Raw genomic sequence first — 56,963 nt, 5'->3', positions numbered from 1 at the left:
CCCCAGAGCCACCCCCCGGAGCGGACCCGGGCGGCAGCAAATGAGCAGGAACCGTCCCATTCCCCCGCACCGCACCCGGCCCCAGGTCCTCCGGCAGCAAGTCCATCAAGCTGCCCGGATCAAAATCGGCCACCGACACCCGAACCGGCACTCCCTGACCGCCCCCGGCAGCCGGCCGGACAACCGCAGGCCCGTCAACGATCGGAGTACTCCCCGAAGGGACGGGCCCAAGAGTGACACCTCCGCCGCCCGGCGCAACAACAGGCGGAGCGGGAACAGGGGGTGGGGATGAGGGAAGCGGCCCCAAGCTGCCCCGGGGCCGCCCGGAGATTCCGCCCGGCCGTGCGCGTACCCCGCCGGCTTCGCCCGCCTCGGCGTTTTCGCGTTCCAAGCGCGGCACTCCTCCGGCCGTCAGGTCTCGGAAGGGGTGCGCGGACGGTAGTACCGGGGGCTCGGCTGACGGGAGTTCGTGGTGGGCCGGCCAGTGCGGGTGCATCAGCTCTTCGGGATGCAGCGGCGCCGCAGCCGCGGCTGGGCCCAGGGCTGCTTCGACGTCGGCCGCGCCGGCTTCGGCGGCGTCCGGGGCGGCCAGGCGCAGCCGCATCGCGCGCAGCAGCGCCAGCATGTGCGGGTCCGAGCCGGAACCGGATGTCATCGCCCACCCCCGACGGCCGCCGTGGCATCCAGGATGGCAGGTCCCCCACCTCACCCGCAGCCAAAGCGCCACATGCAGCCAGGCACAAAGCCCCACCCGCAGCCAAAGCGCCACGCCCACAAAGCCCAGCCCTCAGGAAGCGCCACCGATGAGAGACACTTGCGCGTGCTCGCCGCTACCCAAAACCTGCTCTCCGCGCTCGACCCGCTGTCGTACCCGGCCCGGATGCGCCATCTGGCCGCCTGGGCAAAATCGGACACGCATGCCGCCTTCGTCGGCGCTGAGCTGCGCGAACAGGGACCCTACGAACGCGGGCTCGCGCTCGTCATCGCGATGGCCACCCGAGACGACGACGGCATCCGCGGCGCCACCCAGGATCAGCAGCCGAGCATCCGCGCCAGCGCCATCAGCGCCGCCCTGCGAACAAGCGCGGAAAGCCCCCACCGAGGAACAAGCACCGAAATCCCCGACCTGACCGACCTGCCGGCCGCCCACCGCCGCCGCATCTACCGCACGCTCCGTTCCTTGCAAGCCCCAGCCCTCGCCGACGCGATCTTCGAGCAGGTCCGTGCCGCGCACGGTGACAGTGAAGCTGCGGCTCTGCTTCCCGCCTGCAGTCCCCCCACGGTACGAACAAAGCTCCCCGACCTCGAACACGCCCTCAACCCCGAGCGACTCGTGCGACGCCACCCCGGTCTGCTGCTGGAGCGGACCGGAACCCGGCTCGAAGCCGCCGCCCCCGAGCATCGCAACCGCATCTGGGCCAACCTGGCCACCGCCGTCCTGCAGTGCGACCCGGAAGCCGTGCTCGGTCTGCTGGAGCGGTATGCGCCCGACCAGACGCTGCCCGGCGCGCTCACCGCGTACGGGAAAATTGCCGCTTTCAGCCCGCACCGGGTCCTGGCTTTGCTCCTCGCCCCGGCCCGCGCGGCCTGGTTGCGCCGCACGCAGCTGTCTCCCGCCCTCCTGCGCCGGCTCGCCACGCTGCCGGTCGCCGACCTCGCCCCGCTCGCGCAGCGCCTGCACGACCACCCGCGAAGCCTGGCCGCGCTGCTCGACGCCGTGGCCCCGGCTCGGCGTGGGGAGCTGTACGACGCCGCGCTGGCCGAGGTGGATACCGCCGTGCTGGTGCCGACGCCGCAGGTGATCGAGGTGCTGCCCGCTGCGGTGCGGATCCGGGAGGCGACCCGGGTGCTGGGGCTCAAGCAGACCCGCGACGAAGAGTGGCTGGTGCTGCTGTGGAGTTCATTTCTGGCCTGGCCGGAGGCGGCGGCGGCGCTGGAAAGCGCGCTGCGTTCGAGCGATGCTGAGGAGCGGGCGCGGGCGTACCGGCTGCTGGTGGATGCGGCGCGACGGTCGCGCGATCCGCGGGTGGTGGCCGAGGTTGTCGCTCGGCTGAGGCGGTTGCGCAACGAGCAGGATCCGGTACGGGCGGCAGCGCTCACCGCGCTCGCCGGTGTGGCCCGGCTGCTGAGCGCGGACACGGCCGATGGATTGACCGCCATTGTGACCGACGCGGTGGAGGCGCGCGATGCCTCGGCGGCGAGCATGGCGGCGTTGAGCACGCTGGCCGCTGATACGTTGCAGCACCACGTCGGCGAGCCGGCGTTGCGGGACTGGGCGTTGCTGGCGATCGACCTGATCAGCAGCGGGTCGAGTGTGCCGGTGCTGCGCCGGTTCGACACGGTGCTGCGCCGGGGCCAGGAGCACGAGGTGGTCGACCGGCTACGACCGTGGGTCCGGGCGGGCGTGGACCGGGGCCGGTACGGGCCGCTGTTCGCGCTCACCGCGGCGCTGGGCAAGCGGGCCTGGAACGTTCCGGTGCTGCAAGCCATGCTGCGCGAGGCGATCGGGGCGCGGCAGGAGCCGGTGGTACGCCAAGCCATCCACCTGTGGCTGGAGAATCCGCACGGCCGGGCGGACCGGGTGGCCGAGGTGCTCAACCTTGACTCGTCGACGGTGACCTTCGCCGAGGTGTGGCACACGCTGTGCAGCACCCGCACCGATCTGCTGGACCGGGTGCTGGACAAGGCCCCGCGCGGGCGGTTCGTGGACCGCAAGGTGCGCTGGGTGCCGCAGTATGCCCAGCATCTGGAGCGCTGGCTGCCGCGTCAGCAGGCGGCCTACCTGGCGTTGCTGAAGCGGGTCATCACCGATGCGGGAGCTGAGGTGTGGCACCGGGCGACAGCGATCCACGCGGCGGCGCGGGTGCCAGTGCTGGGACGCGAACTGGTGCTGCGGTATGTCGACGCGTCCGAGGTGGTCATTGCCGAGGCGGCGCTGGCGGCGCTGGCGTGGTCGGATCGCCCGGATGAGGCGTTGCCGGTGCTGCTGCGGTACGCCGGTGGGGACCGGGCGCGGGTGGCGCTGTATTCGGCTGGGCGCGCGGCTCGCTTCGTGGCGCCGTCGACGTTGCCGGCGCTGCTGGGTGCGGTGCTGACCGGGGAGTCGGTGAAGGTAACCAGCCGCAAGGAGGCAGCCCGGCTGCTTGCGCGGCTGGGGCCGCCCGGGGTGATGGGGGTGCTGCTGCGGACGTACCGGGAAATCGGCACGCATCGTGATGTGCGCGCAGCGATCGTCTCGGCCGCACGCCAACGCCTCGCCGACCCCGACAGCTGGCTGATCTTGACGTCGCCCGGCTCGCGGGAGGATCGCCGGGCCGTGCTCGCCGCGACGCCATGGGGCATTCCCGAGCGTTTCCGGCAGCAGTACGCCGAGTTGATCAAGACGGCGTGCCGCGCCGACGACCGGGAGATCCGGCGCGCCGCGTTCGCTCAATTGCCGTCCTGGGCGCGGTGGACCACCGGCACGGCCGAGCTTGTCCAGCAGCGGCTCACCGATCTGGGTGAGCCGCTGCTGCCGGTCCAGTTGACCAGCTTGATCCCGGCGCTGAACGGCACCGGCCTGGATGCGACGTTCGCCCGCCTCATCGAGCGCGACGCGGCCGATGACGACCCGGGCGGCCCGGCTTCGGACCGCCCGGCCCGCCGCCGCCTGGAAACCCTGGCCCGTGGCGTCATCGGCTGGTCGCGCACCGCCTCGGTCAGCCAGGACCGGCGGCCGTTCGTCGACTCGGCGCACGGGCTGGCCGGGCACGCGGAATTCACCGCGTTGGCGGTCACGATGCTGATCGGCCTGGGGCGGCTGGACAACCTGCCGGAGGTGGCTGATCGATGTGCTCACCGGCCGGCGCTGGCCGTGCAAGCTGCCGAGCTCATCGGGTCACGCCTGCGCGAACTGCCCGAGTTCATCGACCCGGCGGTGCTGCGCTCGACAGTGAGCGCCCTGGCCGCGCGGGGTGACCTGGCCGGTGGGCTGGCGGCGGTGGCGCTGGTCCAGCCGGGTGCCTCGTTCGGCTGGCCGGTCGCGTGGCGGGAGCTGCTGCTGGGTCTGCGCACCCACCCCGACCCGGACGTGCGGGACGCGGCCTACGCCGTCGACATGTCCTGACGCCGGCCGATGCCGCCGGCGCAGGTGGCCGGGACGGCCTCGGCGGCCAGCATCTCGCGGGCGAAGGGCCGCACCAGCGAATGGAAGCGGTAGAGCGCGGTGGCCCGGTCGACCTTGACGTCCAGCAGCCGGGCGTCGAAGAGCTGGGCCATCAGCTCCTCCCCTACCGACACGTCGATGCCGAGCAGACCGGCGGCCACCGAGGCGGGGAACACCGGCTCGTCGAGACCGGCGAGCCGGCGCAGCAACCGGCGGCCCTGTTCGGGTAGCGACAGATAGTCCTGCCGGAACGTGGCGCGCAGCTGCAGGTCGCCGTAGACCATCTCGTCGAGGCGCCGGCTGGGGTCGCGCAGCCGCTCGGTGAGCTGGCCGATCCGCCAGTGCGGGCGCGAAGCCAGCCGGGCGCCGACAATACGTACGGCCAACGGCAAACCCCCGCACAACGTCACCAGTTCCCGGGTGGCAGCCGGCTCCGCGCGCAGCCGGTCAGCCCCGATGATGCGGGCCAGCAGCTCGGCGGCGTCGGGATCGCTGAGCGGGGTGAGGGTGATGTGCCGGGCGCCGGCCAGCCCGGCCAGCCGTGACCGGCTCGTGGTCAGCACCGCGCAACTCGCCGAGCCGGGCAGCAGCGGCAGCACCTGCGCCTCGTCGACCGCGTCGTCGAGCACCACCAGGATCCGCCGATCGGCCATCCGGCTGCGGTACTCGGCTATTCGGTCCTCGACGGTGCCGGTCACCGCGCCGGCGCCCAGCGCGCCCAAGAACCGGGTCAGCACGTCGGCCGGGTCGAGGCGCCGGCCCCCGCTGCTGAGCTTGGCGTAGAGCTGACCGTCGGGGAAGGTGTCGGCCCGGCGATGGGCGACATGAATGGCCAATGTGGACTTTCCGACCCCGCCGGCGCCGGAGATGGCGACCACGGGCAGCCCCGAACCGGCGCCGTCGGCGGGCAGCACGGTCAGCAGGCCACGGGCGGCGTCGGCGCGCCCGGTCAGGTCGGTGATGTCGGCCGGAAGCTGGCGGGGCACCGGTCCGACCCGGGCCGCCACCTGCACGGCGTCGCTGTGCAGGTCGAGTTCGGGGCTGCGGGACAGGATCGCGTGCTCCAAGCGGCGCAGCTCCTCCCCGGGCTCCACGCCGAACTCGGCGATCAGCTCGGCCCGGGCGGTGCGGTAGACGTCCAGCGCCTCGATCTGACGTCCGGCCCGGTACAGCGCCAGCATCAGGCTGGCCAGCAGGTTCTCGTGCGCGGGGTGCTCACCGGTGAGCTCGCGCAGCTCGGGCAGCAGCTCGTGGTGGCGGCCGAGGCGCAGGTCGAGGCGGACCCGCTCCTGCAGGATGCGCAGCCGGCGCTCGTGCAGCCGGGCCACTCCGGCCTGGACCACGGCCGAGGGCACGTCGGCCAGCGGCGCGCCCCGCCAGAGCCGCAGCGCCGAGCGCAGCAGTTCGGCCGCTTCGGTCTCCTGCCCGGCGCCCGCAGCGGTGCGGGCCTGCCCGGCGAGGTCGTCGAAGACCAGCGCATCGAGTTGGTCGGCGGGCGCCCGCAGCAGGTAACCGGCCGGGCGGGTGACAACCGCGTTGCGCAGCGCCGTCGCGCTGAGCACCCGGCGCACCTTGGAGACGCAGATCTGCACCTGACCGCGGGCGGTCGGTGGCGGGTTCTCCTCCCAGAGGCTCTGCACCAGCTTGTCCACAGTGACCAGCCGGTTGGCCTCCAAGGCGAGGATGGCGAGCAGGATGCGGTGCCTGGCGCCGCCGAGCTGCACCTGATTACCCTGCACCGACACCTCCAGCGGACCGAGAATGCGAAGGTCCATGTTTCCCCCGTTCGTTACGCGAACTCATGAGCCATAGACGCAGGTCGAGCTGTTAGGAATGCTTACTGTAGCTGCATGGTCATTCTCTGTGCCATCCCTTGCGTGATTCAGAAGCTCGCGGCGGCCACCGGCTCGACGTCGTACAGCCGGCGGAACCGGCCGGAAACCAGCCAGTGCAGCACCCCCACGCCGACGCTTGAGGCAATGGTCAGGTTCAGCAGGTAGTGCACGCCGGTGTAGTAGGCCAGGAAAGCGAACCCGCGGTGCCGCAGCACGTAGCGGTACATGCCGGCGTCGAGCAGCAGGGATGCGGCCAGCAAGCCCACCGGGACGGCGGCCCACCACGCGCCGGCGAGCAGGGGCAGTGGCAGGGCCACAGTGCCGGCCAGGGCGGCGATGCTGGCGTAGGCGCGCAGCGGGCTCTCGTACCCCTGAGCGAATTTCTTGCGGCGGGCGTAGAGCGGGATGCGCATGCGGCCACGCTTGAACAGTTTGCGCAGCATGGGCCACAGTTCGCTCTCGTCGTCGTGGCGTCCCCGGATCCGGCTGTCCAGGCGCAGGTCGTACTTGGCCGACAGGCGCTCGCCGTAGTCGACCTCCTCCTGCAGCCCGTCGGCGCTCTTGAACGGGCCGATGTCTTCCCACACCCGCCGCGGGATCGCGCACAGGCTGGAGAACAGGAAGCTGACGTTGCCGTCTGAATCCAGCCGCCAGTAATGGCCCTGCATGCAGCGGTACTCCTCCACGCGGCTGTGCCGGATCAGCGGTTCCGCGTCATAGATGCCGCACGCCGCCCCGATCTTCGGGTCGGAGTCGAGCAGCCGCACGCTGAGTTCGATGGCGTCCGGGGCGAGAGCCACATCGGAGTCCACGAAGAAGAACACGTCGCCCTTGGCGTGCGCGACCCCGAGGTTGCGGGCCCGGGACACGCCGCCGTTTGGCGTACGGATCACCGTCACTCCCATGGCCTCGGCGATCTCGGCCGAACCGTCGGTGCTGCCGTCATCGACGACCAGGATCTCCAGCGGCGAGTAGGTCTGCTCCTGCAACGCTTTGAGGCACAACGGCAGCGCCTCGGCGTAGTTGTAGTTCGGCACGATGACCGACACGAGCGTCATGAGGAACCCCCGGGGGTGAGAAGGACGGTCTGCAGGCGGTGATCGGACATGCCGGGCGGGCTGGTGAACGTGTAGCGGTGCACGGCCAGCCCGGTCGTGGTGAACAGCCAGTCGAGGCGCCACAACGCTGTGCCGCGGGGCCAGGAACCGGGATAGAAGGTGTCCATCGCCGGCGCGGCGTCGTGCAGCTTGCCCGGCAACCGGTGCAGCTCGCCCATCGCCGGGGTCGAGTTGAGGTCACCGGCCAGCAGGATGGGAGCCGGGTTGGCGGCCACGTCCGCGGCCAGCGCCGACCACTGGGCGTCGCGTTGCGCGGCCCGGTCGCCGATCGCCCGGTAGAAGCCGGCCGACAGCGGGCTCTGACCCAGGTCGATCGGCACCGGGATGTGCACGTCGTAGAAGGACACCGCGTGCCCGCCGATGTTCAGGTCGACCCGCAGCGACTTGACCGTGTCGTAGGCGTAGCGCCAGGGCGCACCGGCCGGGGGCGGAGCGGGCAGGGGCCGGATGCCGGTGACCGCAAGCCGGGTCAGCACCAGCAACTCGCCCACCGCGATGGCCCGGTAGCCCGGCAGGTGTTGCGGTATCAGGGTTTCGTCGATGCCGGCCAGCGCTCTGGTGATGCTCTGGTCGGCGGGCTGGTACTCCTGCAGCAGGTACACGTCGGCGTCCTGGGCCTGCAGGAAGCGGTAGAAGCCGTCCGGGTCGCCGGACAGGTGCCACGCCTCGGTGTTCCAGGAGACCACCTTGATGGCCCCCGCGGGCACCGGGCTGTCCTGGTGCTCCAGGTTCAGCCCGGCCTGCCCGGCTCCCAGGACCAGCGAACCCAGGGCGGTGACCGTTACCACCCATCGCGCGCCGCGCACCGCCAGCCCCAGCAACGCCAGAACCGGCGGGACGACCACGAACGCCAGCGGTGGCACCAGATTCGGCAGCAGCCACAGCGCCCATTCGCCGCTGAGCACCAGGTTCAGTACCGTGTACGCGAACCAGCCGGCGCTGAGCACGTACGCCGACCACTTCCTCACGCGACCGCCTCGCGATAGGTGCTGCGGAAGCGCGCCGACATCAGCCACTGCAGCACCCCGCTCACCAGCCCGGCCATGATGACCAGGTTGACCAGCAGGTACATCAGCGTGAAGAACGGCAGGAACAGCACCCCGCGATGCCGGGCGACGTAGCGGTACATGCCCGGTTCCGAGGCGATGAACGCGGCCAGCAGCACCGCCGGCAACGCCCACCAGACCGCGCCGAGCACGAACGGCACCACGAGCGTCAGCACCGCCAAGGTGGCCAGAACGGTCCCGGCCAGCCGCGCCGAGCCGGCCTTGCCGCGCGGCTGTCTGCTGCCGTCCTCGCGCATGGCGACGTACGGCACATGCAACCTCGTGCGATGGAACACCTTGCGCACGATCACACCTACGGTGGCGTCGTGATCGTGGCGCCCGCGGACCTTGGGCGTCAGCAGCACCCGGTAGCGGCTGGACAACCGGCGCCCGTAGTCGGAATCCTCGGTCTGGCGCAGCCGCGGGTTGAACGGGCCGATCTCGGTGAACACGTGCCTGGGGATGGCCAGGATCGCGGTGTACAGCGTCGAGATCTCCCCCTCGTCGGCCACCAGCCAATAGGTTTGCTGCAGGCTGCGGTATTCCTGCACCGGGCCACGGCGGATCAGCGGTTCGGGGTCGTAGTTGCCGCACACCGCGCCGACGCCGGGATCCTGCTGCAGCGCGGCCACCGCGTTGGCCACCGCGTCGGGCCGGATCTCCACGTCCGAGTCGACGAAGACCAGGATCTCACCGGCGGCGTGCTGGGCGCCGAGGTTGCGGGTGGTGGCCACCCCGCTGTTGGTGCCGGTCGAGATCACCCGTACGCCCAGGGCCTGCGCGACGGCCACCGAGTTGTCGGTCGAGCAGTCGTCGACCATCAGCAGCTCCAGCGCCGGGTAGGTCTGCGCTTGAATGGATGTCAAGCAATGCCCGAGGGCCGAGCCGTAGTTGTAGTTGGGCACGATCACCGTCACCAGGGGCGTGGTCATGGCAGCACCCGGGTGGCCAGGTCGGGGGTGTGGGCGAGCACCAGCAGGACGGTGAACGCGGCTGCCCACAGGCCCCCGGCGGTGAGCAGGGTGCGATCGGTGAGCAGGGTTCGTACCGGATCACCACCACCGCTGTCCACCAGCACCGCCTGCAGGTAGCGCAACAAGGCGAACAACCCCAACGGCAGGGACAGGAGCAGAGCACCCGTGCCGTACGGACTCACGGGCGCTTCGGTGCGCACATAGAGCAGCCCGGCCACCACCGCGATCACCGCACTCAACACCAGCAGATGGTCGGCCAGCGCCACGGTGTAGCCGCGCAACGCCGGTCGATGATCGGCCCCCGAGACGGTCAGCTCATGGCGGCGCTTACCCAGGATCAGCAGCAGGCACAGCGTGAACACGGCGACCACCAGCCAGCTCGAGATCGGCTCGGCCGTGGCGGTGTAGCCCTGCAGCAGCCGCAGCACGAACCCGGCGGCTACCGTGCACACGTCGACCAGCGGGATGTGCTTGAGCCGCCGGCTGTAGGCGATGTTGAGCAGCAGATAGGCCACGACGGGTAGCGCCGCCACGTCCGGCAGCCAGGACAGCATGGCGATCAGGGCGGCCGCGATGAGCCCGGCGTAGCCGTAGGCCAGCGGCACGGGCACCCGGCCGGAGGCGATGGGGCGCAGTCGTTTGACCGGGTGCCGCCGGTCGCGGAGCCGGTCGGCGACGTCGTTGCCGATGTAGACCAGCGCGGAGGCGAGCGTGAACGCGATGACCGCGAGGGCGACATCGCCCAGGATCTTCCAGCTCCACACGTCGGCATCGAGCAGGGCCAGCGGGATCACGAGCAGGTTCTTCGCCCACTGCCAGGGCCGCACGAGCGTGACCAGGTCGGCGATGACCGAGGGGGCCGGGACGGCAGCGGCGGGCGCAAGGACGACGGCGGGCGGCGCGACGGCTTTCACGACGTACTCCTTCTAGAAGAAGACCTTGGCCAGGGAAAGCGCGCCCTGCTTCCACGGCTCGCGACTGGTGCGTCCCGAGCCTTCGACCTTTTCGGTACGTTCGGAGCGCCACCAAGCAAACGTGCGCAGAATGGCGTCCTGGTTGGACAGATTGGGCCGGAACCCCAGGCGCTCGGTGGCTTTGTCGATACTGACGAACGAGTCGTCCATCAACTTGTGCAGCAACCGGCCGTACACCGGGGAAAGCTTTGTCTTCTGCAGGACTGACAACGCGGCAAGCGCGGGCCTGGCCGGCAACGAGCGCACGCGCCCGCCGTGCCCGGCCGCGTCCAGCACCGCCTGGAAGTCCTCGCGGATCGTGCCGAAGCTCGCAGCCGCCAAGTTGTAGGTGTCGTTGGCGACGTCATCGGCCGCCTTGAGCGCGGTGACCACCCCATCGACCAGGTCGTCCATGGCCAGCATCTGGATGCGCACGTCGCCGCGCCCGAGCACGGGGAAGTCGCGGCCCTCCTCGGCCCACTCGAACAGCATCGCGAACAGGCCCATCCGTCCCGGCCCGACGAACGTCTTGGGGCGCAGGATCGGCAGGCACATCCCGGCGGCCCGGAACTGCTCGCACGCCTGCTCGGCCTCGGCCTTGGCCCGGCTGTACGGATCGACCGGCTCCCGCGGATGGTCCTCGGTCGTCGGCACGATCTTGGGCAGCCCGTACACCGCTGTCGACGAGATGTGCACGAACCGCTCGACCTTGTTGTCGCGGGCGGCGCTCAGCACGCTACGGGTGCCGTCCACGATCACCGAGCGGATCTCCCCGTCGGCATACGTGGGCAGCGCGGCGGCACAGTGCACCACCGCGTCCGCCCCGGACAGCGTCTCGTGCAGCAGCTTGGCGTCGCGGATGTCGCCGACCACGTGGCGGGCCTGCGGCGGCGCGTCCACGGCGTCGCGCAAATCCAGCCCGGTGACCTCGTAGCCGTCCGCGGCCAAACGCCGCACCAGGTACGAACCCAGCATCCCGGCCGCACCGGTCACCACCACGTTCACCACCGGGAACCCACTTTCTCCTTGACGAACGCGGTGAGCAGGCGCGGCATCCCCTTGGCCAGGGTTGCGTCCAGGCTCTCCAGGAAGTACTCGATGTCCTCGGGGTCGGCCACCAGCGTCGGCGCCACCATCAACGGGTTCTCCACGTTGGGGCTGTAGTACGTCATGATCCCGTGCTCGCGGTAGAGGTTCGCGATCACCGACAGCGTGATGACCTTGGTGCGGAACTGGGGGTCCTTGCTGAACCCGGGGGCCAGCTTGCCGGCCAAGTCGAGCAGCCGCGGCCCGCCGGCCAGGAACACCCCGAACAGCGCGCCCGTGCCCTGCACCGCGGTGATGACATCCGGATATGACTTGGCGATGCGTTCCAGCCCCGGGCGCAGCACCGACTCGATCGCGCGGGCCCGGGCCGGGAAGTCCTCTTCCACCACCACGTTCACCGCCTCGATCGCGGTCGCCGTCTCCTCGCCGAAGCCGTAGTACGTGGTGCTGTGCAGGATCACGTCGGTGAGCCGGTCGTAGGCCTTGCGGAAGATGGGTTCGCGGGCGGTGTAGCCGGAGATCGAGGCCTTGCCGCCGCCCAGCGACTTGGAGTAGGCCAGGATGTCGGGCACCAGGCCCTCGTAGCGCATGAAATAGAACAGGCTGCCGGTCTTGCCCCAGCCGGTGTAGATCTCGTCGAAGATCAGCACGATGTTTTTCTCCGTGCACAGCTTGCGCAGCTCGCGCAGGCTCTGCTCGGGCCACGCTCGCAGGCTGGAGGCGGAGAACGGTTCGACCAGGATCGCGTACACGTCGCATTGGCCGTCGGAAGTGCGCGCCTGGTCCACCGCCGCGCGCAGGGCCGCCATGTCGCCGTACGGATAAATGACCTGCCCTGGCAGCCCCGGGAACCGGAAGGCGTTCTCGCTGGATCCGGTGAGGCTGCCCGCCCCCAGCGTCTTGCCGTGGAAGCTGATGTCGGCGCGCATGATGGTGTTGCGCTTGCCGTTGTGGAACTTGTACGCCATCTTGATGGCGCCCTCCACGGCTTCGGCCCCGGAGTTCGGGAAGTAGGAGATGTTCAGGTCGCCGGGCAGCACCTGCGCGATGTTGTGGCTCAGCGCCGCCAGGTACGGCGAGAAGAACGCCTTGTGCACCTCCATCCGGCGGCGCTCGGCGAACGCCTTGCGGGCGGCCAGGATGCGCGGGTGGTTGTGCCCGTGGTTCAGCACGCCGACGCCGCCGGAGAAGTCGAGCACGCGCCGCCCGTCGCGCAGATAGATCCACGGTCCCTCGGCGTAGTCGACGAGCTCACGGCCGAAGCCGAAGGTCGTCATCAGGTTCACCTGGCTTTTGCTGACAAACTTGCCGTACAGGTCGTGCACGTCCTTGGTGGACAGCTCTTCCGCGCTCTGCACGGTGAACAACTTCATCGGACACTCTCCATCTCAGGGGTTGGTTGGGTACGTCTCAGCGTCACCAGCAGCACCACGGCCGCCGCGCCCAGTTCGGCCACGATGCAGACGAGCCGGCTGGCCAGCGCCACCACACCGGCTTCGCCCCAGGGCAGCACGGTGGCCAGCGCGACCGTGAGCGTCAGCTCCCGTGCACCCCAGCCATCCGGCATGATCAGCGCCGCGCTGCCGGCCACTGTGGCCAGCGCGAACCCGCCGACGCCCACGGGCAGCGCACGCACCGGGTCGGCGCCGAGCATCACCGTGAGAATCCACAGGTGCACCCCGGCCACCAGCCACGAGGCCAGTGCCAGCACGATCCCGGTGCGCATTCCCGCCGCCGACGCGAGCCGTTCGGGAGCCGGCCGCCGGGCCAGCCGCGCCATCAGCAGCACCAGCCGGTTGGCCAGGCCGGGCCAGATCAGGGCCACCACGAGGACCAGCACCGGTACGGCCAGCCACCACTGCGCCGACCCGCCCACTCCCGGCATGGCCAGCCCCGGTGCCGCCAGCATCCCGATGGCGGCACCGGTGAGCATGACGACGCCAAAACTGAGCAGGAAAGCCGTGGCCATCCGTCCGGCGTTGATGCCCGCGCTCTTGCCCATCCGCACGTGCGCCACCAGGCCCCAGAGCCGCCCCGGGATGTACTTGCCGAACATCCCGACAGCCCAGATCCGGGCGCAGTCGCGTGCTCCCACCGGCCCGCCGACGTCAACGACGAACCGCCGCCACGACAACAACCCGAGCACCAGCCCGGCCAGGTTGGCGGCGAGGGAGCCGAGGACGTACGGGATGACGCGGGGTTGCCGCAGTTGTGCCAGCACTTCCCAGCCCTGGTGGCGCAGGGCGAGCGCCACTCCCCCGGCCGCCGCCACCATGAACAGCCCGGTCAGCGCGGTCTTCCACCAGGCTCTTCGCTCACTCATCGCGCTTGCGCCGCCGGTTGGTGGGCCCTCGCGCGAAACCGGGCCAGCGGCATGCGAATCGCGCCGGCCACCGCTCCGGACCACAGCGCCAGATGCACCAGAAAATGCACGGCGGTAAAAAAGGCCAAGAAGCCGATGCCGTACGTCCGCAGCGCCGCCCGCGACAACCCTGGATTGGCACCGGCGAACAGGAGCGCAAACGCCACCGGAAGCGGCCACAGAATCGGCGCGGCCACCGTGAGCACCGCCGTGGCCGGAACCAAAGCCGCAGCGGCGATCCCGACAAGCGAGTTGCCCTTCAGAGTTCCCTTGCGCATCCGGTGTGCGGCTGCGACCGGCAACTGCAATTGCGCCCGCCGGAACGTCTCGGCCAGCAGCGGACCCAGCCGATCGACGTCATCGTGGTACGCCACCACGCGATCGGTGAGCCGGATCAGCGTGTGCTGCACCAGGCGGTCGCTGTACTCAGTGTCCTCCGAGTCGCGCAGCCGCTCGTCAAACGGACCGGCCGCGTCGAGGATTTCGCGCCGCACCGCCGCGGCGGCGAAGTAGGCGCTCTGGGTGAGCCCGACACCGCGCAGGCGACCGTAGTAGTGGTGCAGGACGCGGTACCGTTCCACCGGCCCGTCGTCGAAGAGCGGCTGGGCCGCGATCAGCCCGTGCACGCACCCGACCTCGGGCTCGTTGTCGAGAATCGCCACGGCGTTGGCCACGGCGTCCGGGGCCAGGGCGGTGTCCGAGTCCAGGAAGAACACGAGGTCGCTGGTGGTGGCGGCAACTCCGCGGTTCCGGGCGGCCGACACCCCGCGGTTGACTGCGGTGGTCAGCACGTGGCACGGGTATCGAGCGGCGATCTCGGGTGACCGGTCCGTGCTCGCGTCATCGGCCACGATCACCTGGGCGACGGGCCAGGTCTGGGCGTACACCGACTCCAGCACCGCAGCCAGCGTCTTCTCGGAGTTGTAATTAGGAACAACGACGGACACACTCGTGCTCATCTGCACTCCTCGCTGCCGACACGACCCTTCGTCGACCCGAGCAGCACACCGGCCCCGGCTATCGAACCGCCATCAAAACGCCTACTCCTGTAGTCAGCCGGTCACCAAGTGCAGGCGGCCCGGTCGTCCCGGACCGCCCTGATCCTCACCCGAACATGCGCCGCCACAGACCGCGTACCCCGCGCCACACGGAGTTGCCGATCCGCAGCCCGACGGTCAGCCAGCCGAACCCGATGTAGTTGAGCCATTCGCAGAACGCGTCGAACGCCCGGATGTCCTCGCGCCGGTAATACTCCAGATCCCGGCGCAGCCGCGCGACCAGATACCGGTATTCCTCCTCGGACATGTAGCTCATCGCGACCACCTCATCCGGCGCCGCCCGGTCTCGCCCACATCCTGAGCGACGCGATCGCGCAACTGCGCCGGAATGAAGTCGAACGGGTCGAACTTCTTGATCGCGCTGAAGATCCACGACCGCCGGGGTGGCGCCGCTTCCACCATTGCCGTGAACAGTTCCTGCAGCCCGTACAAATGCGTTGCAGAATACGGTACGACCACAGGCTTGCGGCCAATAATCGACTCGATACGCTCCGCCCGGTCCTGCACGATGATGTCGATGTTCTGCCGCTGGGTGCGCGACGGGCAGTTGGCCGCCTCACTCCAGTCGCGCGGCTCGACCAGGTCGATCTGGTTGATGCCGAACACCATCCGGTCGTGAAAGGGTGCCAGGTGGCGCAGGTACTGCTGGTCCAGGGCGACAGCGCGGTTGCGTGCCGTCATCGTCCACAGGATCACGTCGGCAGCCGGAAGCGCTTCCTCGTACATGCTCAGATATTCCGGGTCCCGCCGGACATCCTCGCCCAGCCCCGGCGCGTCAACGATTCGCAGCACTGTTTGCTGGCCGGCCAGCCGCGGATCGCTCGACGGCGCCGCCAGGTCGACGTTGAGGAATTCCTTGGTACAAGCGACAACATGGCTGACTTCCAAGCCAACCTTGAACATCGCGTTGATGGTCGACGACTTCCCGGTCCCCGACACCCCGATAACCCCAACAGTCGGCGGTCTCCCCACAACCTCCTCAGCAATCTTCGCAGCAATCTGCCGTTCCGTCTCGGCGTCGATCCCCACGTCCCTCGGCTCGTCCATGTCACTCCCAAAGGTGAGCAAGCCAGGCGCACGTATTCGCACGCACCCCTACCTGACGGACCACTCACCCAGGCATAGGAACGTGTGGTGGAACGCTTCGCCGCGTCGTCGTACCTGGTGGGGCGGCGGCTGGGTAGCCACAGTTGCAAAATGGGGCGCATGGCGGTCATTTTCGAGCTGGTGGTCAACTTTGGTTCCGACGTGGCCGCGGCTGAGGCGGCCCAGCACCTGGTCGTCGCCGCGCCTCCCCTGACCGTCGGCCACCGGGAAATCGCTCTGCACGGCCCGATGATCAACCGGGTGCGCGATGTGGACGACACACCGTTGCTTTTGCTGAGCGTTCTTCCGGTGGGCGTCAGCTGGGGATTTCCCGGTGATTCCAGGTACGAGCCGGTGCGCCTGTCCACCGCGCACCTTTCCGCCCTGGGCCACCAGCTGTACGAATTACTCAAACAGTTCACGAAGTACCGAACTGCCGTCGTCGGCTGGGATCCCGAGTCTTTTGCCGGCCCGGCCGAACTGCGGCGAGACTGGTCCGACGAACTTGCGACCGGAACCCTGCCCGGTGTCGTCTTGGCGGAAGATGTGCTTGCGGACGTACGCGGAGCAGCGTTTGTGCCTTTTGTTCCTGGCTTCGTCTGGGTCCCTTACGCAGGCGAGGCCTAGAAGCCGCCCATCCACGCCATCGCGGCGCCCGCCCGTCCCGCGCTGTGCCCCGGCGGCAGGTGCAGAACGTCGATCAATCTGGGCCGTGACCCACCAGACGAACGGCAGATCCGTGGGCGCGGGGGCCCGGTCGGCGCTCAGGTGCGGGCCACCCTCCGGCACCTGCTCGACAGAGAACCACCGCATGTCTGGATTGGACGCCGTTTCGCGCCGAGCCGACATCTTCCTGCGCCTATGAGGAGCTGAAGCTGCGTTAGCTTTCTATGCCATGGACTCCCGGACAGTTGAGGTTGGAACAGCCGCATTGCACGTGGGCGTGACCGGCCAAGGACCCGATGTCGTCGTGTTGAGCGGCGGTCCCGGTTGTGTGCAGTACCTGGAACGCGACGAACTGGCGCCGCTGGGGCATCGCGCCTGGTTCCCCGAGCCCCGCGGGGTCGGCCGTTCGACCGGCGGACCGCACTCCATGGAACAAGCAATCAAAGACCTTGAGAACATCCGTACGGCAGCAGGTGTCAGCACGTGGGTTGTGGTTGGTCATTCGTGGGGGTCCGACCTTGCGGTGCGCTACGCGGTCGAGCACCCGGAGGCGGTGACCGCGGTGGTCGGCATTGCCGGTCGGGGTCCCCAGCGTGACAGCACGTGGTCCGAGGCGTACCACGACGGCGTGACCTCGGAGCCGGTTGTCGACATCGCCTGGGTACCTGAGGTGCACGCGGCTCTCGGCGAATCGTTTACCGAGTGGGTCCATCGGCCCGATCTGTGGCGGGGGCTGGCGGACTGCCGGGTGCCGATGCACTTCATCGCCGCCGGGGACGACATCCGCCCGTCGTGGCCACTGGCTCAGCTTGCCCACCTGGTTCCGCGCGGCAGGTTTTCCACCGTGTCCGGTGTGCCGCACAACTTCTGGTTCACCCATCCTGAGGTGTGGGTCAGGACTGTCACAGAGAATGTCAGGCCCGAATCTCGCCGGTGCTGACCGCGGCGGGTGTGAACGTCGAGAAGCTCACCGCCCGCCGCAGCCTCGGCCGCACCGAACTGACCGACCAGGGTCGTAACTGGTGGATCAGCCCATGTGCGGGTACCGGTGGTCGGTGGCCGGCACGAACGTCTCCTTGATGGACCGGGCGCTCGACCACCGCCGCAGGTTGCTCGACGCGCCGGCCTTGTCGTTGGTGCCCGAGGCGCGCCCGCCGCCGAACGGCTGCTGACCCACCACGGCTCCGGTCGGCTTGTCGTTGATGTAGAAGTTGCCGGCCGCGTTGCGCAGGAAGTGCTGGGCGTGCGCGATGGCCGTGCGGTCCTGGGCGATGATGGCGCCGGTCAGCGCGTACGGGGCCGCGGACTCCATCTGCCGCAGCACCTTGTCGTAGTCGGCGTCGTCGTAGACGTGCACCGACAGCACCGGGCCGAAGTACTCGGTGGTGAAGACCTCGTTGGCCGGGTCGGTGCCCTCGATGATCGTGGGGCGCACGAAGTAGCCGGTCGAGTCGTCGGCGGTGCCGCCGGCGATCACGGTCAGCGAGCTGTCCTGCTTGGCCGCGTCGAGCACCTTGGCCAGCCGGTCGTAGGACTTGCGGTCGATGACGGCGCCGCCGAAGTTCGTGAAGTCGGTGACGTCGCCCATGGCCAGGTCCTCGGTCAGCGCCACCAGGTCGTCGCGGATGGCCCGCCACACGCTGCGCGGCACGTAGGCGCGGGAAGCCGCCGAGCATTTCTGGCCCTGATATTCGAAGGCGCCGCGGATCAGCGCCGTGCGCAGCACCGCCGGGTCAGCCGACGGGTGCGCCATGATGAAGTCCTTGCCACCGGTCTCGCCGACGAGCCGGGGGTAGCCGCGGTAGCTGCCGATGTTCTCGCCGACGCGGCGCCACACCTGCTGGAACACCGCTGTCGAGCCGGTGAAGTGGACCCCGGCCAGGTCGCGGTCGGCCAGCACCACGTCGGAGACCGCGAGGCCGTCGCCGGGCAGCATGTTGATGACCCCGGCGGGCAGCCCGGCCGCCTCCAGCAGGCGCATCGTGAAGTGCGCGGACAGCTGCTGGGTGGGGGCCGGCTTCCAGATCACCGTGTTCCCCATCAGCGCCGGGGCGGTGGGCAGGTTGGCGCCGATGCTGGTGAAGTTGAACGGCGTGACCGCGTACACGAAACCCTCGAGCGGGCGGTGGTCCGTGCGGTTCCACATGCCGGGTCCGGAGACCGGCTGCTCGGTGTAGATCTCGGTGGCGAAGTGCACGTTGTAGCGCCAGAAGTCGATCAGCTCGCACGCGGCGTCGATCTCGGCCTGGTAGGCGGTCTTGCTCTGGCCCAGCATGGTGGTGGCGTTCAGCGTCTGCCGCCACGGTCCGGCCAGCAGGTCGGCGGCCTTGAGAAACACCGCGGCACGGTCCTCGAAGGAAAGCTCGGCCCAGCCCGGGGCGGCTGCTTTCGCTGCCCGTACGGCCTGCACGGCGTCGGCGGTGGTCGAGTTCGCCGACACGCCCAGCACCTGCTCGTGCCGGTGCGGCGCCACGACCTGGAACTGCTCACCGCCGGGCATGCGCTGCTCGCCCGCGATGGTGGCGGTCAGCTCGGCCGGACCGGCGTCGTTCAACTCGGTCAGGCGCTGCTGCAGCTCCTCGCGTTCGGGCGCGCCGGGGGCGTAGTTGAGCACCGGCTCGTTGTGGGGCGCCGGGGTCTGCGAGAGCGCGTTCATAAACCGCATCCTTACCTGGAAGTGAGCTGGCGGAGCAGGAAACCAACATTTGCGGGCCGCTCGGCGAGGCGCCGGGAGAAATAGCCGTACCAGTCGGTGCCGTAGGGGATGTAGACGCGCACGGTGTGCCCGGCCGCGGCGAGCCTCTGCTGCTCGGCGGCGCGGATTCCGTACAACATCTGGAATTCCGCCGGTGCCCCTGCGGGTGTCAGAACGGATTCGGCGATGGTGATAATGCGGGGGTCATGCGTGGCGACCATCGGATAGGCGCCGGATTCGGCAAGCAGGCGCAGATACCGCACGTACGCGCGGTCGACCTCGTTCTTGGCGGTAAGCGCAACACTTCCCGGCTCGGCGTAAGCACCCTTCACCAGCCGCACCCGCGAGCCGGGCTCACCCAGATCGCGCACGTCACCCTCGGTGCGTTTGAGCATGGCCTGCAGGACACAACCAACCCGAGGATATCGGGTACGAACAGAGCGCACCGTTTCCAGCGTGTCATCAATGGTCGTGTGATCTTCCATGTCAATGGTCACGTCAACGCCATGGGCATACGCGTGGTCCGCCAACTCATGCGCATTCCCGGTAGCGCGGGCCGGCCCGTCGGCGCCCAGCGCCTGCCCCAATGCGGAAAGCTTGAGCGAGATCTCGTTGCCCTCGGCCAGCCCCGCATCGGCAAGCCGGCTGACCAGCTTGCGGTACGCCGCCACGGTCTCAGCCGCCTGCGCCGCATCGGTGATGTCCTCGCCGAGGTGGTCCAGCGTCGCGTGCAGCCCGTCGCGCTGCAGCGCCAGCACCGCGGTGATCGCCGCGTCGTCGTCCTCACCCGCGACGAACCGCGACACGACGGGCCGACTGAGCGGGCTGTCGCTGATCGCCGTGCGCACCGCGCGGTTGCCGGCCACGGCCAGCACCAGTCGTCCGAACATGAGGCCCTCCTAGGCTCTGCCGCCGACGCTAGACAACATCCCCCGTCAGGAGCCAGATACACGTGTACGGCCGAAGATCACCATCCGTTGTACATTTGGACAATGGCTGTCGACAGCGAACCCACCCAGCTCCAGGAACTGGTGGACGTGGTGGCGGCCCGCACCGGCGCCCCCACCACCCTCGAGGATCGGGACCTGCACCTGGTGGCCAGCTCCGGACACGAGGAAACCGTCGACGAGGTACGCCGCCGCTCGATCCTGCGCCGCCGCTCCAGCCCCGAAGTCCAGCAGGTCTTCGCCAGCTTCGGCATCGCCGCGGCCGAGCACCCGCTGCGCATCCCCGCCGACGCCATGCCCGGCCTGTACGCCCGCTGGTGCGTCCCGGTCCGCTGGCGCGGCGTGGCGTACGGCTACCTGTGGCTGCTCGACCCCGGCGAGACTGTCCCCTTCTCCGCAGTTGATGCGCTCGCTGACGTCGTCGATCAGCTCGCGGTGTCGATGGCGCGCCGTGCTCGTACCAGCGATCACACGTCCTGGGCGGTGGCCGAGCTGCTGTCGGCTGACGCCGGAGCCCGCGCCCGCGCCGCAGAGGAATTGCAGCGCGACGGGCTCCTGCCGGCGCACCGCGAGGTTGTGCTGATCGGCTTGGCGCGCCGCGATGGCGGGCCGGTTGGGCCGGTCAATACGTGGTTGCTGCCGCGCGGGGTACTCAGCGCCCCGATCGGGCAGCGCGGCGCGCTTGTTCAGCCGGCATCGCCCTCGCCGGCCTCGCCTTCGCCTGCATCCGCTTCGCCTGCCTCCCCGTCGTCCGCCTCCCCGTCGTCCGCTTCGCCCGCCGACGTTGCCGAGCGGGCGGCGCGGTCGCTGCTGGCCGAGCACACCGGCGGTGTCGTGGCCGGCGTGTCGGGCCCAGTGCACGTGACGGACGGGTACTCCGGGTGGCGGCAGGTGGATGCGGCGCTACGGGTCGGGTTGCGGGGGCAATCGGGGGCTGTGGTCGTACGGCAATGGGCTGATCTCGGGGTGTTGCGATTGTTGTCCTTTGCCGAGCCTGATGAGCTGGCGCGGACGGTGGGCGACGCGCGGGCGCAGCGGTTGCTCGACGGGGATCCGGATTTGCTGCGGACGGCCCAGACGTATTTGGATTTGGCGGGAAATGCGCAGCGCACGGCGGCGGCGCTCGCCATTCATCGGCAGACGTTGTATCACCGGTTGCGGCGCATTGGGGCGCTGACCGGGTATGACCTGGATGATGGCGAGGATCGGCTGGCCTTGCATGTGGTGCTGAAATTCGCCGATTTCCGCGGATGACGGCTACTGCGAAGACTCCCCATCGAGTCCCTGCGGGAAGGAGGAGTCCCGCACGTATTGCCCGATAACCCGCAGCGCTTCGTTTCGATGCTGATCAGAGCACTGCTGTCCGCCTGCTGACGGGCAATCACGTACCACGATGAGGTGATGTCGTCGTCGGCCTGCGCGCCGATAACCTCGATGTTCGTCGGCACCAACTCGTGCCGCCCCACGATTCTCCACGCGAAGGGCGCATCTCAAACATGACCACACCGCACGATGTTTCATAGAACGGCCGAAGGTCATCCGGCAGGCGAAGCGAAGCAGGCATCGATTCACCTCCCGGCGGCGCTACCAAATAAGCGCACCCTATCGACGTGTCACCCGTAACCCCAGCAAACTACGGCCTGGATAGTCCTCGCCGGTGCCATCAACTCCAGGAAGGACAAAGTAGTAGGTCCAAAGCACCCGCCCGCCGTACCGCTGCGCCACCGTCCCGCCCGCCGCCCGCGCAGTCAGCCCGGCGTCCTTGCGCAACGTGACGATGTACTGATCCTTGACGACCTTGTTCCGAGCTGGCCGGACGATCTGCCCCTCAGCCAGCGCAGCCTGTGCCGCCTGAGCACCAAACCCGCCCACCGCCACCGCGACCGCGGCAGCCACGATTCCGGCCAGAGTTCCTCTGGTCCTGGTCATACGCCCTCCCCCGTGTGACAACCGTCAGTCCTCTTCAGCCGGCAGCAAGATCTCCAACTGCTCCGGAAAGTCCTGCGTATCGACAAACAGCCGAATCCGACACGGCCCCTCGTTCATATAGGCCGTGATCTTGTTCTCCTCCGGAACATCGCGGACAACCAGCCGGCCCAGCCGGGTGGTGATCGTCCCGTCGAAGTACGCGACCGGCAGCTTCTCCTGGCTCTCACCCGAGCCGTCGTCCCGCGTGACGACGACCAGCACGTGCCCGTCCACCGGCTGCATCACTTTCGCGATCAACCAGCCATCGCCAGCCGTGACCGCCGCCTCTCCGATGTCCACCGGCTCGAGTGCGGTCTCCGGATCGGCGTCCTCGATGAAGAGGACACCGTTCGACACGGCCAACTCCATTGATGCGACTCTGTCTGCCACCTTCACCTACTATTCGGGACGGATATGTCTTCCTCACCGTGCTGCTGACCCCCGGCCATGCCGGCGTGGCACCGGCTTGTCCGATGCCTCGCCGAGGGCTGCTATCCCACCGCCGGAGGGAACGAATTAGTGTCGCCGAATCCGGCCTGCAGTAGACCTTCCTTGCTGGCCTTGTCGAGCAGCGCTGGCAGATCACCGTTGTCTGAACCGGGTGCGACATCGAGGGCGAGGAAGCGGTCGCCGTGCCATTCGAAGGCGACACCGGCCCGCTCGGCCGCCGCAGTCAGCGACTCTGCCAAATTCGCGACGGCACCAGGCTCGCCCGGCTTGACAAGGGCCCGCATCACCCGGTGCCCGAAGCGGCGGAGCAGGGTGGCGACGCGGCCACTGTCTTTATTCAACTGGACCACGTCCAGGTACGACAAGCCGTCAACACAGAACGGGATGCATGCCACCCGGTACGTGTTGTCGCCAAGGTCATTGAGCCACAGCTGCTCGAGCTGCCCGTCCAATCCGGTGAAGCTGAGATCCACATGGGCCATGTAGTACGGAGCGGCGCGCCCGGCCGGGTGCTCGTGGACGACGTAGACCGGTTCACTCATTGCTGTGCCTTCCATGTGCGCTCACCTCCCCGCATGCAGCAGAAACCACTCCTGAATCATGCGCGGGGCCACCATGATGGGGGCCAATTGCCTTTATAGTTCTTCGGCGAATTGTAAGATCAGCTTGACGAGTCGTGAATCCACCGTGTTGCAGCGAACTCAGCAGTGCCAGCGACGTGTAGCCGATACCGAAATCGTCCATGGCCACCCGTACGCCCAAACCCCTGATCGCCTGCAATCGCCGCGAGGCTTGATCGGGGCGGGTGACCACGGCGCCTCCGCCGAGTTGAGGAAGTGAGACTTAGATCAACAGCGGCGGGTCGGGAAGGCGCAGTAGCGTACGAACGTGTCTTTGACTCGCGCAGATCTCGACAACCTCCGGCAGTCCGCGCTCGGTGCTGCCGACCCGCTCGGTGTGGCGGCCGACCTCGCCGATGCCGTGGAAGCCGGCCGGCTGGCTGACCCGCAGGACGCCGGTTATGCCCTGACGCTGGCCGCCGAGATTGCCGAGAGCCGCTCGAAGCATGAGGCTGCTCTGCGTTATGCCGGCCGGGCTCTGGCGCAAGATGGTGACCAGCCGGGGTCGGCGAAGGCTTTGCGCGCCCGCATTCTGTTCCGCTCGGGCCGTGACGACGAGGCGATGACCGAGCTCGAAACGCTGCGCCCGCTGCTCACCGAGGACCCGGACGCCGCGGCCTACGTCAGCGCGGCGCTGGCGGTCGGCAAGCGCATCGAAGTGGCCGAGCAATGGCTGACCGATGCCGTACGGTCAACGCTCGCCGAACGCGGCGCGTCCACGGAACCGGCCAGCGCCGACGACGCCGGTCTGCTGTTCTTCCTCCTGCAGCAGCGGCACCGGCTGCGCCACGCGCTCGGCCGGCCGCATGACGCTCACGACAACCTGGCCGACCGGTTGGAGACCAGGCTCGCCAACCAGGCCGCCACCGAGACGGCCGCCGACCTGCTGTTCTGGCCGGAGGCCGAGTTCGCGTCGCTGGTGCAGCAGTGGCCGGCGCTGGCCGAGTCGTACGGCAAGAGCTGGGACGAACACCGCGCCCACCTCGAACAGGATCTCGTCAGCCGCACCAACCCGGTTCTGCTGCGCGCCTCGGTCGCCGGGCTCACCCGGTTCGCGGGCAGCGACGGCGACCCGGCCGACCCTGAGATCCGGGCCGGCTACGCAGGTCGGTTGGCGGGGGCCTCGGCGCAGGTCACCTGGCCGCCGGAGCGCAACGGGTCGTGCTGGTGCGGCTCCGGCGCCAAGTACAAGAAGTGCTGCTTGCCTCGCTCGCGCGGTTGAGTGCAGGCGCTGAGGACCTCGGTGTAGTGCTCCACCACGGGGAACGGGTCGTAGAAGTGGTGGAGCAGCTCCCGCCAGCGCTGGTATTCCGGTGAGCCGCGGAAGCCCTCGGTGTGGTCCTCCAGCCGCTCCCATTCGACCAGCAGCAGGTAGGTCGATGAGCGTTCCAGGCCCCGCGACAGGCTCAGCCGCAGGAACCCGGGCATCCCGGCGATGATGCTTCTCGCCTGAGCGAAGGCGGCTTCGAAGGCCTCTTCGTGTCCGGGCTGCACCGGCAGCAGCGCATGTTCGCGAATCATCGCCCGATCATCTCAGCCGAACGAGAACGGGTCGTAGCCGTCGTTGTTGCAGGTGCGACGCTGGGCGATACAGTTCCTGACCCGCTGGTTCATCGCGGTGAGGTCCCACGACACGAACGCGTCGCCGTGCATCGACGAGGCGCTCCTGCCCTCGGGGTCCGAGGAGAGGTAGTAGCCGGCCTTGGAGCCCTGCACGCCGTACTGAATCTCGAAGGACAGCGCCGGGATCTTCACCGGGTGCCCGGCCGGGCAGGCGTTGTTGGCACCGAACACCACGTGATCCTTGTGGTTGGGGCTGTCCAGGTGCTTGCCGTCCCAGCAGTCCGGGAACTGCAGCGTGAAGTGCAGCAGAGCCTTGCCGTCGCAGATGGGCCAGTTGCCGTTGGTGCTGCGGGCCACGCCGTTGACGTCGCCCGGACCGTAGTACGCGCAGTAGAACTGGCCCTGAGCCCCGCGCGGGGTCGGTTCCTTCTTCTTGGCGTCGCCGGCGATCAGGCGCAGGCCGTTGGGCATCGGCATCTGACCGGTCGCGTTGTTCTGCAGCGAGCGGTAATAGACCCGGAAACCCGTGGTCTCGACCGGCTTGTGGGTGGCGTTGTCGTAGAGCGTCGGCACCCAGTACGCCGAGTGGTCCTGCACCGGCTTGCACGTGGTCGCGGTGAACTTCTGCAGATCCGCGGCCTGGGTTTGCGCGTCGACGGCCTTGTTGCCGACGAACGAGTGCATGTGGGAGGCGCCGGGCAGCCCGGGAACCACGATCGGGTCGTCGGCCAGCCGGTGGCTGTACTGGCAGTCGGCCCGGAACTCGGGGAGGTTACCGGCGTCGGCGGGCGGGGTGTCGGCCTTGGTGGCCTCGTACGCCTTCACCTGCCTCTGCCAGGCGGCCTGATCGACCGGGATCCAGCCGCCGGTCGCCTTGCCCTGAGTCGCCGGCGCGGTGGCGGCAGGCGACGCGGAGGAGGCGGAGGGTGACGCGCTGGGCGACTTCGACTGGATCGGCGCGACAGCCGACGACGAGGCGGAGGCCGGGGCCGCGGAAGGCGCTGCAGCCGGGGCCGGAACAACAACGGCGGCGTTGGCGGTCGGGGGTGCGGCAGGGGTCGAGCCGGTGCGGTACACGGCCCCGGCCGCGATGGCGATCACGGCGACGGCAACTCCGGCACCGACGGCCGCGCCGCGTTTGCCGCGCACGGACCGGCGGTGGTTGCCTGGGCGCTGTGGCGAGGCGGGCTCGCGGGACGAGGTGAACGACACGGCCGGAATGGTAGGCGGCCGCCGGGCCCGTTCGTCAGGGCTGCGGGCTTGGAAGGGCCGTCCGTCCCCCCGCGAAGCAACCGTCAGGTCCGATGTTGACCGGGTTTTGCGAGAAGGTGTTATCGAGCCGCCGCGGCACCGTCACCCCACGTTGTCACAGCGCCGCGGCCAGGCGAGAAACAGCTTCGTCGAGGATTTCCGAGCTGGTGGCGAAGTTCAGCCGCACAAAGCCCGCCCCCGCAATGCCGAAGTCGGTGCCGGGTTCCAGGGCAACGCGTGCCTGGGACAGGAAGAACTCCGCCGGATCTTTCGGCAAACCGAGGCCGCGGCAGTCGAGCCAGGCGAGATATGTTGCGGCCGGGGGTTGCCAGGAAATGCCGGGCAGCCGGGTACGAAGCAGCTCGGCCAATTGCGTCCGGCGCTCGTCCAGGAAACTCAGCGCGTCGTCCAGCCACGCGTCGCCGTCGGTGAAGGCGGCTACCGTCGCGAGCACCCCGAAATGCCCCGGACGCCATTGCAGATCCGGCGGGAAACGGTGTGACACCGGGCGCCTGCCCTCCACGACCGCCGCGCATTTGAGCCCGGTGATGTTGAACGCTTTGCTCGCCGAGATCAGGCTGACGGCGATTTCATGGGCGCCGGGAACGCTGAGCAGCGGTGTGAAGGCGGCGCCGGGCAACGTCAGGGGTGCGTGGATCTCATCACTGATGATCGCGACGCCGTACCGGGAGGCAAGGGCCACCAGTTCGGTCAGCTCGTCGCGGCTGTGCACGCGCCCCACCGGGTTGTGCGGATTGCACAGCAGATAGGCCGCCGGACGTTCGGCGAAGGCGGTTTCCAACGCGGCCAGATCAAGCCGGGAACCGGCGGTCAGGGGAACCTCGGCGATGCGCACCCCGGCTTCGGGCAGCCAATGGTAGAACGGCTGATACACCGGCGTACTGATCACTACCGTCTCGCCGGGCCGGGTGAGCACGCGCAGCAATTCGACCACGCCCACCCCGACATCGGGCACCGCCGTCACCTTGTCCGGGTTGATGTCCCAGCCCCAGCGCCGACCCGCGAACCCCGCAACAGCCTGCCCGAGATCCGGTACGGGCGCAGCATAGCCAGTGTCCGAGGCGTCCACGGCAGCGTGCAGGGCAGCGGCAACCGGCGCGGCGAGCGGAAGGTCCATCTCGGCCACGAACAAAGGCAGGACATCCTCGGGATGCGTGCGCCATTTGGCGCTTCGGCGGGCGCGCAGATCCTTCAGCGAGTCGACCTTCATGAGCCGACCCTAGCGCCGGAGCCGGTAGAGCACACTGCGCCGCAGCGGCCCGGCCGGCACGTCCGGGTCGTCGAAGTCGTCGCCCGGATCGCGGGTCATGCCCAGGCGGTGCATGACGGCCCGGGATCGCGCATTGCCGGTGGCGGTGATGGCAAGGATCTCGTCCAATCCGAGCACGTCAAAACCGTAGTCCAGACAGGCGTGCCCGGCCTCGGTCGCGTACCCCTGCCCCCACGCTTCGCGGGTGAGCCGCCAGCCCGCTTCCACACCCTTGAAAGGCAACCCGTCATCGGTCGGATCCAGCCCGGCGAACCCGATGAACTGCCCGGTCGCTGCGATTTCCAGGGCCCACCAGCCCCAGCCGCGCTCGGCCAGCTCGGTGCGGAAATGGTTCAGGGAGGCGGCGCTCTGGTCGTACGTCAAAATCTCGGGAAAGAATTCACGCACCAGCGGATCGGCATTCATCCGGGCCCAGGGCAGCACGTCCTCATCACGCCATTGCCGCAGGAGCAGCCGGTCGGTGGACAGTTCAGAAATCATGGTGCCCTCTCGCGTGGCGGCCCGTAGACACGCCAACGTACTCGGAAGGCACAATGCTGTGGTGCCCTACGCAGAGATCACCGACCCCGCCGACGACCGCATCGCCGACTACCGGGCGCTGACCGACGTGGAACTGCGTACCAAATGGGAACCGCCGAACGGCCTGTTCATCGCCGAAGGTGACCTGGTCATCCAGCGGGCGCTGCGCGGCGGATACCGGTTGCGCTCGGTGCTGGTGGACCAGAAACGCGTGGACCAGCTCACCGAACTGCCGCCCGACGCCGTTGTTTACGGGGGCACTCAGCCGGTCCTGGAAGCCATTACCGGGTTCCATGTGCACCGCGGCGTCCTCGCATCGTTTCACCGCCGCCCGCTGCCCACCATGGTCCAATTGCTGGCCGGAGCCCGCCGTCTCGCCGTTCTCGAGGGCCTGAACACCCACACCAATCTGGGGGCGTTGTTCCGCAGCGCGGCCGCCTTGGGCATCGACGCGGTGGTGCTTTCCCCGGACTGCGCGGACCCGCTCTACCGCCGCTCGGTGCGGGTGAGCATGGGCGAGGTCTTCGCCATTCCGTACGCGAAAAGCACCGATTGGCGCGAGACCCTTTCCACCATTCGCCAGGCAGGCTTCACGCTGCTGGCCATGACCCCGGGCCCGGACACCGTTGCTCTGGCCGCCCTGACCCCGGAGCAACGTTCCCGTCCGGCGCTGTTGCTCGGCGCCGAGGGCCCCGGGCTGACCCGGCACGCGCTGGCGGCCAGCGATGTGCGGGTGGCCATCCCGATGCACCACGGGGTCGATTCGCTCAATGTGGCCACCGCCGCGGCGATCGCCTTCTACGAACTGTCGCGCTGAGCGCCCCGGGCCGCCACCGTAATGCCGATGCGCTGCGTCTCCGGCGTCCGTAGGGTGGCTGGCGTGCTGCCGTCGTTTGTGCCCGGTCTGCAGTTGTGCCGGCGTTCTACGGTGAGGCTGTTCGCCCGCTGCTGGATGAGGTCCATCCCGGTCTGGCGCATGCTGCCGCGCGGCTGGGTCCGGGCTCCGAGGTGCTCGGCTTCGACACCGAACGCTCGATTGACCATGACTGGGGACCACGGCTGGAGTTGTTTCTGTCTGCCGTGGACGTGGCTCGGCATGGCGAAGAGCAAGGCCGACGAGGTCTCCATCGCGCTGCACGAAGCCGTGGACACGCGCGACCAGGGGCAACGCCAGGCGGCGCTGTGCACGGCGTACGAGGCGGCGGGGCGCTGGCAGAACCGGCTCGGCCTGAGCGCGCCGGTCGAGGCCACCCGCCGTTCGCACTTCGACCGGCCGTACCCGGTGAGCGACGCGGAGCGTTTCGCCGCGGCCCTGCGCGCCCGGATTTCCGATGCCACCTTGAGCGAGCTTCCGGCGGTCGGCGGCATCGATCAGTACGTGGACAGCACCGACGTTCTGGTTCGCCCGGACCTGACCCGCAGAATGGCATCGGCAACCATTGATACCGACCGTCAGGTGGCGCGGACAGGGCCCGGGCTGAGCGGGACCAGGCCCTAGCTGGGCGCGATCGGCTCTTAGCTGGGCGGGATCAGCCGGGAGCCGGTCCAGGCCAGGCCCATGCCCGCCGCGAGCAGCAGCAGCGCGCCCACCGTGGGCAGCGGCTTGACCGCTACCGAGCCCGCGCCGATCGACACGGCGGCCAGCATCAGCAGGATGCCGTCGGCCGGGTTGACCAGCTTGGAGCGCAAGACGGCCCAGCCGAGCAGGAGCCAGCCGGTGCCCATGATGGCCGCGGCGACCAGCGCGAGGGTGTGGACCGAGGGGGCCGGGATGCCGGTGCCGTCGGGGGCGGTGCCGCTGGGCAGCGCGGTCAGCGGGAGCCAGAGGACCGCGCCGGCCAGTCCGATCAGGAGGCCGGCTACGGCGCTGCGGCGGGTGCGGGACCCGGCCAGCAGACCGGCCAGGCCGATCATGGCTACCGTGATGAGCCAGCCGGCGGCCAGTTCGATCAGCAGCGGGCCCGGGGGGATGCCGATTCCCAGGGTGGACCAGCCGTAGAGGGCGGCGCCGAGCGGGAGGCACCAGAGCGCGCTGCGGGCGTACCGTCGTACCGAATAGATCCAAACCGCTTCCTGCACGGACAGCAAGCGGTCGTCCTGGGTCTCGGATCGGGCTGCTCCGACCCAGGCCGGGGCGACGCGCAGAGGGCGCCCACTGGCCGTTTGGAACTGCGACATGCTCATGCTGGCTCCGCCTTATGTGGCCGATCCGAGCGGTCCGGGGGCACCCTCGACAGTCTCGGACAACCATGACAAAACCCCGCACCTTCGCGCGGGGTTTTGCCATATTCGCTCCTGTTCCGCACCCCGGAGAGGTCAGGCGCGTTCCGGTTCGCCCGCTCCGTTGTAGTCGGCGGCACCCAGCGCGGCGGACGGCGGGATGGGCTCCGGGGCGGCGAGTTCGGCCTGCGGCTTGTCGCCGGAAACCTGGGCTTCGGCCTCACGCACCTGCTGGCCGACCGCTGCGGCCTCCGCTGCCGCGGCCTGGGCTGCTGCGGCTGCCTCGCGCTCCACGGCTCCGGCATCCACCTCGGCCGACGGCTGGTCACCGGCCATGTTGGCCAGGCCACCGAGCGCGCCACCGAGGCCGTCGAGCGCCTTGGTGAACTCGGTCGGCACGATCCACACCTTGTTGGCCGTGCCGTTGGCGATCTGCGGCAGTGACTGCAGGTACTGGTACGCGAGCACCTTCTGCGACGGGTTTGACGTGTGGATGGCGTCGAACACCGTGCGGATGGCCTTGGCCTGGCCCTCGGCCTGCAGGATGCGCGACTGGCGGTCACCGTCGGCGCGCAGCACCGCCGCCTGCTTCTCACCCTCGGCCGTCAGGATCTGGGCCTGCTTGTGACCCTCGGCGTTGAGGATCGTGGCGCGGCGTTCCCGCTCGGCGCGCATCTGCTTCTCCATGGAGTCACGGATACTCGGCGGCGGCTCGATGGCCTTGATCTCGACCCGGGTGACCTTGATGCCCCAGCGGCCGGTGGTTTCGTCGAGCACGCTGGACAGGTGCCGGTTGATCTCCTCGCGGCTGGTCAGCGCCCGCTCGAGGTCGAGCGAACCGATGACGTTGCGCAGGGTGGTCACGGTGAGCTGTTCGATGGCCTGCAGGAAGTTCGAGATCTCGTACGTGGCCCGCACCGGGTCGACGACCTTGAAGTAGAGCACCGTGTCGATGCTGACCACGAGGTTGTCGCTGGTGATGACCGGCTGCGGCGGGAAGCTGACGACCTGCTCGCGCATGTCGACCTTGGTCCGTACCGCGTCGACGAAAGGCACCAGGAGGTTGAGCCCCGGGGAAAGGGTGCGCTTGTACTTGCCGAGGCGTTCGACGACGTCCATGCGCTGCTGGGGCACGATGCGGACGGAGCGGATGAGCGTGATCACCGCGAACAACGCGATCACGAAGATGAGTACACCGATTACGGCTTCCATGGTGCCTCTCTATATGTTGGGTGTGTGGTCGCGCCACACGATGGCAGTGGCGCCCTTGACCTTGAGGACCCGGACCCGTTCGCCGGGCAGATATGTCTCCGCGCCGTCGAAGGAGCGGGCCTGCCAGAGCTCGCCCTCAATCTTGATCATGCCGTGGTCGGCACCGACCTCTTCCAGCACGGTGCCGTGCTCGCCCTCCAGCGCCTTGATCCCGAACGGCATCTCGTCGGATCCGGACTCGTCGCGCGAACGGCGCAGGATGAGAGGACGCAAGGCACCGACGGACAGGGCGGAGACGAGGGCGAACACGATGACCTGCAGCAGCAGCGGAGCGCCGAGCGCGGCGGCCCCGGCCGCCGCGGCAGCCCCAGCGGCGAAGAAAATGATCAAAAATGTCGCCGTGAACGCCTCGCCGATCGCGAGCGCGATGGCCAGAACGATCCACAGGACGGCTTCCATACCCCGATCGTGACACGTCGGCGCACCAGGAGCGACACCGCGTCACATCCGATTCGCGCGTTCCCATATCCGCGCCCGCTAGTTAAACCCCGCACTGAAGCCTTGGAAGGATTTGAACCGTGTCCCTGCTGCCGGAAACCGGGCGACGCATCACCGAAATCGCCACCACCGCCCAGGCCACCGGCCGCGCGCCGTCGCTGGCCCTGGCGGTGGTCCGCGATCGTGCGTTGCTGCACTTCACCGGGGCCGGCGAGGCACCGCTGCCCGATCCGGACACCCAGTACCGGCTCGGCTCGATCACCAAGACCCTGACCGCGACCATGGTCCTGCAACTGCGCGACGAGGGCGCCTTCGCCCTCGACGACCTGCTCTATCGCCATCTGCCCGGGACCCCGGTAGGCGGCATCACCCTGCGCCAACTTCTCGGCCACATCTCCGGCCTGCAACGCGAACCCGACGGCCCCTGGTGGGAACGCAACGCCGGAATCAGCACCGAGCAACTGCTGAGAGACCTCTCCCCCGACAAGATCTTCGGCCCGGCCTTCAAGACCTACCACTACTCCAATCTGGCGTACGGCCTGCTGGGCGCGGTCCTGGAGAAAGTAACCGGCGAATCCTGGCCCAACCTGGTCACCAAGCGTGTCCTGGGCCCGCTGGAGATGACCAGAACGACCTACCACCCCACCGAGCCGTACGCCCGCGGGTACGTCGTTCACGCGCTCGACGGCAGCCTGCACGAGGAACCCCGGCACGACACCGGCGCCATGGCACCGGCCGGCCAGCTCTGGTCCACGGTTACCGACATGGCCACGTGGGCTGCCTTTCTGGCCGCTCCCGCTCCTGCCGTGCTGAGCCGCTCCACGGTCGACGAGATGTGCACCCCGGTCGCGATGCAGGACGAGACCTGGACGGCTGGGCACGGGCTCGGGCCTGAGCTGAACCGGGTGGGCGAGCGGGTCTATGTCACCCATGGCGGGTCGATGCCCGGGTACGTTTCGCAGCTGGCTGTTCATCGGGGCAGCGGGGTTGGGGTTATCGCGTTCGCCAACTCTTATGGGCTGCGCGGAACTTCTATCCGGGGCGTGGCCCTGTCTGCTTTGACTGCTGTCTTGGATTCTGAGCCGGTTGCTGTGGCGCCTTGGCAGCCTGCTGCGCCGGTCCCCTCGGACATTGCTGCGCTGTGCGGGCGGTGGTGGTGGATGGGATCGGAGGTTGAGGTTGTCGCTGACGGTTCCGAGCTGGTGATGGGGGCTGTGGGGTATTCGGCTCGACCGGCTTGGCGGTTCGTGCAGGAGGGGCCGGACCGGTGGCGCGGGGTGGCGGGGGCCAACACCGGAGAGGTTCTGGTGGTGGTGCGCGGGAGCGACGGGCGGCCGGAGAAGCTGGATGTGGCGACGTTCGTGTTCAGCCGGGATCCGCGGCACTTGGCCTGAGGCGCCTGCTCAAGGAGGCCGAGCTCCAGCCACGGGGTCGCTTGCCAGGGGCCTTGGCGGTATCGGGGGTCTGGGAATCCTGGGTTGAACGCGGCCTAGCTACTGCTCGGCTGGTCGGCGAGGCTCTGGTCGTACCGGATGACGAAAGAGGCGGATATTCGTGGACACTGTTTTCATTCCTGGGGCGACCTCTGGCATCGGGCTGGGGCTGGCTTTGCGGCTGCAGGCCAAGGGCAATACCGTGATTGTTGGCGGGCGGCGGACCGAGCTGCTGGAGCGTATTGCAGCTGAGCATCCGGGCATCGCCACGGTTGTCATCGACACCAGCGACCCAGCGTCGATTGTTGCGGCGCGCGATCAGGTGGCCGAGCGCTTTCCGGCGTTGGACACGCTGGTGACGATGGCCGGCATCATGGAGGTCGAGGATCTGCGCGAGGCGGCGTCCCTTGACGTTGCCGAGCGCACTGTTCAGGTGAACCTGCTCGGGCCTATCCGGCTGGTCAACGCTTTCCTGCCGGGGCTGCTGGAGCAGCCGCGCGCCACGATCATGACGGTTACGTCGGGGCTGGCCTATCTGCCGCTGCCGATCACGCCCACGTACAACGCTACGAAGGCGGCCGTCCATTCGTACACGGAATCCTTGCGTGTGCAGTTGTCGGACAGCAAGGTACACGTTGTCGAACTCGTGCCGCCAGCGGTGCGAACCGCGCTGATGAACCAGCAGGAATCCGAAATCGCCATGCCGCTGGAGGACTTCCTCGACGAGGTGATGAGCCTGCTGGAGGCCGACCCGGCGGCGGGGCAGATCCTGGTGGAGCGGGTGAAATGGCAGCGCAATGCGGTGGCTGAGGGGCGGTATGCCGAGGTGCTCGGGGTACTGAGCGGGCGCCCCCGCTCCTGACGGTGAACGGCGGCCGGGCACAAGCGTCCGGCCGCCTCACCCGTCAGTCCGCTGGCTCGGTGACGAAATCGATGAGTTGTTCCACGGCGTTGATCAGGGGCGTTTCGACGTCCTTGTAGCTGCTTACGCTGCTGAGAATGCGGCGCCACATCTCGTACGGTTCCTTGATGCCGACCGCCTGGCAGACGCCCTCTTTCCACGGGCGGCCGGGCGGGATCACCGGCCAGGCGCGCAGGCCCACTCTTTCCGGTTTTACCGCTTGCCAGACATCGATGTACGGATGGCCGGTTACCAGCACGTTGGGGTCGGTGACCGCGGCTACCAGGCGGCTTTCCTTGGAGCCGGCAACCAGATGGTCGACCAGGACACCGACGCGGCGGGTCCGGGAGGGGCGGAACTCCTTCACCGCGCCGGCTAGGTCGTCGATGCCGTCCAAGGGTTCCACGACCACGCCTTCGATGCGCAGGTCGTCGCCCCAGATTCTTTCGACCAACGCGGCGTCGTGGATGCCTTCGACCCAGATGCGGGAGGCTTTGGCGACTTGTGCTCGTACGTTGTCAACCGCTATTGATCCTGATGCTGTGCGCTTCTGTTTCGGCGCGGCTTGCGGCGACGCGGGTTTGCGGAGGGTGACCACCTTGCCGTCCAGGAGAAAGGCGGCCGGCTCGAGCGGGAAATTGCGTCGCTTGCCGTGCCGGTCCTCCAGCACCACGGCGCCGAATTCGAAGCCGACCACCGCGCCGCAGAAGCCCGAGTCGGCGTCCTCGACCACCAGGTCCGGCTCGGCGTCCACCTCCGGAATGACTTTCCGCCGCCGCCAATTGCCCCCGAGCACGTCCTCCCCATACATGACGGCACCGTAACCCTGCCCGTCCGGACACGCCGCTTCGACACACTCGCCGAGACAATTCCGGCGCTCGGCACGTACCCTTGCTCGCATGTCCCCCGCAGCAGATGCGGCGACCCTCACGGCACGCCGGTCAACCCGGTTCGTGGCGTGGGTGCGAGCCTGGCGCGCCGGACTCGTCCCGTTCGACGAGCTGGCCGACGAGATAGCCGCCGACGAGGAACACCTTGTCGCCGACGCCCCCGGCACCTGGACCGACGTGAGCCTGGCCCAGGCGCTGCCGTCGTTCGCCAAGCTGCACCCGGATGAGATCAGGCTGGTGCTGCCGGCGCCGGGCGATCCGCGCGGGTTACCCGGCCCCGGCGAGCTGACCGGTGCCGCTTTGCTGGCCGGTGAGGCAGTGATGACGCCCACGTTCGGGGTGGTCCCACAGGTGCGGCAGCACACCTCCGGCTCGGGGGTGGAGTTCGAGACGGTGCTGTGGCGGTTCTACCCGGTGGGCGAGTACAAGCCGGTGTTCCAGATGGGCTCGGCGGAGGCCGAAGCCGAGCTGACCCAGGCGCTGGCGGATGCCACCACGGCACTGACCCGGCTGGATGTGGCCCAGTGGCGTCCGGAGCTGGCCGGCGCCCTGCAGGCCTTGCGACGCCCGGAGAGCACAGGAACACTGCCGCCCGGGTACGACCCCCGCTCGCGGCGGCTCTTCGCCCGCGCCAGCATCCTCGACCAGGTGCTGGTGCTGGCCGAGACGAACGCCCCGGGCGCAGCGGTCAACAACTACGAAGCCCAGCAACGCGACGCCGCCCTGCGCCCGCTGCTGACAGCCTGCCGCCAGGCGCTGGTCGCCGCCTGCAACGCCCCGATGCATGCCTGACCGCTACGCGCATTGCACCTTCTGCGGTGCGCGGTTCAACCCGGGCCAGAACTGGCCGCGCCGGTGCGCCGCGTGCGGTGAAACCAGCTACCTGAACCCCAAGCCGGTGGCGGTGGCGCTGCAGCCGGTGGGGGCTGGGCTGCTGGTGGTGCGGCGCGGGATCCCCCCGGCCGAAGGTTCGCTGGCCCTGCCGGGCGGCTATGTCGAGGCCGGCGAGAGCTGGCAGGAGGCGGCGGTCCGGGAGCTGCGGGAGGAGACCGGCGTCTCCGGAGATGCGGGGTCGGTGCTGCTGTTCGACGCGCTGAGTGCTCCGGATGGGACTCTGCTGATCTTCGGGTTGTTGCCGGGGGTGGCTTCGCTTTCCGACTTCGAGGCCAACGCTGAGACCACGGGAGTTGAGGTGTTGAAGACGCCTGCGGAGTTGGGGTTCGAGCTGCACACGCGGGCTGTGGAGTTGTGGTTCAGGCAGGTCGCCGGCGACTTCGCCTGACGAGGTGGGGGCGTACGTAGAGGTAGGCGCCGCTGATGAACAGCAGGGCGAGCGGCAGCAGGGGTGTGTAGGAGATCCAGAGGATGGGATCCTGCTGCGCCAGGGCGATGGTGGTGGCGATGACTGTTGCGGTGAAGGCCACGGCCAGCCAACGGTGGAACTGGCGGATCCGGTGGGGCCAGGTGGGTGCGGTCATGGAATCACGGTAGAAGTGGCGTGGTGGGCGACGCTTCTTGATTCCTGATCACTCCAGCGGCCGAAAAGCTTGAGCTGCAGCCCCGCATCACCTGTCCCCTTCCTTCAGTAAACAACGCCCCCTACCGTGGCACAGCGCGGAACCACCCCTCCCGCTCCCCCGGATCGGGCCCGCGCCGCGGCAGCTCCGGCATCTCCCCGCCGCCCACCGCCGCGTAATGGTCGAAGTGAGTAGTCAGCACCGCTTCCCCACCCGTCAGGTCGGGCAAAGCCGCCACCAACTGCGGAACCCGCGATGACGGTACGTCCCCACTGACCTCGAGGTATCCGCCCGCCGCCGCCGTGTCGCGGATGACCGCGCCGAGGCGGCCGAGCAGGCCCAGCACCGCGTCCACCGTGGGATGCGGGAGGTTGACGTCGAAGCGCTCGATCGGGTGGCAGACCCGCGTGCCCGCCTGGCGCAGCGCCGCAGATATCACGACCGGGGCCAGGTTGCGGAAGTCCGCGGCCACGCTGGAGATGGACTTGTCGAACTTCTGGTGCGGTTTGCTTTGGCGCGGCCAGTACTGCGATGACGTCATGGTGACCGTGCAATCGGTGACCGGCCAGCCGTGGCGGCCGTGGTGCAGGGCAGCGCGTACCCCCTGTTCCGTGGCTGCAATGAACGCCGGGGGTAGGCGACCTGGTTCGATGCCGGGGCGGAACTCGATGCCGTGGCCGGTCTTGGCAGCCTCGATGCGCAGGCCGAGCCCGGCCAGGTACGGGTTGCCGCGTTCCTTGACCCGGTCCTCGGCCGCTCCGGTGCCCACCACGCGTTCGATGCAGGCGGTCAGCGTGTCCGAGAACCGCACCCTTACGCCGTACCGCTCCTCCAGCAGCGCCGCGACAACCTCCTTCTGCACCTCGCCGTGCAGGCGGATCACCGCCTGCGCCTGCTGTTCCTCCAGCCGCAGGTCGACCAGCGGGTCCTCGTCGGCGAGCTCGGCCAGGCCGGCGAACATCGCCAGTCGCTGGGACGGGTTGACGGGTTCGACGAGGGCCTGGCGGGTGGGCGGCGGGAACCGGTAAAGGTTGCGCCGGGGTGGGGTGCCGATGTGCTGGCCGATCCGAGCGGGCAGGCCCCGGACCGCGGCGATCTGGCCGGCCGAAGCCGACGGGCGATCGAGCACGCCGGCCGGCTCGCTGACGGCGATGCCGGTCACGGTTTGCCGGCGGGTTCCTTCGACGGGCACCCGGTCGCGTACCCGTAGCTGCCCGGACCACAGCCGCAGCCAAGCCCGCCTGCCATGCGCGTCGCGGTCGACGGCGAAAACGGTGCCCGCCAGCGGGCCGTCCGGTTGGCCGCTGTGCGGCAGCAGGGCGGCCAGGAGGTGACGCAGATGCGGTACGCCGGCTCCGGTGATCGCCGAGCCGCATGCGACGGGGCTGAACTCGGCACGGCGTACCGCATGCCGGATGGCCAGACGGACGTCGCGCGCCCGGATTGTTTCGCCGGCCAGCCATCGGGTGGCGATGATGTCGTCGACCTCGGCCACCGCTTCCACGACGGATTCGCCGGTGAGGTCGACGGCGTCCTGACCGGTGGCGGTGGTGAGCAGGACCGCGTGCGGGGTGAGCCGCTGGCGTACCTGGGTGAGGGCCCGATCGACGTCGGCGCCGCGGCGGTCCACCTTGTTGAGGAAAATCATTGTGGGTACGCCGATGCGGCGCAGCGCTCGCCAGATGGCGACGGTCTGCGGTTGGACGCCCTCGACGCTGGACACCACCAGCACAGCGGCGTCGAGCACGGCGAGGGAGCGTTCGACTTCGGCGATGAAGTCGGGGTGGCCCGGGGTGTCGAGCAGGTTGACGGTGAGCTCACCGAGGCGAAGCGACGTGACGGCCGCCCGGATGGTGATGCCGCGCCGGCGTTCCAACTCCATCGAGTCGGTGCGCGTGGTGCCCGCGTCGACGCTTCCGGGTTGGGAAACGGCGCCGGCTTCGTACAGCAGGCGCTCGGTCAGGCTGGTTTTTCCAGCATCAACATGGGCGACGATGCCCAAATTCAGCAGGGACAAGGTGCAACTCCACGGTAGGACGGGCAAGGGTCCGGGGCGTGGAAGTCGCTCGCATTGTCACTCCTGAAATAGATGTCACGGCACAAGCACCACCAGTTCACACGCTCACGGCGGCGGCCGCCACCGAATATCGGGCGGCTGCCGGTGCGCTGTCGGTTACTTGCCGGCCTGACTGGCGCATGCCTGCTGGGCTTTTCGCCAGGTCTTTTCCGGTACGCCGGGTGGTTTGCTGGTCGGGATGGTGCCTGGACTGCCGGGGCCAGGTGCAGGAGGAGCGCCTGGCGGCATTCCGCCTGGTCCGCCGGGGATTCCGCTTGGTCCGCCGGGGCCGGCCGAGCCCATCGGCAGGCCGGGACCGCCGCCACCCGGAACGCCCGGTCCTCCAGGAACGCCCGATGATCCGGGAACGCCCGGCCCAGGACCGCCCGGCCCAGGACCGCCCGGCGGTGGCCCACCGGGAGGTGGTCCAGCGGGGAGCGGCACGCCGTTTTGGCGCAGGCAGTCCAGGTACTCCGTCAGCGCAGCGTTCGCGCTCGGCGGCGGCGCAGCCTCGCCTCCGGGCGCCGCCGAATCACCCGGCCCGGTCCCGCAGCCTGCTGTCGCAAGAGCCGCGGCGACGAGGATGGCGGCAGCACCCCAGCGCAAGTCATTCATCACCGTCACCAGGTACCACCCGGGCGCGGGCTGTACGCCTGGGAAGGGTCAGATCTCGTTGATGAGGTCGGCGACGCTGTTGACGACGCGGGAGGGGCGGTAGGGGTAGCGTTCGCTTTCGGCCTGGGTGCTGATGCCGGTGAGGACCAGGATTGTTTCGAGGCCCGCTTCCAGGCCGCAGAGGACGTCGGTGTCCATGCGGTCGCCGATCATGGCGGTGCTTTCGCTGTGGCCGCCGATGACGTTGAGGGCTGAGCGCATCATCATGGGGTTGGGCTTGCCGACGAAGTAGGGGTCCACGCCGGTGGCCTTGCTGATCATGGCTGCTACCGAGCCGGCTGCGGGGAGGGCGCCCTCGTTGGAGGGGCCGGTGGCGTCGGGGTTGGTGCAGATGAAGCGGGCCCCGTCGTTGATGAGCCGGACCGCCTTGGTTATCGCTTCGAAGCTGTAGGTGCGGGTTTCACCGAGAACCACATAGTCGGGGGCGAACTCGGTCAGCACGTAGCCGGCTGCGTGCATGGCGGTCGTCAGGCCGGCTTCACCAATCACATATGCGGTGCCGCCGGGGCGCTGGTCGGCCAGGAACTGCGCGGTGGCCAGCGCCGCCGTCCAGATGGACTGCTCGGGCACTTCGAAACCCATGCGCGCGAGGCGGGCCTGCAGGTGGCGGGGGGTGTATATGGAGTTGTTGGTGAGGATGAGGAACGGCTTGCCCGACTTCTTCATCCGGTTGACGAACTCGGGCGCGCCCGGCACCGGCTCGCCCTCGTGGACGAGCACGCCATCCATGTCGGTGAGCCAGCTCTCGATGGCTTTGCGCTCGGGCATGAGACTCCTCAAAGAACCTACGGTCGGCGTCGGGGCGGCGGGCAGCAGTCGGCGGGGCAGACGTCCCAGACCGGGAGCGTACCGAGCTTGTCGCGCTGGGCGTCCTGAGTGCGTTCCCGGACCAGCTCGCGGATCATGGTGACGAACCGGGGGTCGGTGCCGGGGGTGGCCGCACGCGCGTAGCCCAGGCCCAGCTCGGCGGCGGTCTCCTTGGCCTCATTGTCGAGGTCCCAGATGACTTCGAGGTGATCCGAGACGAAACCGATGGGGCTGACCACCACGTCGGTGACGCCCTTCTCGGCCAGCGCCGTGAGGTGGTCGTTGATGTCGGGCTCCAGCCACGGCACCTGCGGCGGGCCCGAGCGGCTCTGCCACACCAGGTCCCAGGGCAGGTCGGCGGCGGCGGCGGCGTGCACCAGCGCGGCCGTCTCGTTGAGCTGGGCCTCGTAGCGCCCGCCGGTGGGTCCGGCGGTGGCGGCCATCGAGCTGGGAATCGAATGGGCGGTGAAGACCAGCCTGGTCGTTGCGCGCCGTGCCGGGTCCAGCTTCTGCAGAGCATCGCGTACGGCCTCAGCGTGCGGCTGTACGAAACCAGGGTGATCGTGGAACTGTCGCAGCTTGGTGATCGCCGGTGCCCCCGGGCCGACCTTCTTGCGGGCCTCGGCGATGTCCTCCCAATACTGCTTGCAGGACGAATAACCGCCGTAGGCGCTGGTAGCGAAGCCGAGCGCGGAGGTGATGCCGTCGTCGCGCATCTGCGCCACGGTGTCGGCGAGCATGGGCTGCCAGTTGCGGTTGCCCCAGTACGCCGGCAACTGCACGTCGTTGGCGGCGAAGTCGGCCTGCACCGCGGCGAGCAGGTCGCGGCACTGCTGATTGATCGGTGACACCCCACCGAAGTGCATGTAGTGCTCGGCGACGGCAGCCAGCCGCTCCTCGGGGACACCGCGCCCGCGCGTCACGTTGCGCAGGAACGGCATCACATCGCCGGGATGCTCGGGGCCGCCGAAGGACAGCAGAAGAAACGCGTCGTACGCCACCGGACCATCCTCCCCCTTGCGGTCCGGTGGCGCCCACGCACCCCCATGGCTCAGCGGTCACCGTTGCCTGGTCACCGGCCTCTTACGTGCGCCGATGCGGGCCAGGGCGCCGCCGATGATGAGCATCACAGACACCGCGAGCAACCCGCCGAGGCTCTGCCCGGTCCTGGGCAGGTTGCCGATGACGCTGCCGCCGCTGGTGGAGTTGTCGGCCGGCACGTCCGAGCCGGTGTCGGTGGACCCGGCGATCGACAGCAGCGCCTCGATCGTGTTGTTGGTGATGTTGCCCTCCGGGCTCGTGGTGCTGATCATCACCCGTACCGGATGCACGCCCTTCTTCGCCGCCGTGGTGATCCGCAGGGTCAGCCAGAGTTCGCTGGCCGTGCCCACCGGGGCGTCCGGGCCCTCGCACACCACGGCGTTCGCGTCGCCGGTCTCGTCGGGCATGCAGTCGACGTCCGCGAGCTCGTCGGTCGAGGCCGCCGCCACCAGCGCCGCGCTGGCCGAGGCGTCCAGCAGCACCTGCGCCTTCTCCAGGTTCACCCCGGCCGGCGGGTCGATCTCGAACACGATCCCGTTTGCCGTCTGCGAACCGTTGTTGCTGTACGGCAGCTTCAGCAGCACCGTCCCGCCGGGCCGCGCGGTGGTCGTCTTGCGCTTGACGCCCAGGTTGAGGTCGACGCGGCTAGCCACCACCGAGATCCCCGGCATCGGCTGGTCATCGGCGTCGTCGCAGCTACCGTTGGCCGGCTCGGCGTCCAGGCAGCCCCCGATGATCGTGGTGTTCACCGGCACCGTGCGGCCCACCACAAACGGGATGTTGTAGGTGTACTCGTCGCCCACCACCAGGTCACGGGTGCAGGTGACCACGTTGGCTTCCTCGTCCCACACGCAGTCGCCGGGCAGAGGTGAGCCCGGGGTGAGCCCGCGCGGCACCTTGAGGGTCAGCACGTGCGGGGTGGCGTCGTCAGGGCCCGGGTTGCTCAGCCGGATCGGCAGCACCGTCTTCTGCCCGGGCGCGGCCGGGTTGACCGTGGGCGCGCCGAACGTGGTGGTGACCGTGTCGGCGTCGCCGCCCGTGGTCACCAGCACCCCGGAGGCCACGAGTTGGTCGGTGGTGCTGTCGTCGTCGGTGAGCGTGACGTTGGTCGCCGTCCACTTGGCGGTGCTGGCGGTGCCCGAGGCCACGGCGACGTCCAGCGTCACCGTGATGGTGCCCGCCTCGACCGCCATTCCGGTGCAGCTGACCTGGTTGTCTTGCGCTTCGCACGTACCGGATGAATTCTCACCGTCGCTGGACAGCGGGGTGGCTCCGGAGATCGTGAAACCGCTCGGCAGGTTCTCGGTGGGCACGATCAGGCTCAACCCGTCGCGGATGCTCGTGTCGGCGACCGTGATCGTCGGCGAGCCGCTCGACCCGGCGGAGATCTCCTCGGGGCCGAACTCGATGGTCGCGGTGTTGCGCAGCGGCTGGTACAACGCCAGCGGGTCGTTCACGTCGATGTCGGCCAGGCAGGTCCGCGAGCCGCCGATGGTGACGCAGCCACCGCTGGCCGGCAAGCCCGCGTCGGCGTCCGCGGCCACCGCCACCGGCAGCACCCAGACCCGGGGGCCGGCGCCCACCGCCTGGTTGAAACGGCAGCTCAGCTGGGTGGTGCTGACCACCGTGCAGTCCGCGGCGGCCTGACCGGACAGGGTGCCGAAGGTCGTCTGGCTGGGCGCCTGGATCGTGGCGACCTGACCGGTGGCATCCGACGGGCCGGCGTTGGTGATCGTGACCGTCATCGTGGTCGTCGTACCCGTCTCGACCGGGTCGGTCGGGCCGCTGACCGCAACGTTGACGCCAGGCACCGGCGTACCCGTGGTCAGGATCGTGCCGTTGCCCTGAGCCGTCTGCGTGCCGCGGGTGAGCGTGATCGGGTTCGCCGCCCACGTCACCCCGGCGGGCAGGTTCGAGGCGGTCGCCACGACGATCGACACAGCCTCGTTGGTGCCGGCCGTCAGCGTCACGTTCGAGCACACGATCTGCGTGGCCTGCACCTGGCAGGACGAGCCGGCCGGGCCGGTCGCCGAGGTCACCGAGAAGCCGGTGGGCAGCCCGGTCAGCGGCACGCTCAGGCCCAGCCCGCTCGCCGGGCGCTGCGAGTTGACCACGGCATAGCCGGTGGCGCTCAGGCCCGGGGTCGCGGTGCCGGTGCGCGCCGACACGGTCACCGAGGTGCCCAGCGGTGCACCCAGCTCGATGTCCGGGATCGGGTTGTCCGGCGGGGTGGTGCAGGCGCCGTCGCGGTTGGTGTCGACGCAGCCACCGTCCACCGGTTCGCCCGGATCGGCCGTCGGCGGCACCAGGATCTGCAGCGTGAACTGCACGTTCGTGGCGGCGAGCACGTCGAGCGTGCAGTCGACCTGGGTGGCCGAGGAACGCACGCAGAACTCGGCGACGGCGGTGCTGAGGGTGCCGAACGAGGTGCCGGTCGGCGCCCGGAAGACGAACCGGGCGTTGCGGGCGTTCGAGGGACCCGGGTTGGTGACGGTGACCTGCAGGTCGCCGGTGTCACCGGGCAGCAGCGTGCCGTCCGCCGGGCCCGCCACGGTCACGGTCAGCGGCGCGTTCTCGGCGCCGACGGTCGCGGCGGTCACGCTCCGGTTCACCGACTCGCTGCCCCGCGACACCGTGACGGCCGGCGCCCACACCGCGCCCGGGTTCGCCGCAGCGGTGGCGGCAAGCGACACACGCAAGGCGATGCTGCCACCGGCCCCGATGCTGAAATCACCACAGGTGTACGCGGTGGGGCTCGTCGTGCAGGTGCCGGAGTCGACGGCGATGCCGGTGGTGGTCACCCCGGCCGGCAGCGCGTCGCGCGGAATGCCCACCCGGACACCGCCGCGGGCCTGGCTCATCGCCACGGTCACCGTGGTGGTCGCGGTGGCGCCGGGCACGATCGGGGTGTTCGTGGCGCTCAACGTGGTGACCTGGCCCAGCGGGGTGGCCAGCACGATGTCGGGCAGCGCGCGGTCGTTGGTGCCGCCGCAGGCCGAGTCACCGTCGAGGTCCAGGCAGCCACCGGTCAGCGCCTGCGCGGGGTCGGCGTTGCCGGGCACCACGATGGGCACCGTCCAGACCAGGCTCGCTGGGGTCACGGCCAGGGTCACCGAGCAGCTGAGCCGGGTCGCGCTGTCCGGCGTACAGGCATCAGCGATCGAACCGGTCAGCGTGCCGAACGCCGTGCCGACCGGGGCGCGCAGCATCACCAGGGCGTTCGTGGCCGTGGAGGTGCCGGTGTTGGTCAGCGTGACCTGCATGCCGGTGGTGTCGCCGGGCAGCACCGTCCCCGGTTGCGGCCCGGTGATCGCCGCGTTCAGCGTGTACTGGGGGTCGCCGGTGCGTACCAGCTGACCCGCGCCGGTGGCCCGGTCACCGTTGGCGTTGGTGGCCGTGATCGCCCGCGTGGCCCACACCAGGTTCGCCGGGGCGTCGGCCGGCACGCTGATCGGGACGCTGATCGTGGCACCGCCGGCGGGCACGTTCACCCCCGTACACGTGATCGCCGTGGCGCCGACCGTGCACGTGCCGGACGGGCTGGCCGCGACCGTGCCCAGCGTCATCTGCGCGGGCTTGGTGTCCAGCGGAACCGACACCGTCAGGCCGGTCTGCGCCGGGCTCGCCGACAGCAGCACCTGCGCGGTGCCGGTGGCGCCCGGCGTCACCTGCGCCGGCGTGGTGGCGATGTCCACCTGCCGGTCGAACGGCGCGCTCAGCACGATGTCCGGCAGCGGGTCGTCGCTGGTGTCGCACATCCCGTTGTTGTTCAGGTCCACGCAGCCACCGTCGAGCGGCATGCCCGGGTCGGCGCCCGGCGAGACCACGATCGGCAGGGCCAGGCGCAGCGGCGGGGCCGCCTCGGGCAGGTCGAACGTGCAGGACACCCGGGTCGGCGACACGAGCGTGCAGGTGCTCGACGTGGGGCTGGTGAGCGGGCCGAACGTCGCGCCGTCGGGGGCGAGCACGGAGATGGTGTCGTCGGTGGCGTCCGACGGGCCGGTGTTGTCGATGTCCAGGCCCAGGGTGCCGGTGCCGCCCGGAACGATCGGGGTGGCCGGGCCGGTCACCGTGGTGTCCAGCACGTACAGCGGCGCGCCGACCACGGCGAGCCGGCCGCGGGTGGTCGCCGACTGGGTGCCGCGCGCCACGGTGATCGCCGTCGGGGTCCAAGTGGTGCCCTCGGTGGCCGAGGACGCGGCGGCAACACCGAGCGACACCACACCTGTCCTACCCTGCGTGATCGCCAAGCCGGTGCAGGTGATCTGGGTAGCCGACTGCGTGCACGTACCGCCATTACTGGCGCTCTGAGTGGCTACCGACAGTCCGGCCGGCAGCTCGGCCAGCGGCACGGTCACGCTGACGCCGTTCTGGTCGCCGTGCGAGGCGGTCACGCTGATGGTGGCCACGTCCTGCCGGCCCGGGGTGACGGTGGCGCTGGTGGTGTCCAGGCTGACCTGGCGGTCAAACGGCACGGCCAGCACGATCGGGTCGATCGGCTCGTCGTCCGGCCCGCAGCCGGTGACCCCGTCGAGGTCGACGCAGCCGCCACCGAGCGGGGTGAACGGGTCCGCAGCACCCGACACGAGCAGCGGCAGCACAAGCTGCGGGGTCTGGTCATGAGCGTCGATGCCGGCGGTGCACTGCGCCCGCGACGGGGCTGTCACTGTGCAGTACGTGCTGGTGGGGGCTGTGGGCGTACCGAAAGACGCGCCGTTGGGAGCCAGCACCGTGACCGTGGCGTCTGCGGCGTCCGACGGGCCCGCGTTGGCGACCACCACGCTGAGCTGCGTAGTCGCGCCGGGCTGCACGGTGTTGTCGGCCGGGCCGGTCACTGTCGCCGACAGGTCGATCACCGGCGGACCGGCCACCGCCAGATCACCGCTGCGCGTCACCTGCTCGTCGCCGTCGGACACCGCCACGTCGCTCGCGGTCCACTTGGCCGGCGGAACCACCCCGGGGTCCAGGGCCACGGTCAGCGCGACCTCCCGCTGCTGTCCTGCGGTCAGACCCAGACCGGTGCAGGTCACCGCGGTGGCGCCAATTGTGCAGGCCCCCGGCGCCGCGGTCGTGGACACGGTGGTCACCCGGAACCCGTCCGGCAGCGCGGCGAGCGGCACGGTCACCGACAGGTTGTCCTCGTCCTGCGTCGAGGTCAGCCGCACCCGGGCAACTCCGGAGAGTCCCGGCGTGACTGTGACCGGCGCCAGCGTCGTGGTCAGGCGCGTACCCAGCGGTGTGCGCAACTGGATCGACGGCAGGCCCTCGTCGCCGGGGTCGTTGCAGTCCGCGTCACCGTTGAAGCTCACGCAACCGCCGTCCAGCGGCGTGGCCGGATCGGCCTGAGCGGAAATCGCCAGCGGCAGGGTCAAGTCGACGCTGTCACGCGCCGCGAGCGAAACCGTACAACTCAGCGCGGTCGGGCCGGTGGCGGTGCAGAACTGGGCGGCGGTGCCGTCGAGAGTGCCGAACGTCGTCGAACGCGGGGCCAGCACGGTGAAGGTCTCGTCGGTGGCATCCGACGGGCCGTCGTTGGTCACTGTCACACCCATCGAGGTACGTTGCCCCGGCCGTACGGTTCGCGGCGCCGGCCCGGTCGCGTCGACCGACAAGGTCCACTGCGGCTGCGCGGTGATCAGGACACCGGAGGTCTGCCCGGTGGAGTCGCCGCTGGTCGCGCTGACCGGGGCGGAGGGCGTGGTAACCCAGTTGGTGGTGACATTCGAAGCCAGGGTCACCGGTACGGACACGGTGACCGATCCCATGGCGGGGACGGTGACGCCGCTGCAGTAGATGCTGGCGGCCGAGCTCGTGCAGGTGCCGCCGCCGGAGGTGGTCACGGTGCCGACTGAGTAGCCGGTGGGCGGGGCCGGGATCGTGACAGCTGTGTTCGTACCGGGGACAATTCCGCTGTTGGCGACCTTGATCTTCGCTGTTGCGGCGTTTCCGCCAGGGATCGCGGTGGCCGGGGTGATGGACAAACCGTTGTTGAGGTTCACATCCGGGTCGCTGACCGTCAGCAGCCGGCCCTGACCGGTCACCGGGGAGCCGTTGAGGGTCGCGCGGATGTTCGCCAGATCCCAGGTGGTGCCGGGCGCGGTGGTGGTCGTCGCGGCCGCCTTGACCGTGATCTCGATCTTGTCGTTGGCCGGCACAGTGACATCCGCGCAGGTGATCGTGGTGGCGGTAACAGTGCACGGGTTGCTGCCCACCGCGGCGCTGACGATCGAGACGCCGTCCGGCTCGCCCGCCAACGGCACCGTGACGGTCGCGCGCGCATCCGACGGGCCCGCGTTGGTGACAGTGATCGGCGTCTGCGCGGTCTTACCGGCCGGCACGGTCATCTGGGTCACGGTGATCGAACCACCGGTCGTCTGCGGGTCACCAACGGTCACCAACCGGCCGGAACCGCTGACCGACAGCGTGGTGTCCATGATGTTGGGGAACGGGGTGCTGACCGCGGTGATCGTGCCCGTACCGGGAGACCAGTTCCCGGCGCCTGCCGCGTTCGCCGCCACAGTCACCGGCAGCGAAACAGTGGCGCTGCCGCCGCCGGGCACGGTGACGCCGGTGCAGCGGATCTGCGTGGTGCTGGCCGTCGAACAGGTGCCGCCGCCGGTCGTGGTCACTTCACCCAGGGTGTAGCCGGTTGGCGGGGCGGGGATGGTGATGACGGTGTTGGGTGCGGCTACCTCACCGGCGTTGGTCACGGTGACTGCGGGAGCTGCGGTCGTACCCGGAACGATGGTCTTGGCAGTGGTCTGGATCGCCCCGAACCTGACGACGCCCGAACACGTCGACTCGGCGACGGTCACGGGGCCCTCCGCGACGCCGCCCAGCAGCTTGAGGTCCAGGCCGAGGACGTTGAAGTTCAGCCGGCCCGACGTCGCGTTGTAGGTCGCGGTCTGCTTGTCCAGCGTGCCGGTGAGAAGACCTGGCAGGTTGATGGCCAACCCCGGGGACGGGTTCGTGGTCGCGCCGAGCAGCTTGAGGTTCGCGGTGTCCGTGCCCCCGGTGACGCTGGTCGGCGTCATGGAACAAGAGGTGGTGACCGCGTCCAGGCTCAGCGTGTTCGCGCCCAGCAGGTTCAGCCCTTCCACCTTCGCCTGGGCCTGACCGCCGTCGCCGTCCGGCCCGGTGCTTGCGGTGACATCACCGGTGGTCAGCAGGCCGACCGCGTTGACATTGGCCAGGCGCTTGACGTTGGCGGCCTGCCCGCTCTGCCACGTGCTCTGCCCGGTGCTGGGATCCAGCACCGGGATACCGGCCAGCGTGACATTGACCCGCAGTGCCTGCGCGGTCGTGTTCACATTGGCCAGCGCCGCCTGAGCGGCGGTGGGCGGCCCCACCAAAGCGGTCGCCAGCAGCACAGCGGCGAAAGCGCGCAACCGGCGCGGCTCGCCCGACTCGTCATTGCGGAACCCTCGGATCACCACGGGAAAACGCTAAACGCCGCGAAAGCGAAAGATCTTTTGTTTCCGAAGAAAACTCACAGGTGAGACTTATTGACTTCGTCGCAGGTCAGGTTGGTGGCGCGCGATTCCTGGCCGGGCCTCGCGATGTTTCCCGTTTCCCGGCGGGATGGAGTCGGGCGGCGGATACTTGCGCCTCGTTCTCAGGCCAGAATGTCGAGGGATCCTGCTGTCGGCGTGATGCCGGCCCGCGTCGACTGCTGGGCTTGGACCTGCACTTGCTGGGCCTGGATCTGCTGGGAATGCTGGGATTGGGTTTGCTGGGCTTGAGCTTGCTGGGCCTTCGTGACGGCTGCTTTGTCGGCCGCGATGACCTTCTCGGCGGCCTTGGCTGCCAAGTCGGCGGCCAGCTTCTGCTGGTACTTCTCGAGTTCCGTCTGGGCGGAGGTGCTGGTTGTGCTGCTGATGGCTTCGATGGCGGCCACGGGGGTTCTCCTTCGTACCGGTGGTGACCCTTGACCTATCGGTTCGCCTCGGCCTTACATGTGATCTCTTCGGCTGTGCCCTGACTGTGAACCTTGCGCTCTGTCTTCGGCTGGGCCTGCGGCGCATCCCTTGCTCTGTGATGCAGCTCGACGCCCCTCAGCATCCTAGGAGGCTAGATTGGTATCGGGACACGGAGAAAGGGGGCTCGAAGCCCCCTTTCCGCTGGTCCGCGCCGCCGGTTACGCGCCGCTGGTCATGCGCAATCGGTTACGCACCATCGGTGATGCGTCGTCGATCAAGCGCCGAGCGCGTGGTAACCGCCGTCGACGTGGACGATCTCGCCCGAGGTGGCCGGGAACCAGTCCGACAGCAGCGCACAGATCGCCCGCGCGGTCGGCTCCTGGTCGGTCAGATCCCAGCCGAGCGGCGCGCGCTGGGCCCAGGCGTCCTCGAACTGCTCGAAGCCGGGGATCGACTTCGCCGCCATCGTGCGCAGCGGGCCCGCCGAGACCAGGTTGCTGCGGATACCCTGCTTGCCCAGGTGCAGCGCCAGGTAGCGCGACGCCGACTCCAAGCCGGCTTTGGCCACGCCCATCCAGTCGTAGACCGGCCACGCCTTGGTTGCGTCGAAGGTCAGGCCGACGATGCTGCCGCCCGAGGCCATCAGCGGCAGGCAGGCGGTGGCGAGGGACTTGTACGAGTACGTCGACACCTCCAGCGCCTTCGCCACGTCCTCCCAGCCCGCGTTGAGGAACTCGCCGCCCAGCACGCTCTGCGGCCCGAACGCGATGGAGTGGACCACGCCGTCGAGGCCGTCGACGTGCTCGCGGACCTTACCCTCCAGCGACGCCAGGTGCTCGGGATTGGTCACGTCCAGCTCGATCACCGGGGCCGGCTCGGGCAGGCGCTTGGCGATCCGCTCGACCAGCGAGAGCCGGCCGAAACCGGTCAGCACGACGGTGGCGCCGTTCTCCTGGGCGAGCTTGGCCACCGAGAACGCGATCGACGCGTCGGTGATGATGCCGGTGATGAGCAGCCGCTTACCGGCCAGCAGTGCAGACACTGATACTCCTGTTTCTCTTCTTTGCTGTCGGGCTGTTCAGTGACCCATGCCCAAACCGCCGTCGACTGGGATGACCGCACCGTTGATGTAGGCCGCGTGGTCGCTGGCCAGGAACGTGACCGTCTGCGCGACCTCCTCCGGCGTGGCCAGCCGCCCGGCCGGGATCGACTTGAGGATCTCTTCCTTGCGGGCGTCGGGCAGCACGTCGGTCATTTCGGTCTCGATGAAGCCCGGCGCGACCACGTTGGCGGTGATGTTACGGCTGCCGAGCTCGCGGGTGATCGAGCGGGCCATACCGACCAACCCGGCCTTGCTCGCCGCGTAGTTCACCTGGCCCGGACCGCCGTAGAGCCCGACGACCGAGGAGATGAAAATGATCCGGCCCCACTTGCCGCGCAGCATCTTGGTGCTCGCGCGCTTGGCGACCCGGAACGAGCCGGTCAGGTTGGTGTCGATGACCCGGCCGAACTGCTCCTCGGACATGCGCATGATCAGCGTGTCGTCGGTGATGCCGGCGTTGGCGACGAGCACCTGCACCGGACCGAGTTCCTTCTCCACCGTGGTGAAGGCCTCATCGACGGCAGCGGGGTCGGTGATGTCGCACTGCACGCCGAACAGTCCCTCGGGGGCGCCGCTACCGCGGTGCGTGACGGCCACCCGGTCGCCTTGCTTGGCAAAGGCCTGGGCGATCGCCAGGCCGATGCCACGGTTTCCTCCGGTCACCAACACGGTGCGGGCCAACGCACTGCTCCTCTGCTCAACGTACTTCTCGGTTTCGCTTGGAGACTAGGCGTTACCTGCGGGTAGGCGGAACCCGGGCTCAGTCATACCTGAGTCGTTTGACGCCTGGGTCAGCACTGCAGGGTGACGTGTCCGCGCCCATCGGCACCGCACGCTGCCGGGCATGCGAACGCTGACGCTTGCTCTGCTGCTGACCCTGACCGTCCTTGCGGTGCCGCAACCCGCTCATTCCCGCGCTGCCCTGGTGCGCGACGGGCGGAACTGTCTGCTGTACGACGAAGCCGGCGACGGGCGGGCCGTCGGACCTGGCCGCAACGCCGAGGTAACGCTGGTGGGGCACAGCTACGGCGCGCTGGTCGCGGGGCCTGGCGGCTCCCCGGCTGCCCCGCGTGCACGACATCGTGGCGCTCGGGGCGCCGGGGATGGGCGTCGATCGGGTGGCGGACCTGGGTGGCGCACGGGTGTGGACGGCCTTCGCCGCTGGTGACTGGATCCGGCGGGTGCCGCAGGTGCGGGTGGCCGGGCTCGGGCATGGGCGGCGGCCTTCGGATTCGCGGTTCGGTGCGATTGCTCTGCCGGCCGAGGGGGTCGACGGGCACGACGGCTGTTCGAGCGACGGTTCGGCGACGTTGCCCGCGGTTGCTCAGGTCGTTGCCGGGAGCGCCGCATGAGCGGGCAGCGGGATCACGGAATTGACGCTTTGCGCGTGTGCGCCATGGGTGGTGTAGTGCTCGGGCATTGGCTGGTTACCGGTTTCGTCCTGGGCGAAGCCGGTCTGCGCACGGCCAGTCCGCTGACGTCGATGCCATCGCTGGCGCCGATTACCTGGGTGCTGCAAAGGCTCGGTCTTTTCTTCTTCATCAGTGGTTTCACCCGGGCACGATCAGACGACAAAGGGCGCTTCGGTCGTACGGCAAAAGCTGCTTCTCTGTTCGTCTTGGCTTGGGTTTTCGCACTTGTGGTGGCGAGTTTGCTTGGCGTTTCGACCGGCACGTTGTGGTTCCTTTTCCCCTATCTCGTGCTGCGCCTGGGTCACCCCTGTGCGAAATGGATGGTGCTCGGCGTGCTGGTGCCCGGTCCGCTGTCAATTGTGGGCGCGTGGGCCATTCCTGGGGTGCTCGGAACTGCTGTCGCCGAAGGGGAATTTGACGGCAAACGACACGGATGGATGCCCGCGGGCGGCGGCTTGTGCGCCCTTCTGCTGCTTGTCACGGTCGGCGGTTACCCGGTCAGCGCGGTGGACGTTCCCGGTCAGGGCCGGTCGAAGCTTGACCCGCCGTCGCTGGCCGCGATCGCCTTGGCCGTCACCCAGACAGGGGTATTTCTCGTCATCCGAAACCGCGAACCCCGGCCCCGGCAATGGGTTCGGTGGATTGGCGGACGAGCGCTTGCGGTCTATCTGTGGCATCAGAGTGTGTTGCTGCTCGCCGTCGGGTTCAGCGCCGCTCTGACCTGGGTACCTGGGGTGCGAAGCCTGATCGGTTCCCCGGACGCGAGCGCCTGGGTGCTGACCCGGATCGCTTGGTTGCCGGTGCTGAGAGCCGGTCTCGTAGCCGTGACCGGCCAACACCGGTGGCGGGCACCAAGGCTGCCCCGGATTTCTCAAGTGGGACTTGGGGAGTACTGTCTCCAACGGTTCCAGACGGCCCGCTACTGACGGAGGTGATCGCTGTGCGAGATAGCGATCCTCCTAGTCGTGGCCGGGCCGCTCGTCGCCAGCCCTGAGTCACGAGGCTGCCGGCACCGCTCACCCGCTCCTTGCCGCACCCGCTTCCCACGGGTGTTGCCGTGCTGCGCCGCGGCCCCGGCGAGGAGTGCCGGTCGCGACTTTCCTCATGCGCATCCCCATTGAGCCATGACCGGAAAGCCGAATGCCATGAACCGTTTCGTCGCACCGCTGAGCTTCACCATCGCCGCTGCCTGGGTGGTCGTCGTGTTCGTTCTCGTGCACAACACCCCGTGACCGGATCACGCGCGCCGATCTGACAGTGTCTCGTCGGCGCGCGTTCTTGTCCGGTGTGAAGCTCGCTCAGGGCAGGCGGGACGTCCACAGCAAACTCAGGCCTGCGGCGGCGATGCCGAACAGTAGCGCTGCTCCGGCGTACCACTGCGTGATCTCCCGCGGTTGGACCCGGTGCCCGATCGAGCTTCCCATGTCCTCGTAGACCTTCTTCAGCTCGCTCACCGAAGCGGCCTCGTAGAAGTAGCCCTTGGTCTTCTCCGCCAACTGCTGCAGCGACAGGCGATCCACCGGTACGCGTTGCAGCGCCCCGCGGATGTCGACCACGCCGGTGTCCGTACCGAACGCGATCGTCGAGACCGGCACGTTGGCTGACAGCGCCGCCGCGCCCGCGTCCTCGATGGACCGCCCGGACGTGCGGTAGCCGTCGGACAGCAGCACGATGCGCGCCGGCGGGGCACCATCCGCGCCATCGGCCGGCACCGAGCGGATGGCGTCCAGCGAGGTGAACACCGCCTCACCGGTCGCGGTGGCCTCGGCCAAGGTGAGCCCGTCGATGCCGGTGATCACCGCCGCGCGGTCCTTGGTCGGCGGGACCAGCACGTTGGCGGCCTTGGCGAAGGAGACCAGGCCCAGGTTGTACGTCGCCGGGAGCTCCTGCACGAACGACTTCGCAGCTTCCTGGGCGGCCTCGATGCGGTTGGGCGCGACGTCGTCGGCTTCCATCGACAGCGACACGTCGATGGCCAGCATGACCGTGGCCCGTTCCAGAGGTTCCTCGCGGTCCACCGACGGCCGGGCCATCCCCAGCGACAGCACCAGCAAGCTGAGCAGGAACGCGCCGGCCGCGAGGTGACGGCGCCAGCCCAGGCCCTTGGGGGCGAGCGAGCGCAGCAGGTCGACGTTTGTGAACTTCATCGCGTACTGCCGCTTGCGGAACTGCCGCCAGATGTAGGCGGCGGCCACGAGCAGGACCGGCAGGACGGCGAGCAGCCACCAGGGTTGCAAGAAGCGGATCATCGGGTCGTCCCCCGGGTGCGTGCGTGTCGTTGAGCGGCCACGAACCGGACCATATCCAGCAGCCAGTCGGTGTCGGTGCGCAGCCTCAAGTGTGCGGCCCCGGCGGCGCGCAGGGCCCGGGCGATTTCTCCGCGTTGCTGACCGGCGGCCTCGGCGTAGGCGGCGCGCAGCTTGGCGTCGCCGGTGTGCACCTCGTGCAGCGCGCCGGTCTCCGGATCGGCGAGCGTCAGCACCCCGACGTCGGGCAGTTCCAGCTCGCGCGGGTCGACGACCTCGATGGCCAGCACGTCATGGCGTACCCCGAGCTTGCGGATGGGCCGCGACCAGCCGTCAACCGGCGCCAAGAAGTCCGAGACCACCACTGCCACACCCCGGCGGCGAGGCGGGCGGTTGAGCAGGTCGATCAAGGCACCCAGATCGGCCCGTCCGGGTTTGATCTCGGTACGTGCAATGGCGCGCAAAAGCCCCTGCGCCTCCTTGCGTCCGGGCCGGGCCGGCAACCGCATCACCGGCGCTTGCTCGGGCACCGGCTGCTGCTCGCGCTTACGGCGGAACAGCCCGGTGCGCTGCGGCGCGGCCACCTGCCCCGGCCCGGTCCCGACCACCGCGCCGATCCGGTTGCCGCCGCGCACGGTCAGATGCGCCATCGCGGTCGCCGCGGCCAGCACCAGGTCGCGTTTCAGGTACTTGGCGGTGCCGAAGTCGAGGCTCGCGGACAGGTCGATCGCCATCCACGTCTCCAGCTCGCGGTCGGCCACCGTGCGCCGGACGTGCGGCAGCGTGGTGCGCGCGGTGACCGGCCAGTCCATCCGGCGCACATCGTCACCCGGCCGGTATTCGCGGCTCTCCCCCGCCTCGCTGCCCGGCCCGGGAAGAAGACCCGCATAGTCACCCTGGAGCAGACCATCAAGCTTGCGCGTGACCAAGAGCTGAAGACGCGACAGTACGACCTCGGCACGCGCGGTGCCGGAGCCGGCTTCCTGGGATGTGGTCACGGCTCGACCGTCACTGCTGCCCCGGCCAGGCCGGTAGCTGCTGACCCTGCCCCGGCTGGCCCCCCTGGCCCTGGCCCGGCTGGCCCTGGCCGTGCTGCTGGCCCACATGCTGCTGGCCCTGGCCATGCTGCTGGCCCTGGCCGTGCTGGCCGGGGCCGTGCTGGCCTTGGCCGTGCTGCTGCTGGCCGAGGCCCTGGTGGGCGTGCTGGTGGGTGACCTGGCCGTGCTGGCCGGGGCCTACCGGGAAGGCGCCCGGGTGCGGCTGGCCGCCGAAGGGCACGCCGCTGGCCGGGGCGGGCACCCCGGACACCTGGGCGGCGTGGCCGTTCGCCGCGGGGCCGTTCGAGGCGTCCTGGCGCGAGGCCACCGAGGGCATCGGCACGCTGGCCATGATCCGGGCGACGATGTGGTCGGCCGGGATGTCGTCAGCCAGCGCGTCATAGCTGAGGACCAGCCGGTGGCGCAGGATGTCCGGGGCGATGTCCTGCACGTCCTGCGGCAACGCATAGTCCCGGCCCCGCAGCAGGGCGAGGGCCCGGGTGGCGCGGACGATGCCGAGCGAGGCGCGGGGGCTGGCTCCGTACTGGATGAGGTTGGCCACGTCGGGCATGCCGTGCTGGGCCGGGGCCCGGGTGGCCAGCACCAGCCGGACCGTGTAGTCGACCAGCGCGTTGTGCACGAACACCTGGTCGGCGCGGCGCTGCAGGGACAGCAGGTCGCCGGCGGTGAAGATCCGCTTCGGCTCCGGCGCGCTGACGCCCATCCGATAGACGATCTCGCGCTCCTCGGCGTCGGTCGGGTAACCGACGATGATCTTCATGAGGAAGCGGTCGCGCTGGGCCTCGGGCAGCGGGTAGACGCCCTCCTGCTCGATTGGGTTCTGGGTGGCCATGACCAGGAACGGGTCGGGCACCGCGTGGGACTCCCCGCCGATCGACACCTGGTGCTCGGCCATCACCTCCAGCAGCGCCGACTGCACCTTGGCCGGCGCCCGGTTGATCTCGTCGGCGAGCAGGAAGTTGACGAACACCGGGCCCAGCTCGACGTCGAACTTCTCGCTGGACTGCCGGTAGATCCGGGTGCCCACGATGTCAGCGGGCACCAGGTCGGGGGTGAACTGCACGCGGGAGAACGAGCCGCCGACGACCCGGGCCAGCGTCTCCACGGCCAGCGTCTTGGCCACGCCGGGCACGCCTTCGAGCAGGCAGTGCCCACGCGCGAGCAGGGCGACGAACATCCGCTCGACCATCCGGTCCTGCCCGACGATCACCCGCTTGACCTCGAACATGGCCCGTTCGAGCTGGGTGGCGTCCTGGGCGGGCGGCACCGGGTCACCCGACGCACCGGCAGGGGCGCTCGCGCTGGTCGTACCCTCGGGCGTGGTCGGCTCGGCCACCGGTCCTCCTGTGCACTTCGCGGTCGCGTCGGCGCGCATGCCGACGCTCAAGACTTACACGACCATGCTGGGAGCAGTCCGGCAGAGCCGCATTACGCGCCGACCGTAGACGATGAGATGTCGATCTTTCTGCGCGATGCGCACGGACGGGCACCACGAGCGGGTAGACGAAAGCCCGGATCACCCGTGTAACATTCACCCCGTCGCCGGGCGACTTCCCCCGTGGTCGCCCGGCGCTCAAAGCACCATCTCCCGCCGGTAACGTTGTGCCGATGGTCGAGGATCTCGCCGTTCAATGTTCGGCCAAGGGCTGCCGGGCTGCGGCTGTGTGGGCGTTGCACTGGAACAATCCAAAATTGCACGCGGCGTCGTACCGGAAAATCTGGCTCGCCTGTGACCAGCATCGGAAGACCTTGGGCGAATTCCTGGATCTCAGGGGTTTCCTGCGCGAGGTGACCGAGTTTCCCCCCGCTGACTAGTCTCAAGGGGTGAGCGAGCATGCGAGCGCCCTGGAACCGTGGCCCGAGACCGTCGCCTGGCGGCCGGTGTCGCGCAGCCTGATCACTGTAGAGCTGATCGGCCTGGCCGGCTGGACGGTCGCCGCGCTCGCCGTGTTCGCCGCCGTCTGGATCTGGACCGGCTACTGGCTCTGGCCCGTGCTCATCGTCGTCGAGCTCGCCCTGGCCGCCTGGCGCGCCATCGTGACGTTTCGAGCAGTGAAGGCGTGGGGGTACGCCGAACGTGACAACGATCTGCTCGTGCGCCACGGCCTGGTGATCCGGCGGCTGTCGATCGTGCCGTACGCGCGCATGCAGTTCGTGGATGTAACGGCCGGCCCCCTGGAACGGGCATTCAAGCTGGCCACGGTGCAACTGCACACCGCCGCGGCAGCCAGCGACGCCAAGATCCCCGGCCTCCCGCCGGACGAGGCGGCCCGGCTGCGCGACCGGCTCACCGCCCTCGGCGAGGACCGGGCCGAGGGCCTGTGACCGCCGCCGACGCCCGGCCTCAGCCGGAACCACCCCCGCGCCCCGGCCACAGCTCCCC

General features: G+C 69.3%; 48 protein-coding genes and 2 pseudogenes. 15 read left to right on the top strand and 35 right to left on the bottom strand.

Features of this window, described 5'->3' with window-relative positions:
* The first annotated feature begins 820 nt into the window (after positions 1 to 820).
* Positions 821 to 4,105 (top strand): hypothetical protein, encoded by a 3,285-nt coding sequence (locus tag TFC3_RS10385; protein WP_067498696.1) that lies wholly within the window; start codon positions 821 to 823, stop codon positions 4,103 to 4,105.
* On the opposite strand, the gene TFC3_RS10380 is transcribed toward TFC3_RS10385, so the two are convergent.
* The 11 genes from TFC3_RS10380 to TFC3_RS10330 all read right to left on the bottom strand — a co-directional run bounded on the left by TFC3_RS10380 (position 4,084) and on the right by TFC3_RS10330 (position 15,566).
* Entirely contained in the window at positions 4,084 to 5,919 is a 1,836-nt protein-coding gene (locus TFC3_RS10380; RefSeq protein ID WP_067498694.1) for an AfsR/SARP family transcriptional regulator, read from the bottom strand. The two genes, TFC3_RS10385 and TFC3_RS10380, sit on opposite strands and share 22 nt — an antisense overlap.
* Positions 5,920 to 6,026: 107 nt before the next feature.
* On the bottom strand, positions 6,027 to 7,037 hold the full coding sequence (locus tag TFC3_RS10375) for a glycosyltransferase family 2 protein (RefSeq protein ID WP_067498692.1): 1,011 nt from the start codon (positions 7,035 to 7,037) through the stop codon (positions 6,027 to 6,029).
* Complete coding sequence (locus TFC3_RS10370) at positions 7,034 to 8,065, bottom strand: endonuclease/exonuclease/phosphatase family protein (RefSeq protein ID WP_067498690.1); 1,032 nt, start codon at positions 8,063 to 8,065, stop codon at positions 7,034 to 7,036. The genes TFC3_RS10375 and TFC3_RS10370 overlap by 4 nt, the downstream gene beginning before the upstream one ends.
* Entirely contained in the window at positions 8,062 to 9,075 is a 1,014-nt protein-coding gene (locus tag TFC3_RS10365; RefSeq protein WP_067498688.1) for a glycosyltransferase family 2 protein, read from the bottom strand. Before TFC3_RS10365 ends, TFC3_RS10370 begins: the two co-directional genes overlap by 4 nt.
* Positions 9,072 to 10,031 (bottom strand): UbiA prenyltransferase family protein, encoded by a 960-nt coding sequence (locus TFC3_RS10360; RefSeq protein ID WP_236718060.1) that lies wholly within the window; start codon positions 10,029 to 10,031, stop codon positions 9,072 to 9,074. Before TFC3_RS10360 ends, TFC3_RS10365 begins: the two co-directional genes overlap by 4 nt.
* A 12-nt stretch (positions 10,032 to 10,043) precedes the next feature.
* The gene (locus tag TFC3_RS10355; protein ID WP_082772413.1) at positions 10,044 to 11,075 is read right to left on the bottom strand and encodes an NAD(P)-dependent oxidoreductase; all 1,032 of its coding nucleotides are present in this window, start codon (positions 11,073 to 11,075) and stop codon (positions 10,044 to 10,046) included.
* A complete protein-coding gene (locus TFC3_RS10350; protein WP_201787229.1) occupies positions 11,072 to 12,394 on the bottom strand; it encodes an aspartate aminotransferase family protein in 1,323 nt (440 codons plus the stop codon). Before TFC3_RS10350 ends, TFC3_RS10355 begins: the two co-directional genes overlap by 4 nt.
* Positions 12,395 to 12,486: 92 nt before the next feature.
* The gene (locus TFC3_RS10345; protein WP_067498685.1) at positions 12,487 to 13,440 is read right to left on the bottom strand and encodes a lysylphosphatidylglycerol synthase domain-containing protein; all 954 of its coding nucleotides are present in this window, start codon (positions 13,438 to 13,440) and stop codon (positions 12,487 to 12,489) included.
* Positions 13,437 to 14,438 carry a glycosyltransferase family 2 protein gene (locus TFC3_RS10340; protein WP_067498683.1) on the bottom strand — a complete coding sequence of 334 codons (1,002 nt, stop codon included), beginning with the start codon at positions 14,436 to 14,438 and terminating at the stop codon, positions 13,437 to 13,439. Before TFC3_RS10340 ends, TFC3_RS10345 begins: the two co-directional genes overlap by 4 nt.
* 145 nt (positions 14,439 to 14,583) lie before the next feature.
* Entirely contained in the window at positions 14,584 to 14,793 is a 210-nt protein-coding gene (locus TFC3_RS10335; RefSeq protein ID WP_067498681.1) for a hypothetical protein, read from the bottom strand.
* On the bottom strand, positions 14,790 to 15,566 hold the full coding sequence (locus TFC3_RS10330) for a GTPase family protein (RefSeq protein WP_161952563.1): 777 nt from the start codon (positions 15,564 to 15,566) through the stop codon (positions 14,790 to 14,792). The genes TFC3_RS10335 and TFC3_RS10330 overlap by 4 nt, the downstream gene beginning before the upstream one ends.
* 105 nt (positions 15,567 to 15,671) lie before the next feature.
* Between TFC3_RS10330 and TFC3_RS10325 the strand changes: the two genes are divergently transcribed.
* Positions 15,672 to 16,250: a hypothetical protein gene (locus TFC3_RS10325; RefSeq protein ID WP_067498677.1), complete on the top strand. Its 579-nt coding sequence runs from the start codon at positions 15,672 to 15,674 to the stop codon at positions 16,248 to 16,250.
* 268 nt (positions 16,251 to 16,518) lie between these two features.
* A complete protein-coding gene (locus TFC3_RS10320; protein WP_067498675.1) occupies positions 16,519 to 17,229 on the top strand; it encodes an alpha/beta fold hydrolase in 711 nt (236 codons plus the stop codon).
* 87 nt (positions 17,230 to 17,316) lie between these two features.
* On the opposite strand, the gene pruA is transcribed toward TFC3_RS10320, so the two are convergent.
* Together pruA and TFC3_RS10310 are read right to left on the bottom strand one after the other, a co-directional pair.
* Positions 17,317 to 18,945 carry an L-glutamate gamma-semialdehyde dehydrogenase gene (gene pruA, locus TFC3_RS10315; protein ID WP_067498673.1) on the bottom strand — a complete coding sequence of 543 codons (1,629 nt, stop codon included), beginning with the start codon at positions 18,943 to 18,945 and terminating at the stop codon, positions 17,317 to 17,319.
* Positions 18,946 to 18,956: 11 nt separating this feature from the next.
* Complete coding sequence (locus TFC3_RS10310; RefSeq protein ID WP_067498671.1) at positions 18,957 to 19,874, bottom strand: proline dehydrogenase family protein; 918 nt, start codon at positions 19,872 to 19,874, stop codon at positions 18,957 to 18,959.
* Positions 19,875 to 19,976: 102 nt separating this feature from the next.
* On the opposite strand from TFC3_RS10310, the gene TFC3_RS10305 reads away from it, so the two are divergent.
* Positions 19,977 to 21,185, top strand: a complete 1,209-nt coding sequence (locus tag TFC3_RS10305) for a CdaR family transcriptional regulator (protein WP_067498669.1) — start codon at positions 19,977 to 19,979, stop codon at positions 21,183 to 21,185.
* Positions 21,186 to 21,533: 348 nt separating this feature from the next.
* On the opposite strand, the gene TFC3_RS10300 is transcribed toward TFC3_RS10305, so the two are convergent.
* From TFC3_RS10300 to TFC3_RS10290, 3 genes are all read right to left on the bottom strand, one after another.
* Positions 21,534 to 21,860: a hypothetical protein gene (locus tag TFC3_RS10300; RefSeq protein WP_067498667.1), complete on the bottom strand. Its 327-nt coding sequence runs from the start codon at positions 21,858 to 21,860 to the stop codon at positions 21,534 to 21,536.
* A gap of 24 nt (positions 21,861 to 21,884) precedes the next feature.
* Positions 21,885 to 22,268: a hypothetical protein gene (locus TFC3_RS10295; RefSeq protein ID WP_067498665.1), complete on the bottom strand. Its 384-nt coding sequence runs from the start codon at positions 22,266 to 22,268 to the stop codon at positions 21,885 to 21,887.
* A 122-nt stretch (positions 22,269 to 22,390) separates the two neighbouring features.
* Positions 22,391 to 22,906 (bottom strand): DUF4265 domain-containing protein, encoded by a 516-nt coding sequence (locus TFC3_RS10290; RefSeq protein ID WP_082771959.1) that lies wholly within the window; start codon positions 22,904 to 22,906, stop codon positions 22,391 to 22,393.
* Between the two features lie 331 nt (positions 22,907 to 23,237).
* On the opposite strand from TFC3_RS10290, the gene TFC3_RS38700 reads away from it, so the two are divergent.
* Positions 23,238 to 24,191 (top strand): SEC-C domain-containing protein, encoded by a 954-nt coding sequence (locus TFC3_RS38700; RefSeq protein ID WP_067498661.1) that lies wholly within the window; start codon positions 23,238 to 23,240, stop codon positions 24,189 to 24,191.
* A gap of 80 nt (positions 24,192 to 24,271) precedes the next feature.
* Here TFC3_RS38700 and TFC3_RS39205 read toward each other — a convergent pair.
* The 4 genes and pseudogenes from TFC3_RS39205 to TFC3_RS10270 form a co-directional block, all read right to left on the bottom strand.
* A pseudogene (locus TFC3_RS39205) lies at positions 24,272 to 24,490 on the bottom strand (antibiotic biosynthesis monooxygenase); the annotation flags it as partial.
* 12 nt (positions 24,491 to 24,502) lie between these two features.
* Positions 24,503 to 25,744 carry a DUF1996 domain-containing protein gene (locus TFC3_RS10280; protein WP_067498659.1) on the bottom strand — a complete coding sequence of 414 codons (1,242 nt, stop codon included), beginning with the start codon at positions 25,742 to 25,744 and terminating at the stop codon, positions 24,503 to 24,505.
* A gap of 154 nt (positions 25,745 to 25,898) precedes the next feature.
* On the bottom strand, positions 25,899 to 27,014 hold the full coding sequence (locus TFC3_RS10275) for a MalY/PatB family protein (RefSeq protein WP_067498657.1): 1,116 nt from the start codon (positions 27,012 to 27,014) through the stop codon (positions 25,899 to 25,901).
* A 9-nt stretch (positions 27,015 to 27,023) separates the two neighbouring features.
* Positions 27,024 to 27,554, bottom strand: a complete 531-nt coding sequence (locus tag TFC3_RS10270; protein WP_067498655.1) for a GNAT family N-acetyltransferase — start codon at positions 27,552 to 27,554, stop codon at positions 27,024 to 27,026.
* Between the two features lie 61 nt (positions 27,555 to 27,615).
* Between TFC3_RS10270 and TFC3_RS10265 the strand changes: the two genes are divergently transcribed.
* Both TFC3_RS10265 and TFC3_RS38695 read left to right on the top strand, forming a co-directional pair.
* Positions 27,616 to 28,410 carry an RNA methyltransferase gene (locus tag TFC3_RS10265; protein WP_067506379.1) on the top strand — a complete coding sequence of 265 codons (795 nt, stop codon included), beginning with the start codon at positions 27,616 to 27,618 and terminating at the stop codon, positions 28,408 to 28,410.
* A gap of 279 nt (positions 28,411 to 28,689) precedes the next feature.
* Complete coding sequence (locus TFC3_RS38695) at positions 28,690 to 29,091, top strand: hypothetical protein (protein WP_067498650.1); 402 nt, start codon at positions 28,690 to 28,692, stop codon at positions 29,089 to 29,091.
* A gap of 17 nt (positions 29,092 to 29,108) precedes the next feature.
* On the opposite strand, the gene TFC3_RS10250 is transcribed toward TFC3_RS38695, so the two are convergent.
* The 3 genes from TFC3_RS10250 to TFC3_RS10240 all read right to left on the bottom strand — a co-directional run bounded on the left by TFC3_RS10250 (position 29,109) and on the right by TFC3_RS10240 (position 31,484).
* The gene (locus TFC3_RS10250) at positions 29,109 to 29,777 is read right to left on the bottom strand and encodes a hypothetical protein (RefSeq protein ID WP_067498647.1); all 669 of its coding nucleotides are present in this window, start codon (positions 29,775 to 29,777) and stop codon (positions 29,109 to 29,111) included.
* A gap of 132 nt (positions 29,778 to 29,909) precedes the next feature.
* Positions 29,910 to 31,025, bottom strand: coding sequence for an SPFH domain-containing protein (locus TFC3_RS10245; protein ID WP_067498644.1), 1,116 nt, complete (start codon positions 31,023 to 31,025; stop codon positions 29,910 to 29,912).
* 9 nt (positions 31,026 to 31,034) lie between these two features.
* Complete coding sequence (locus TFC3_RS10240; RefSeq protein ID WP_067498641.1) at positions 31,035 to 31,484, bottom strand: NfeD family protein; 450 nt, start codon at positions 31,482 to 31,484, stop codon at positions 31,035 to 31,037.
* Between the two features lie 119 nt (positions 31,485 to 31,603).
* Between TFC3_RS10240 and TFC3_RS10235 the strand changes: the two genes are divergently transcribed.
* Together TFC3_RS10235 and TFC3_RS10230 are read left to right on the top strand one after the other, a co-directional pair.
* Positions 31,604 to 32,917: a serine hydrolase gene (locus TFC3_RS10235; RefSeq protein ID WP_067498638.1), complete on the top strand. Its 1,314-nt coding sequence runs from the start codon at positions 31,604 to 31,606 to the stop codon at positions 32,915 to 32,917.
* Between the two features lie 160 nt (positions 32,918 to 33,077).
* The gene (locus tag TFC3_RS10230; RefSeq protein ID WP_255363755.1) at positions 33,078 to 33,818 is read left to right on the top strand and encodes an SDR family oxidoreductase; all 741 of its coding nucleotides are present in this window, start codon (positions 33,078 to 33,080) and stop codon (positions 33,816 to 33,818) included.
* Between the two features lie 43 nt (positions 33,819 to 33,861).
* Here TFC3_RS10230 and TFC3_RS10225 read toward each other — a convergent pair whose 3' ends face one another.
* Positions 33,862 to 34,668: a DUF3097 domain-containing protein gene (locus TFC3_RS10225; RefSeq protein WP_067498632.1), complete on the bottom strand. Its 807-nt coding sequence runs from the start codon at positions 34,666 to 34,668 to the stop codon at positions 33,862 to 33,864.
* Between the two features lie 88 nt (positions 34,669 to 34,756).
* On the opposite strand from TFC3_RS10225, the gene TFC3_RS10220 reads away from it, so the two are divergent.
* Together TFC3_RS10220 and TFC3_RS10215 are read left to right on the top strand one after the other, a co-directional pair.
* Complete coding sequence (locus TFC3_RS10220; RefSeq protein ID WP_067498629.1) at positions 34,757 to 35,539, top strand: hypothetical protein; 783 nt, start codon at positions 34,757 to 34,759, stop codon at positions 35,537 to 35,539.
* Positions 35,532 to 36,029 carry an NUDIX domain-containing protein gene (locus TFC3_RS10215; RefSeq protein ID WP_067498626.1) on the top strand — a complete coding sequence of 166 codons (498 nt, stop codon included), beginning with the start codon at positions 35,532 to 35,534 and terminating at the stop codon, positions 36,027 to 36,029. Before TFC3_RS10220 ends, TFC3_RS10215 begins: the two co-directional genes overlap by 8 nt.
* Here the strand turns inward: TFC3_RS10215 and TFC3_RS10210 are convergent.
* The 8 genes from TFC3_RS10210 to fabG form a co-directional block, all read right to left on the bottom strand.
* Positions 36,001 to 36,225 (bottom strand): hypothetical protein, encoded by a 225-nt coding sequence (locus TFC3_RS10210; protein WP_067498623.1) that lies wholly within the window; start codon positions 36,223 to 36,225, stop codon positions 36,001 to 36,003. The two genes, TFC3_RS10215 and TFC3_RS10210, sit on opposite strands and share 29 nt — an antisense overlap.
* 121 nt (positions 36,226 to 36,346) lie before the next feature.
* Entirely contained in the window at positions 36,347 to 38,281 is a 1,935-nt protein-coding gene (locus tag TFC3_RS10205; protein WP_067498620.1) for a translation factor GTPase family protein, read from the bottom strand.
* Positions 38,282 to 38,983: 702 nt separating this feature from the next.
* Positions 38,984 to 39,832 carry an HAD-IIA family hydrolase gene (locus TFC3_RS10200; protein WP_369819671.1) on the bottom strand — a complete coding sequence of 283 codons (849 nt, stop codon included), beginning with the start codon at positions 39,830 to 39,832 and terminating at the stop codon, positions 38,984 to 38,986.
* On the bottom strand, positions 39,781 to 40,803 hold the full coding sequence (locus TFC3_RS10195; protein ID WP_067498614.1) for a ferrochelatase: 1,023 nt from the start codon (positions 40,801 to 40,803) through the stop codon (positions 39,781 to 39,783). Before TFC3_RS10195 ends, TFC3_RS10200 begins: the two co-directional genes overlap by 52 nt.
* Before the next feature lie 57 nt (positions 40,804 to 40,860).
* On the bottom strand, positions 40,861 to 48,279 hold the full coding sequence (locus TFC3_RS10190; protein WP_067498612.1) for a hypothetical protein: 7,419 nt from the start codon (positions 48,277 to 48,279) through the stop codon (positions 40,861 to 40,863).
* Between the two features lie 179 nt (positions 48,280 to 48,458).
* Positions 48,459 to 48,740, bottom strand: a complete 282-nt coding sequence (locus TFC3_RS10185) for a hypothetical protein (RefSeq protein WP_067498610.1) — start codon at positions 48,738 to 48,740, stop codon at positions 48,459 to 48,461.
* A gap of 296 nt (positions 48,741 to 49,036) precedes the next feature.
* On the bottom strand, positions 49,037 to 49,804 hold the full coding sequence (gene fabI / locus TFC3_RS10180; RefSeq protein ID WP_067498608.1) for an enoyl-ACP reductase FabI: 768 nt from the start codon (positions 49,802 to 49,804) through the stop codon (positions 49,037 to 49,039).
* A gap of 36 nt (positions 49,805 to 49,840) precedes the next feature.
* A complete protein-coding gene (fabG, locus tag TFC3_RS10175; RefSeq protein WP_067498598.1) occupies positions 49,841 to 50,545 on the bottom strand; it encodes a beta-ketoacyl-ACP reductase in 705 nt (234 codons plus the stop codon).
* Positions 50,546 to 50,934: 389 nt separating this feature from the next.
* Between fabG and TFC3_RS39200 the strand changes: the two genes are divergently transcribed.
* Together TFC3_RS39200 and TFC3_RS10165 are read left to right on the top strand one after the other, a co-directional pair.
* Positions 50,935 to 51,216 (top strand): alpha/beta hydrolase, encoded by a 282-nt coding sequence (locus TFC3_RS39200; protein ID WP_236718058.1) that lies wholly within the window; start codon positions 50,935 to 50,937, stop codon positions 51,214 to 51,216.
* The gene (locus TFC3_RS10165) at positions 51,213 to 52,202 is read left to right on the top strand and encodes an acyltransferase family protein (protein ID WP_153040165.1); all 990 of its coding nucleotides are present in this window, start codon (positions 51,213 to 51,215) and stop codon (positions 52,200 to 52,202) included. Before TFC3_RS39200 ends, TFC3_RS10165 begins: the two co-directional genes overlap by 4 nt.
* 372 nt (positions 52,203 to 52,574) lie before the next feature.
* On the opposite strand, the gene TFC3_RS10160 is transcribed toward TFC3_RS10165, so the two are convergent.
* The 3 genes and pseudogenes from TFC3_RS10160 to TFC3_RS10150 all read right to left on the bottom strand — a co-directional run.
* Complete coding sequence (locus TFC3_RS10160; RefSeq protein WP_067498589.1) at positions 52,575 to 53,525, bottom strand: VWA domain-containing protein; 951 nt, start codon at positions 53,523 to 53,525, stop codon at positions 52,575 to 52,577.
* On the bottom strand, positions 53,522 to 54,520 hold the full coding sequence (locus TFC3_RS10155; protein ID WP_067498586.1) for a DUF58 domain-containing protein: 999 nt from the start codon (positions 54,518 to 54,520) through the stop codon (positions 53,522 to 53,524). The genes TFC3_RS10160 and TFC3_RS10155 overlap by 4 nt, the downstream gene beginning before the upstream one ends.
* A gap of 259 nt (positions 54,521 to 54,779) precedes the next feature.
* A pseudogene (locus TFC3_RS10150) lies at positions 54,780 to 55,916 on the bottom strand (AAA family ATPase); the annotation flags it as partial.
* Positions 55,917 to 56,188: 272 nt separating this feature from the next.
* Between TFC3_RS10150 and TFC3_RS10145 the strand changes: the two are divergent.
* Complete coding sequence (locus TFC3_RS10145; RefSeq protein WP_067498580.1) at positions 56,189 to 56,395, top strand: hypothetical protein; 207 nt, start codon at positions 56,189 to 56,191, stop codon at positions 56,393 to 56,395.
* Positions 56,396 to 56,404: 9 nt separating this feature from the next.
* Positions 56,405 to 56,905 (top strand): PH domain-containing protein, encoded by a 501-nt coding sequence (locus TFC3_RS10140; RefSeq protein WP_067498577.1) that lies wholly within the window; start codon positions 56,405 to 56,407, stop codon positions 56,903 to 56,905.
* Positions 56,906 to 56,963 lie beyond the last annotated feature (58 nt).

This window comes from Actinoplanes sp. TFC3 (genome assembly GCF_001553785.1).
Classification (GTDB): Bacteria; Actinomycetota; Actinomycetes; order Mycobacteriales; family Micromonosporaceae; genus Actinoplanes.
Note: the sequence above shows the minus strand (reverse complement) of the source record. Positions and strands in the feature narration are given on the sequence as shown.

What these genes read in the sequence shown, in the direction of transcription:
- TFC3_RS10145 (WP_067498580.1), top strand. Translation starts at nt 56,189, where the DNA reads ATGGTCGAGGATCTCGCCGTTCAATGTTCGGCCAAGGGCTGCCGGGCT.
- TFC3_RS10290 (WP_082771959.1), bottom strand. Translation starts at nt 22,906, where the DNA reads ATGGAAGGCACAGCAATGAGTGAACCGGTCTACGTCGTCCACGAGCAC.
- TFC3_RS10335 (WP_067498681.1), bottom strand. Translation starts at nt 14,793, where the DNA reads ATGAGCTACATGTCCGAGGAGGAATACCGGTATCTGGTCGCGCGGCTG.
- TFC3_RS10350 (WP_201787229.1), bottom strand. Translation starts at nt 12,394, where the DNA reads ATGACGACCTTCGGCTTCGGCCGTGAGCTCGTCGACTACGCCGAGGGA.
- TFC3_RS10320 (WP_067498675.1), top strand. Translation starts at nt 16,519, where the DNA reads ATGGACTCCCGGACAGTTGAGGTTGGAACAGCCGCATTGCACGTGGGC.
- TFC3_RS10345 (WP_067498685.1), bottom strand. Translation starts at nt 13,440, where the DNA reads ATGAGTGAGCGAAGAGCCTGGTGGAAGACCGCGCTGACCGGGCTGTTC.
- TFC3_RS10225 (WP_067498632.1), bottom strand. Translation starts at nt 34,668, where the DNA reads ATGTATGGGGAGGACGTGCTCGGGGGCAATTGGCGGCGGCGGAAAGTC.
- pruA (WP_067498673.1), bottom strand. Translation starts at nt 18,945, where the DNA reads ATGAACGCGCTCTCGCAGACCCCGGCGCCCCACAACGAGCCGGTGCTC.
- TFC3_RS10295 (WP_067498665.1), bottom strand. Translation starts at nt 22,268, where the DNA reads ATGGAGTTGGCCGTGTCGAACGGTGTCCTCTTCATCGAGGACGCCGAT.
- TFC3_RS10160 (WP_067498589.1), bottom strand. Translation starts at nt 53,525, where the DNA reads ATGATCCGCTTCTTGCAACCCTGGTGGCTGCTCGCCGTCCTGCCGGTC.
- TFC3_RS10245 (WP_067498644.1), bottom strand. Translation starts at nt 31,025, where the DNA reads ATGGAAGCCGTAATCGGTGTACTCATCTTCGTGATCGCGTTGTTCGCG.
- TFC3_RS10210 (WP_067498623.1), bottom strand. Translation starts at nt 36,225, where the DNA reads ATGACCGCACCCACCTGGCCCCACCGGATCCGCCAGTTCCACCGTTGG.
- TFC3_RS10165 (WP_153040165.1), top strand. Translation starts at nt 51,213, where the DNA reads ATGAGCGGGCAGCGGGATCACGGAATTGACGCTTTGCGCGTGTGCGCC.
- TFC3_RS10365 (WP_067498688.1), bottom strand. Translation starts at nt 9,075, where the DNA reads ATGACCACGCCCCTGGTGACGGTGATCGTGCCCAACTACAACTACGGC.
- TFC3_RS10270 (WP_067498655.1), bottom strand. Translation starts at nt 27,554, where the DNA reads ATGATTTCTGAACTGTCCACCGACCGGCTGCTCCTGCGGCAATGGCGT.
- TFC3_RS10310 (WP_067498671.1), bottom strand. Translation starts at nt 19,874, where the DNA reads ATGTTCGGACGACTGGTGCTGGCCGTGGCCGGCAACCGCGCGGTGCGC.
- TFC3_RS10215 (WP_067498626.1), top strand. Translation starts at nt 35,532, where the DNA reads ATGCCTGACCGCTACGCGCATTGCACCTTCTGCGGTGCGCGGTTCAAC.
- TFC3_RS10340 (WP_067498683.1), bottom strand. Translation starts at nt 14,438, where the DNA reads ATGAGCACGAGTGTGTCCGTCGTTGTTCCTAATTACAACTCCGAGAAG.
- TFC3_RS10250 (WP_067498647.1), bottom strand. Translation starts at nt 29,777, where the DNA reads ATGAGCATGTCGCAGTTCCAAACGGCCAGTGGGCGCCCTCTGCGCGTC.
- TFC3_RS10275 (WP_067498657.1), bottom strand. Translation starts at nt 27,014, where the DNA reads ATGAAGGTCGACTCGCTGAAGGATCTGCGCGCCCGCCGAAGCGCCAAA.
- TFC3_RS10240 (WP_067498641.1), bottom strand. Translation starts at nt 31,484, where the DNA reads ATGGAAGCCGTCCTGTGGATCGTTCTGGCCATCGCGCTCGCGATCGGC.
- TFC3_RS10305 (WP_067498669.1), top strand. Translation starts at nt 19,977, where the DNA reads ATGGCTGTCGACAGCGAACCCACCCAGCTCCAGGAACTGGTGGACGTG.
- TFC3_RS38695 (WP_067498650.1), top strand. Translation starts at nt 28,690, where the DNA reads ATGGCGAAGAGCAAGGCCGACGAGGTCTCCATCGCGCTGCACGAAGCC.
- TFC3_RS10380 (WP_067498694.1), bottom strand. Translation starts at nt 5,919, where the DNA reads ATGGACCTTCGCATTCTCGGTCCGCTGGAGGTGTCGGTGCAGGGTAAT.
- TFC3_RS10220 (WP_067498629.1), top strand. Translation starts at nt 34,757, where the DNA reads ATGTCCCCCGCAGCAGATGCGGCGACCCTCACGGCACGCCGGTCAACC.
- TFC3_RS10375 (WP_067498692.1), bottom strand. Translation starts at nt 7,037, where the DNA reads ATGACGCTCGTGTCGGTCATCGTGCCGAACTACAACTACGCCGAGGCG.
- TFC3_RS10300 (WP_067498667.1), bottom strand. Translation starts at nt 21,860, where the DNA reads ATGACCAGGACCAGAGGAACTCTGGCCGGAATCGTGGCTGCCGCGGTC.